The sequence below is a fragment of the Streptomyces sp. NPDC104307 genome, from assembly GCF_055584045.1.
On record NZ_JBVJMU010000005.1, the window covers coordinates 115,344 to 171,792 of the forward strand.

The 56,449-nt window shown below is 70.1% G+C and carries 55 protein-coding genes and 1 pseudogene (1 of these 56 running past the window's edge); 44 read left to right on the plus strand and 12 right to left on the minus strand.

The features are described from left to right. Positions 1-351, minus strand: the 5' portion of a protein-coding gene (locus ACZ601_RS15670; protein ID WP_469537794.1) for an enoyl-CoA hydratase family protein. 405 nt of this gene lie to the left of the window's left edge; only the first 351 of its 756 coding nucleotides appear in the window; its start codon is at positions 349-351; its stop codon lies off the left edge, out of view. 137 nt (positions 352-488) lie between these two features. On the opposite strand from ACZ601_RS15670, the gene ACZ601_RS15675 reads away from it, so the two are divergent. Beyond that, complete coding sequence (locus tag ACZ601_RS15675; protein WP_469537796.1) at positions 489-1,409, plus strand: SDR family oxidoreductase; 921 nt, start codon at positions 489-491, stop codon at positions 1,407-1,409. Between the two features lie 46 nt (positions 1,410-1,455). Here ACZ601_RS15675 and ACZ601_RS15680 read toward each other — a convergent pair whose 3' ends face one another. Both ACZ601_RS15680 and ACZ601_RS15685 read right to left on the minus strand, forming a co-directional pair. Further along, positions 1,456-1,668 (minus strand): hypothetical protein, encoded by a 213-nt coding sequence (locus tag ACZ601_RS15680; protein WP_469537800.1) that lies wholly within the window; start codon positions 1,666-1,668, stop codon positions 1,456-1,458. A gap of 350 nt (positions 1,669-2,018) precedes the next feature. Beyond that, the gene (locus tag ACZ601_RS15685) at positions 2,019-4,367 is read right to left on the minus strand and encodes a ricin-type beta-trefoil lectin domain protein (protein WP_469537803.1); all 2,349 of its coding nucleotides are present in this window, start codon (positions 4,365-4,367) and stop codon (positions 2,019-2,021) included. A 555-nt stretch (positions 4,368-4,922) separates the two neighbouring features. Between ACZ601_RS15685 and ACZ601_RS15690 the strand changes: the two genes are divergently transcribed. The 3 genes from ACZ601_RS15690 (at position 4,923) to ACZ601_RS15700 (ending at position 10,361) form a co-directional block, all read left to right on the plus strand. Further along, positions 4,923-7,535 carry a lectin gene (locus tag ACZ601_RS15690; RefSeq protein ID WP_469537806.1) on the plus strand — a complete coding sequence of 871 codons (2,613 nt, stop codon included), beginning with the start codon at positions 4,923-4,925 and terminating at the stop codon, positions 7,533-7,535. A gap of 240 nt (positions 7,536-7,775) precedes the next feature. After that, positions 7,776-9,182, plus strand: coding sequence for a glycoside hydrolase family 76 protein (locus ACZ601_RS15695; RefSeq protein ID WP_469538506.1), 1,407 nt, complete (start codon positions 7,776-7,778; stop codon positions 9,180-9,182). 45 nt (positions 9,183-9,227) lie between these two features. Next, positions 9,228-10,361: a ricin-type beta-trefoil lectin domain protein gene (locus ACZ601_RS15700; RefSeq protein WP_469537810.1), complete on the plus strand. Its 1,134-nt coding sequence runs from the start codon at positions 9,228-9,230 to the stop codon at positions 10,359-10,361. 126 nt (positions 10,362-10,487) lie between these two features. On the opposite strand, the gene ACZ601_RS15705 is transcribed toward ACZ601_RS15700, so the two are convergent. After that, a complete protein-coding gene (locus ACZ601_RS15705) occupies positions 10,488-11,321 on the minus strand; it encodes a FadR/GntR family transcriptional regulator (RefSeq protein WP_469537813.1) in 834 nt (277 codons plus the stop codon). Positions 11,322-11,562: 241 nt separating this feature from the next. On the opposite strand from ACZ601_RS15705, the gene ACZ601_RS15710 reads away from it, so the two are divergent. The 20 genes from ACZ601_RS15710 to ACZ601_RS15805 all read left to right on the plus strand — a co-directional run bounded on the left by ACZ601_RS15710 (position 11,563) and on the right by ACZ601_RS15805 (position 31,853). Beyond that, positions 11,563-12,405, plus strand: a complete 843-nt coding sequence (locus ACZ601_RS15710) for a fumarylacetoacetate hydrolase family protein (RefSeq protein WP_469537815.1) — start codon at positions 11,563-11,565, stop codon at positions 12,403-12,405. A gap of 33 nt (positions 12,406-12,438) precedes the next feature. Continuing rightward, positions 12,439-13,365, plus strand: coding sequence for a VOC family protein (locus ACZ601_RS15715; RefSeq protein WP_469537818.1), 927 nt, complete (start codon positions 12,439-12,441; stop codon positions 13,363-13,365). A gap of 4 nt (positions 13,366-13,369) precedes the next feature. Further along, a complete protein-coding gene (gene mhpA / locus ACZ601_RS15720) occupies positions 13,370-15,001 on the plus strand; it encodes a bifunctional 3-(3-hydroxy-phenyl)propionate/3-hydroxycinnamic acid hydroxylase MhpA (protein ID WP_469537820.1) in 1,632 nt (543 codons plus the stop codon). 80 nt (positions 15,002-15,081) lie between these two features. Next, positions 15,082-15,864: a CoA transferase subunit A gene (locus tag ACZ601_RS15725; RefSeq protein ID WP_469537823.1), complete on the plus strand. Its 783-nt coding sequence runs from the start codon at positions 15,082-15,084 to the stop codon at positions 15,862-15,864. After that, positions 15,864-16,523 (plus strand): CoA transferase subunit B, encoded by a 660-nt coding sequence (locus tag ACZ601_RS15730; protein ID WP_469537826.1) that lies wholly within the window; start codon positions 15,864-15,866, stop codon positions 16,521-16,523. Before ACZ601_RS15725 ends, ACZ601_RS15730 begins: the two co-directional genes overlap by 1 nt. Positions 16,524-16,640: 117 nt before the next feature. Continuing rightward, positions 16,641-18,968, plus strand: coding sequence for a LuxR C-terminal-related transcriptional regulator (locus ACZ601_RS15735; protein WP_469537828.1), 2,328 nt, complete (start codon positions 16,641-16,643; stop codon positions 18,966-18,968). Between the two features lie 413 nt (positions 18,969-19,381). Next, a complete protein-coding gene (locus ACZ601_RS15740) occupies positions 19,382-20,401 on the plus strand; it encodes an ABC transporter substrate-binding protein (protein ID WP_469537831.1) in 1,020 nt (339 codons plus the stop codon). A 12-nt stretch (positions 20,402-20,413) separates the two neighbouring features. After that, positions 20,414-21,271 (plus strand): ABC transporter permease, encoded by an 858-nt coding sequence (locus ACZ601_RS15745; protein WP_469537834.1) that lies wholly within the window; start codon positions 20,414-20,416, stop codon positions 21,269-21,271. Next, positions 21,268-22,062, plus strand: coding sequence for an ABC transporter permease (locus tag ACZ601_RS15750; protein WP_469537837.1), 795 nt, complete (start codon positions 21,268-21,270; stop codon positions 22,060-22,062). Before ACZ601_RS15745 ends, ACZ601_RS15750 begins: the two co-directional genes overlap by 4 nt. Further along, positions 22,059-22,901, plus strand: coding sequence for an ABC transporter ATP-binding protein (locus ACZ601_RS15755; protein ID WP_469537840.1), 843 nt, complete (start codon positions 22,059-22,061; stop codon positions 22,899-22,901). Before ACZ601_RS15750 ends, ACZ601_RS15755 begins: the two co-directional genes overlap by 4 nt. Positions 22,902-23,057: 156 nt before the next feature. Beyond that, positions 23,058-23,669: a flavin reductase family protein gene (locus tag ACZ601_RS15760; protein WP_469537843.1), complete on the plus strand. Its 612-nt coding sequence runs from the start codon at positions 23,058-23,060 to the stop codon at positions 23,667-23,669. A 13-nt stretch (positions 23,670-23,682) separates the two neighbouring features. Beyond that, on the plus strand, positions 23,683-24,897 hold the full coding sequence (locus ACZ601_RS15765) for an acyl-CoA dehydrogenase family protein (RefSeq protein ID WP_469537846.1): 1,215 nt from the start codon (positions 23,683-23,685) through the stop codon (positions 24,895-24,897). Between the two features lie 187 nt (positions 24,898-25,084). Continuing rightward, entirely contained in the window at positions 25,085-25,546 is a 462-nt protein-coding gene (locus ACZ601_RS15770) for an SRPBCC family protein (RefSeq protein ID WP_469537849.1), read from the plus strand. 249 nt (positions 25,547-25,795) lie between these two features. Beyond that, on the plus strand, positions 25,796-26,647 hold the full coding sequence (locus ACZ601_RS15775; protein ID WP_440576441.1) for a HipA family kinase: 852 nt from the start codon (positions 25,796-25,798) through the stop codon (positions 26,645-26,647). Further along, positions 26,644-27,027, plus strand: a complete 384-nt coding sequence (locus ACZ601_RS15780; protein ID WP_073736285.1) for a DUF3037 domain-containing protein — start codon at positions 26,644-26,646, stop codon at positions 27,025-27,027. The genes ACZ601_RS15775 and ACZ601_RS15780 overlap by 4 nt, the downstream gene beginning before the upstream one ends. A 173-nt stretch (positions 27,028-27,200) precedes the next feature. Beyond that, the gene (fabG, locus tag ACZ601_RS15785; protein ID WP_073736284.1) at positions 27,201-27,962 is read left to right on the plus strand and encodes a 3-oxoacyl-ACP reductase FabG; all 762 of its coding nucleotides are present in this window, start codon (positions 27,201-27,203) and stop codon (positions 27,960-27,962) included. Positions 27,963-27,982: 20 nt separating this feature from the next. Continuing rightward, a complete protein-coding gene (locus tag ACZ601_RS15790; RefSeq protein ID WP_311306948.1) occupies positions 27,983-28,738 on the plus strand; it encodes an SDR family oxidoreductase in 756 nt (251 codons plus the stop codon). Positions 28,739-28,856: 118 nt separating this feature from the next. Next, positions 28,857-30,437 (plus strand): ABC transporter substrate-binding protein, encoded by a 1,581-nt coding sequence (locus ACZ601_RS15795; protein WP_469537855.1) that lies wholly within the window; start codon positions 28,857-28,859, stop codon positions 30,435-30,437. A gap of 106 nt (positions 30,438-30,543) precedes the next feature. Further along, a complete protein-coding gene (ung, locus tag ACZ601_RS15800; protein ID WP_469537858.1) occupies positions 30,544-31,227 on the plus strand; it encodes a uracil-DNA glycosylase in 684 nt (227 codons plus the stop codon). A 140-nt stretch (positions 31,228-31,367) separates the two neighbouring features. Next, positions 31,368-31,853: a hypothetical protein gene (locus ACZ601_RS15805; protein WP_469537861.1), complete on the plus strand. Its 486-nt coding sequence runs from the start codon at positions 31,368-31,370 to the stop codon at positions 31,851-31,853. A 40-nt stretch (positions 31,854-31,893) separates the two neighbouring features. Here the strand turns inward: ACZ601_RS15805 and ACZ601_RS15810 are convergent, their stop codons facing one another. Then, positions 31,894-32,355 carry a hypothetical protein gene (locus ACZ601_RS15810; protein ID WP_469537863.1) on the minus strand — a complete coding sequence of 154 codons (462 nt, stop codon included), beginning with the start codon at positions 32,353-32,355 and terminating at the stop codon, positions 31,894-31,896. A gap of 130 nt (positions 32,356-32,485) precedes the next feature. Next, positions 32,486-33,133: a TetR/AcrR family transcriptional regulator gene (locus ACZ601_RS15815; protein WP_469537866.1), complete on the minus strand. Its 648-nt coding sequence runs from the start codon at positions 33,131-33,133 to the stop codon at positions 32,486-32,488. A gap of 91 nt (positions 33,134-33,224) precedes the next feature. On the opposite strand from ACZ601_RS15815, the gene ACZ601_RS15820 reads away from it, so the two are divergent. The 3 genes from ACZ601_RS15820 (at position 33,225) to ACZ601_RS15830 (ending at position 35,841) form a co-directional block, all read left to right on the plus strand. Then, complete coding sequence (locus tag ACZ601_RS15820; protein ID WP_469537869.1) at positions 33,225-34,475, plus strand: FAD-dependent monooxygenase; 1,251 nt, start codon at positions 33,225-33,227, stop codon at positions 34,473-34,475. Positions 34,476-34,494: 19 nt separating this feature from the next. Further along, positions 34,495-35,394, plus strand: a complete 900-nt coding sequence (locus ACZ601_RS15825; RefSeq protein ID WP_440579228.1) for a Gfo/Idh/MocA family protein — start codon at positions 34,495-34,497, stop codon at positions 35,392-35,394. Between the two features lie 87 nt (positions 35,395-35,481). Then, positions 35,482-35,841 (plus strand): hypothetical protein, encoded by a 360-nt coding sequence (locus tag ACZ601_RS15830; protein WP_469537872.1) that lies wholly within the window; start codon positions 35,482-35,484, stop codon positions 35,839-35,841. Positions 35,842-35,873: 32 nt separating this feature from the next. Here the strand turns inward: ACZ601_RS15830 and lnt are convergent, their stop codons facing one another. Both lnt and ACZ601_RS15840 read right to left on the minus strand, forming a co-directional pair. Beyond that, positions 35,874-37,454, minus strand: a complete 1,581-nt coding sequence (lnt, locus tag ACZ601_RS15835; protein WP_469537874.1) for an apolipoprotein N-acyltransferase — start codon at positions 37,452-37,454, stop codon at positions 35,874-35,876. A gap of 113 nt (positions 37,455-37,567) precedes the next feature. Further along, positions 37,568-38,071, minus strand: a complete 504-nt coding sequence (locus ACZ601_RS15840; protein ID WP_469537875.1) for a nuclear transport factor 2 family protein — start codon at positions 38,069-38,071, stop codon at positions 37,568-37,570. 214 nt (positions 38,072-38,285) lie between these two features. Between ACZ601_RS15840 and ACZ601_RS15845 the strand changes: the two genes are divergently transcribed. Further along, positions 38,286-38,663, plus strand: coding sequence for a hypothetical protein (locus tag ACZ601_RS15845; protein WP_024494038.1), 378 nt, complete (start codon positions 38,286-38,288; stop codon positions 38,661-38,663). Between the two features lie 75 nt (positions 38,664-38,738). On the opposite strand, the gene ACZ601_RS15850 is transcribed toward ACZ601_RS15845, so the two are convergent. Further along, a complete protein-coding gene (locus ACZ601_RS15850) occupies positions 38,739-39,719 on the minus strand; it encodes a helix-turn-helix transcriptional regulator (protein WP_469537878.1) in 981 nt (326 codons plus the stop codon). 56 nt (positions 39,720-39,775) lie between these two features. Here ACZ601_RS15850 and ACZ601_RS15855 point away from each other — a divergent pair, with 56 nt between their 5' ends. The 7 genes from ACZ601_RS15855 (at position 39,776) to ACZ601_RS15885 (ending at position 44,526) form a co-directional block, all read left to right on the plus strand. Beyond that, on the plus strand, positions 39,776-40,276 hold the full coding sequence (locus ACZ601_RS15855; RefSeq protein ID WP_469537881.1) for a hypothetical protein: 501 nt from the start codon (positions 39,776-39,778) through the stop codon (positions 40,274-40,276). A 163-nt stretch (positions 40,277-40,439) separates the two neighbouring features. Next, positions 40,440-41,108 carry a hypothetical protein gene (locus ACZ601_RS15860; RefSeq protein ID WP_469537884.1) on the plus strand — a complete coding sequence of 223 codons (669 nt, stop codon included), beginning with the start codon at positions 40,440-40,442 and terminating at the stop codon, positions 41,106-41,108. A gap of 46 nt (positions 41,109-41,154) precedes the next feature. Continuing rightward, positions 41,155-41,766 carry a class F sortase gene (locus ACZ601_RS15865; RefSeq protein WP_469537887.1) on the plus strand — a complete coding sequence of 204 codons (612 nt, stop codon included), beginning with the start codon at positions 41,155-41,157 and terminating at the stop codon, positions 41,764-41,766. 357 nt (positions 41,767-42,123) lie between these two features. Continuing rightward, positions 42,124-42,324 carry a hypothetical protein gene (locus tag ACZ601_RS15870; RefSeq protein WP_469537889.1) on the plus strand — a complete coding sequence of 67 codons (201 nt, stop codon included), beginning with the start codon at positions 42,124-42,126 and terminating at the stop codon, positions 42,322-42,324. A 208-nt stretch (positions 42,325-42,532) separates the two neighbouring features. After that, positions 42,533-42,691, plus strand: coding sequence for a hypothetical protein (locus ACZ601_RS15875; protein WP_440573076.1), 159 nt, complete (start codon positions 42,533-42,535; stop codon positions 42,689-42,691). A gap of 155 nt (positions 42,692-42,846) precedes the next feature. Further along, positions 42,847-43,485 carry a TetR/AcrR family transcriptional regulator gene (locus ACZ601_RS15880; protein WP_469537892.1) on the plus strand — a complete coding sequence of 213 codons (639 nt, stop codon included), beginning with the start codon at positions 42,847-42,849 and terminating at the stop codon, positions 43,483-43,485. Between the two features lie 108 nt (positions 43,486-43,593). Further along, positions 43,594-44,526, plus strand: a complete 933-nt coding sequence (locus tag ACZ601_RS15885) for an alpha/beta fold hydrolase (RefSeq protein WP_469537895.1) — start codon at positions 43,594-43,596, stop codon at positions 44,524-44,526. Positions 44,527-44,572: 46 nt separating this feature from the next. On the opposite strand, the gene ACZ601_RS15890 is transcribed toward ACZ601_RS15885, so the two are convergent. Continuing rightward, positions 44,573-45,139: an excalibur calcium-binding domain-containing protein gene (locus tag ACZ601_RS15890; RefSeq protein WP_469537897.1), complete on the minus strand. Its 567-nt coding sequence runs from the start codon at positions 45,137-45,139 to the stop codon at positions 44,573-44,575. Positions 45,140-45,388: 249 nt separating this feature from the next. On the opposite strand from ACZ601_RS15890, the gene ACZ601_RS15895 reads away from it, so the two are divergent. Together ACZ601_RS15895 and ACZ601_RS15900 are read left to right on the plus strand one after the other, a co-directional pair. Beyond that, the gene (locus ACZ601_RS15895) at positions 45,389-46,228 is read left to right on the plus strand and encodes a hypothetical protein (RefSeq protein ID WP_469537900.1); all 840 of its coding nucleotides are present in this window, start codon (positions 45,389-45,391) and stop codon (positions 46,226-46,228) included. Between the two features lie 36 nt (positions 46,229-46,264). Beyond that, on the plus strand, positions 46,265-46,825 hold the full coding sequence (locus tag ACZ601_RS15900; protein ID WP_469537903.1) for a GNAT family N-acetyltransferase: 561 nt from the start codon (positions 46,265-46,267) through the stop codon (positions 46,823-46,825). A 24-nt stretch (positions 46,826-46,849) separates the two neighbouring features. Here ACZ601_RS15900 and ACZ601_RS15905 read toward each other — a convergent pair whose 3' ends face one another. Together ACZ601_RS15905 and ACZ601_RS15910 are read right to left on the minus strand one after the other, a co-directional pair. Next, positions 46,850-47,722: an undecaprenyl-diphosphate phosphatase gene (locus ACZ601_RS15905; RefSeq protein ID WP_469537906.1), complete on the minus strand. Its 873-nt coding sequence runs from the start codon at positions 47,720-47,722 to the stop codon at positions 46,850-46,852. Positions 47,723-47,914: 192 nt separating this feature from the next. Continuing rightward, positions 47,915-48,628 (minus strand): TVP38/TMEM64 family protein, encoded by a 714-nt coding sequence (locus ACZ601_RS15910; RefSeq protein ID WP_469537909.1) that lies wholly within the window; start codon positions 48,626-48,628, stop codon positions 47,915-47,917. Positions 48,629-49,081: 453 nt separating this feature from the next. On the opposite strand from ACZ601_RS15910, the pseudogene ACZ601_RS15915 reads away from it, so the two are divergent. The 7 genes and pseudogenes from ACZ601_RS15915 to ACZ601_RS15945 form a co-directional block, all read left to right on the plus strand. Then, positions 49,082-49,348: pseudogene (locus ACZ601_RS15915) on the plus strand (GTP-binding protein); the annotation flags it as partial. A gap of 40 nt (positions 49,349-49,388) precedes the next feature. Then, positions 49,389-50,879, plus strand: a complete 1,491-nt coding sequence (locus ACZ601_RS15920; protein ID WP_469537912.1) for a recombinase family protein — start codon at positions 49,389-49,391, stop codon at positions 50,877-50,879. A gap of 406 nt (positions 50,880-51,285) precedes the next feature. Next, positions 51,286-51,813, plus strand: a complete 528-nt coding sequence (locus ACZ601_RS15925; protein WP_469537915.1) for a hypothetical protein — start codon at positions 51,286-51,288, stop codon at positions 51,811-51,813. A 1,105-nt stretch (positions 51,814-52,918) separates the two neighbouring features. Then, positions 52,919-53,179, plus strand: a complete 261-nt coding sequence (locus tag ACZ601_RS15930; protein ID WP_469537917.1) for a hypothetical protein — start codon at positions 52,919-52,921, stop codon at positions 53,177-53,179. 67 nt (positions 53,180-53,246) lie between these two features. Next, positions 53,247-54,038 (plus strand): hypothetical protein, encoded by a 792-nt coding sequence (locus tag ACZ601_RS15935; protein WP_469537919.1) that lies wholly within the window; start codon positions 53,247-53,249, stop codon positions 54,036-54,038. Positions 54,039-54,054: 16 nt separating this feature from the next. After that, positions 54,055-55,083: a major capsid protein gene (locus ACZ601_RS15940; protein WP_469537922.1), complete on the plus strand. Its 1,029-nt coding sequence runs from the start codon at positions 54,055-54,057 to the stop codon at positions 55,081-55,083. 131 nt (positions 55,084-55,214) lie between these two features. After that, positions 55,215-55,463 carry an HNH endonuclease gene (locus ACZ601_RS15945; RefSeq protein WP_469538509.1) on the plus strand — a complete coding sequence of 83 codons (249 nt, stop codon included), beginning with the start codon at positions 55,215-55,217 and terminating at the stop codon, positions 55,461-55,463. Positions 55,464-56,449: the final 986 nt, after the last annotated feature.

A 56,449-nucleotide genomic window follows, 5' to 3' on the forward strand; every position in this document is an offset into this window, starting at 1 on the left:
GTCCGCGTTGCCCACCAGGCCGATGCCGCCGCCGAGGCAGAAGCCGTGTACGGCGGCGACCACGGGGACCTCGCACTCGTAGACCGCCGCGAACGCCTCGAAGCAGCCCCGGTTGGCGCCGATCAACGCCTCCGGGCCGTCCGTGCGCTGCATCTCCTTGATGTCCACGCCCGCGTTGAACCCGCGGCCTTCGGCGCCGAGCACCACACAGTGGACGTCCGGGTCCGCCCCGGCCGCGCGCACGGCCGCGGCGAGGTCGAACCAGCCGTGTACGGGGAGGGCGTTGACCGGAGGGAAGTCCACGGTGACGACGGCGACGCCCTCTTGAGGGGCGGAGGTGGAGACACCCATGAGCAGATCAGCTACCTTTCCACCAAACGTTTGTTAGATTCAACGTAGCAGTGATACGGACGCCACGGGAGAGCGTCGGTCCACTCGGTGGCCCCAGCGCCCCGTTCCGCTCGTCGCCCCTCGAAAGGACACTCGTCATGACCTCATCGACAGCCCTGTGCGCCGGTCGCGTCGCCGTCGTCACCGGCGCCGGCCGCGGACTCGGCCGGGCCCACGCCCTGGCCTTCGCCGCCGAGGGCGGGCACGTCGTCGTCAACGACCTCGGCGTGGGCCCCGACGGCTCCGGTACGGCCGCCGGCCCCGCCCAGCAGGTCGTCGAGGAGATCCGCGCGGCCGGCGGCGAGGCCGTCGCGCACCACGGGGACATAGCCACCGCGGACGGCGCGGCCTCGCTCGTCGCGACCGCCCTCGACTCCTTCGGCCACCTCGACACCCTGGTCAACAACGCCGGGTTCCTCCGCGACCGGATGCTGGTGAACCTGGAAGAGGACGACTGGGACGCGGTGATCCGCGTCCACCTCAGGGGCCACTTCCTGCCGCTCAAACACGCGGCGGCGCACTGGCGCGCCGAGGCGAAGGCAGGGCGGGTGCCCGCGGCGAGGGTCGTCAACACCTCGTCCGGGGCCGGGCTGCTGGGCAGCGTGGGCCAGGGCGGCTACTCCGCTGCCAAGGCCGGGATCATCGCCCTGACCCTGGTGGCCGCCGCCGAGATGGGCCGCTACGGGGTGCAGGTCAACGCGATCGCCCCGGCCGCCCGGACCAGGATGACCGAGGAGACCTTCGCCGAGACCATGGCGGCACCCGCGGCAGGAGGGTTCGACGCGATGGCCCCGGAGAACGTCTCGCCGCTCGTCGTCTGGCTGGGGTCCGAGGCGTGCGCCGGGGTCAGCGGCCGGGTCTTCGAGGCCGAGGCCGGGCGGATCACCGTGATGGAGGGGTGGCGGCCCGGTCCCACCGCCGACACGGGCGCCCGCTGGAGCCCGGCCGAGGCGGGGGCGGCCGCGTCCGGACTGCTCGCGGCCGCCGAGACACCGCAACCGGTGTACGGGGCGCACTGAGGCCGCTGCGGGACACCGTCCCCGTCGCCACCCCCTCCCCGGCGGGTCAGTCCTCCTCTGTGGTGTCGCGGAGCCGCTCGATGGCGTGCCGGAGTTCGTCGAAGGCCCGCTGCTCCTCCCTGGGCGTGACCCGGGAGGCCGGCAGGATGCTGTCGCGCGTCCCGTGGACACGGGCGTAGGCATCGAAGCAGGCGAGCACCTGCTGGATCACCGACTCCTGGGGTATGGCGGGAGGCGAAGAGGGGCGCTGCGGGGACATCTCTGAACTCTCATCCAGTCGAAGCTGCCGGGCAGACCGGAGCGGGGCACCCACAGGGCACCGAGGGCTCGGCTTGCGCGGCACACGGGGTGTGGCTCTGTCGACGACGAGTCGCACGCCGGACCGGCGGATACGAGAAGCGATGGGCACGGCAAGCCTTTCCGGGCGCGCGACAGTTACGTCGCCGACCAGGCTTCCCGGCACACCACTCGCTCCTCGGCAATGAGAATGAGACGAGACGCGGACATGCTATCCGCCCCGGCGGGCTCGGTGACCGTGGCCCCGAGGATCCTCGCCGGGAGCCGGGCGGGTGCGCTGTTCGCACCCGCCCCGCCCGGCTGACCGGTGGATCAGGAAGGGAGGTTCCACTTCTGGTTCGGTCCGTTGTCGCAGTCCCAGATGTCGAGCTGGGTGCCGTTGGCCGTGTCGAGGGCGGGGATGTCGAGGCAACGGCCCGACTGGGGGTTGACGAGGGCCCCGTCGCTCACGTTCCACTGCTGGTTCGCGGCGCCGTTACAGGTCCACAGGTTCACCAGGGAGCCGTTGGCGGTGCCGTTGGCGACCACGTCGAGGCAGAGTCCGCCGGCCTTGACGGAGCCGTTGCCCACGGTCCACTGCTGTGCGGGGGACCCGTTGCAGTCCCAGATGTCCACGACGGCGCCTGCGGTGGTCGACCCGGTGTAGTCGTCCAGGCACTTGTCGCCGTTGAGGACCGAGCTGACCTGTCCCGTGCCGCCCGTGGGGGGACCGCCCGTGCCGGGGGTGATGGACAGGTTGTCGAACTGGTCGGTGCGGTAGCCCTGGATACCCAGGCCCGCCTGGCCGGTCTGGAAGGAGGCGTCGCTGACCGAGCCGAACCGGTTGCCGTCGAGCTCGGCGGTGATCTGCGAGCCCTGGAAGGTGAGCGACAGCTTGTGCCACTTGCCTGTCCCCAGCGCGGTGGTGGTGCCGGTGGCCAGGGTGTGGTTCGAACCGTCCGTCAGCATCTTCTCGATCCACCACTGGCCGGTGTCACGGATGCGGAGGTAGTACGCGTTCATGTGCGACTGCGGACGCAGCTGGGTGTTCGCGCGGCCCAGGAGCTCGGTCGTGCCGGCGCCGCGCAGGAACACATCGGAGCTGACGGTGTAGTTGGACCAGCTCGGATCGCCGGTCAGGGTGTACGAGTCGGAGTCGTCCTGCCACTCGATCGGCTTGACCGGAGCCATCTGCTGCACGCACTTGCCCGCCCGGCCCGCCGCACAGGGCTGGACCTCGAACGAGCCCTGCATGTCGGACATGTACCGGGCCTGGGTGTTGTCGTCGTAGCCGTCGAAGTCGTCGCTGTACGGCAGCGCGAGCGGGTGCGCGGCCGGGGCCGTCGCGGTGCCCTTGCCCTGGCCGCCGAGGGTGCTGACCGTGTAGACGTAGCCCGGCTGCATCGTCAGCGAGTAGGAGCCGTTGACCGGAGTGATGTCCTGGGTGTGGATGAACGACCTCGCGTCGCTGGGGCTGTTGACGTCGGTCGCCCACACGTGCACGGTGCCGGTCGACAGGCCGCCCCGTACGGTGAAGTCCGCTGTCTGGGGCTCGGTGGACGTCGTGGTCTCCAGGATCGTGGAGTAGTCGGAACCGGTGTCCGACTTGACGGTGACGTACGTGCCGTTGTTCTCGTCGCCGCCCAGGTAGCCGGAGGCGGAGTCGATGAACTTCCATCCGGGCTTGGTGAACTGGGTGACCTGGGCGGTGGCCCAGGTGCTCGCGCCGATCCGGTAGTTGCCCGACCAGGGTGAGTTCGCGGTGGCGAGGCCGACGGTGTTGTAGGGCAGGTTCGGGTAGATCGCGGCCATCAGGGGCCAGTTGAAGTAGCTGGTCATCTTCGCGTCGGTGTAGCCGCGGGTGATCGCTCTGATCAGTGCGGGGGCGCCCGTGTCCATGTCCTGGGAGCCGTTCTCGCTGTCCCACAGCGGCTTTCCGTTGTTCTTCGCCGCCGTGCTGCTGGAGCAGGTCTTGGCGTCGCCCCCGTCGCCCCCGTTGCAGGAGTAGTGCGCGCCGATGATCGAGACGGCGTCGTTGAACGCCTGGTTGTTCGCCATGTCGTCGGCGACGCCCCAGCCACTGTCGTCCGCGACGAGCTGGACGCCGGAATACCCGGCCTTGTTCAGCGCCGAGCGCAGCTTGATGAACCAGTCGACGTCATGGCCGCGCTCGTTCCAGCCGCCCAGGTACTTGATGTCCAGGTTGTGCTGCTTGGCGCAGTCCAGCCAGGAGATCAGGTAGTTGATGGTGTCGGTGGACCAGAAACCGCCGTCGATCCAGCCGGGTGCGGCCCAGGCCAGCCCGTACAGACCGATGTCGGGGTTACGGGCCTTGGCCTGCTCGGCCAGCCAGAACTCGTACCCGGCGTTGCAGTTGATGGTCCCGCGGGCGTGTTCGATCGATGGCTCGGATCCGTCGGTGGAGTTCGCGTCCCCGCCGATCTCCAGTTTGAGCAGCTGCAGGTTCGCCCCGTAGCCGGGCTTGAACATGTAGTCCAGGATCTGGGACCGCTGGGCGGCCGGATAGTCCGTCAGCAGACGGGAGTTGCCGCCACCGCCGCTGATCGCGCCGATACCGTCGAAGGTCCGGCCGCTCCGGGCTCCGTCCACAGTGACGGACGTGGTCGCAGCCTGTGCGGGGGCGGCACTCACCGCCAGCACGGCAGCGAGAAGGGTCAGCACCCATAAGGGGGCAAGTCTCCGTAGCCGTTTCATCATCGACATCCTTCTTCTGGGAGAACTTCGGCCAACGCGGTGCGGTGTTCGTCTCCGGGCCCCCGTCCCCGGCCGGCAGGCGGCCGCGAACAGGACGGTGACCAAGGCGTCTGCCGGCGCGGGCGGTCCGGAGCTGTGCTGCGCATGGTGCCTGACAACGTTGTCTTTCTGTGGCCAATCCGTCCTCGTCGAGGCTGCATGGGGACTCCCGAGGCGCCCGCGAGAGCTCTGGCCGGGATGCGAGGGGGGTGCAGGGGTGGCCAAGGAGAGCGCTCTCTGAAGCTAGCCATTAGGCATGACCGCGTCAACGGTCTGGGCGTGTGGTCGGGTCAATCGAAAGGCGTCCGCGATCCATGGCTCTCCATGCCGGGAACTCAACGGCCTTTGCTCCGACCTCTGTTGGTCTCTGTTCGCGATTTCGGTCGATTGCGTTGACAAGTGTCGCGGCCCTGCCTTTTGCTTTCGGGGATTCCCCCCACCGGTCCGGTGACAGCCGTGCTGTCCGTACCTGGAGCCGCAACGATGAAAAGATGGCGCACCTTCCTCGCGACCTGTCTGCTCTCCTTGGGACTCGCCGCGCCGACCACTGTCGCGCACGCCGCCGCGCCGGCCGCGGTGACCGACCCCGCCTCCCTGGTCAATCCGCTGCTGGGCACCTCCAACGGGGGCAATACCTTCCCCGGAGCCGACATGCCGTTCGGCATGGTCTCGTGGAGCCCCGACACGGACTCCCGTCCGCCCGGCGGTAACTACGCATATTCTGACAACGTTGTCACCGGTTTCAGCCTCAACCACATCTCCGGTCCCGGCTGCGGTGCGATGGGCGACATCCCGGTCCTGCCCACCACCGGTGGCATCGACGGAAACGCGACCGTCGGCTTCTCGCACGGCAACGAGACGGCGAGCGCCGGCGCGTACTCGGTCGACCTCGACAACGGGGTCAGCGCCGAGCTGACCACGACCGCGCGCTCCGGCATGGCGCGCTTCACGTTCCCGGCGACCACACAGGCCAATCTCCTGTTCAAGCTGAACGCCGACAAGGCCACCAATCTGCACTTCGACAAGGTGAGCAGCACCGAGGTCAGGGGCTCCGTGGACGCCGGCCTCTTCTGCGCCTCGGCCCCGTCCTACACCGCGTACTTCGACATGGTCTTCGACCGGCCGATCACCGGAAGCGGCACCTTTGACGGGGGCAATTCGCTCACCTTCGACACGACCGGCAACCGCACGGTGCAGGCCAAGGTCGGCCTGTCGTATGTCTCGATCGCGGGGGCCACGGCCAACCGCGAGTCGGAGAACCCGGACTGGGACTTCACCGGAACCCGGACCGCCGCACACGACGCGTGGAACGACGTGCTCGGCAGGATCGCTGTCACCGGTGGCTCGTCCGACCAGCAAAAAGTCTTCTACACCTCGCTCTACCACTCGCTGCTGCACCCGAATCTGCTCAGTGACAGCGACGGGAAGTACTGGGGCTTCGACAAGAAGGTCCACACGGTGTCCGGAGGCCAGAAGGCCCAGTACGGCACCTACTCCGGGTGGGACATCTACCGCACCCAGGCACAGCTGGAAGCCCTGGTCGCACCGGAACAGGCCGGCGACAGCGCCCAGTCCCTGGTGAACGACTACGAGCAGGCCGGATTCTTCCCGAAGTGGTCGCTCAACTCGGCCGAGACCCAGGTGATGAACGGCGACCCCGGCCCGGCGATCATCGCCGACTACTACGCCTTCGGCGCACGCGACTTCGACACCGCGGCGGCCAAGGCGGACATGATCAAGGAGGGCACCACCACCAACCCGATCCGGATGGGCCTGGACCTGCAGACCAAGTACGGCTATCTGCCGTCCGACGGCTCCTACCCACGGGACTTCTACGGTTCCGTCGCCACACTCCTGGAGTACAGCGCACAGGACTTCGCCACCTCCGCCTTCGCGGGCGCGCTGGGGGACACCACCACCCAGTCGCAGTTCGCCAACCGCGCGCAGGACTGGAAGAACGCCTTCAACGCCTCCAGCGGCTTCATGCAGCCCAAGCGGCTGGACGGCTCCTGGAAGCCGGAGTTCGACCCCAGCAGCAGTGACCAGTTCGTCGAGGGGACGTCCTGGCAGTACACCGGGGCGGTGCCGCACAACATCCGCGGGCTGGCCGACGCCATGGGCGGCAACAGCGAGTACGTGGACTACCTGGACAGTGTGCTGTCCGAGTTCAACGGATCCGGCGGATCGCACGCGGACCTGGGCAACGAACCGTCCATTGAGCTGCCGTGGGAGTACGACTACGTGGGGCAGCCCTGGAAGACACAGGAGATCGTCCGCAAGGTCCAGGACCAGCTGTGGCCGAACGACCCGGCGAAGTGGGGTGTCGGAAACGACGACCTGGGCACGATGAGCGCCTGGTACGTCTGGTCCGCGATGGGCTTCTACCCCGAGACCCCCGGCACCTCCGATCTCGCCCTGGGCAGCCCGCTGTTCACCCAGGTGGACGTGGCCCTGGGCAACGGCCGGCACATGGTCGTCGACGCTCCGCAGGCCGCCGGCAACGCCCCCTACGTACAGAGCGCCACCCTCAACGGCGCCGACTGGAACAACGCCTACCTGCCGGCCGACTTCGCGACCGGCGGCGGGACGCTCGACCTCGAACTGGGCACGGCTGCCAACACCGACTGGGCCACCGCCGCGTCCTCCGCGCCGCCGTCGTACGGAGGCGATGGCGGTGCCAAGCCCCCGGGGCCGCCCGTAGCGCCTTCCGGTGCGGTGAAGTCGGCGATCGGTGACAAGTGCCTGGACGACGACTCCGGCTCGACGGTGAACGGCAACAAGATCCAGCTCTGGACCTGCAACGACTCCGCCGCTCAGCGCGTCACGGTGGCCGTGGACGGATCCCTCCAGGTGCTGGGCAAGTGTGTGGAGGTCACGGGTAGCGGCGGAGCCGCCAACGGCACGCCGGTCGAGCTGTGGGACTGCAATGGCGGCAACAACCAGAAATGGAGTCACACCGCCTCGACCGGCGCACTGGTCAACCCCCAGTCCGGCCGCTGTCTCGACGTACCCGACGCGAGCACCGCCGACGGCACCCAGCTGGAGATCTGGGACTGCCACGGCGGGGACAACCAGAAATGGAGTCTGCCCTCCTGAGACCGGGGCGCTCCTCCGCCCCGCGCGATGGCACGCCCGTGCGGACGGGTGTGCCATCCGGGGCGCCGAAGACATGACCACGCGCATCGCCCGTGTGCCGCACGTCGGCGCGGGCCGTCCGACGTACAGGCCAGAGAGCGCTCTCCTCCATCGGTGGAGCGTTTCCGGCCGTGACCGAGAGGCAAGGGAGTCCGTTTCATGAAGTCACAGAGGTCCACCTCGTTGGCGTTGTTCGTGCTGATGGCAACGCTGTCCTCCTTTTCCGCCGGTGTGCCGACGGCTGCCGCGGCGTCGCCCTCTGCGGCCGTGTGCAACACGTACTGCGATGCGCGGGACCCCGCGCAGAGCACCCAGGATCGTGTCCCGGTCACCGCCTCGGTGGCCGGGAGGTCGATCGAGCTGCACTTCGACGATGCCGCCGCGATGGGCTGGGCGTCCATCGACGGCGGCGGGTCCGGCGACCAGGTCTGGCTGGACCGTTCGATGGACGGTGGCCGGACGTGGGGCTCGGGCAGCCGTCTCGGCGACACCGCCGTGCCCGACGGCGGGCAGGGCTGGCGTACCCAGATGTACAACGTGGATGACTGGAACACCGAGGGGGTGGGGGCTCTCCGGGCCTGCGGGCAGCCGGCCGGGGGAGGGATCGCGTGTACCGCCTGGGCGCGGACGGACTGGAACGCGGGCAGCCGGAGTACCGCGGCGGCCACGGCGTTGATGATGTCGTTCGACCGGAGCAGCAAGCTGTTCGGCGGGAACGGCTGGTGGACGGCGGCGAACGCGCTGACGGCGGTGATCGACAACAGCCGGATCAGTGGCATGGGCAGTTACACCTACGCCATCGCCGAGACGTACGACAAGAACATCAACGCGCAGGGAGGGCAGTTCCGCAACGGGTATCTCGATGACACCGGGTGGTGGGGGCTGGCCTGGATCGACGCGTACGACGTGACCGGTGACAGCCGCTACCTGGAGACGGCGCGGGCCGACGCGGACCACATGAACGCGAACTGGAACGACACGTGTGGCGGCGGGGTCCGCTGGAGCACGGACGGCAACTACAAGAACGCCATCACCAACGAGCTGTACCTCCAGCTGAACTCGGCCCTGCACAACCGTATCCCCGGCGACAGCACGTATCTGGACCGGGCGAGGAGCGAGTGGGACTGGTTCCGGGGCAGCGGCATGATCAACGGTGACCGCATGATCAACGACGGTCTCACCGATGCCTGCGCCAACAACGGCCAGCCCACCTGGACCTACAACCAGGGCGTCATCCTGGGCGCGTTGACCGAGTTCCACAAGGCCACCGGCGACGACGGTCTCCTGACGACGGCCCGCGAACTGGCCGACTCCTCCACCACCCGGCTCGAAACGGACGGTGTCCTGCGCGAACCGGGCGAGGGCGACAGCTGCACGGGCGACGGCCCGAGCTTCAAGGGCGCCTACGTACGCGGCCTGGGCACGCTCAACCGGCAGCTGGCGGACCACCCCTACACCGCGACGCTCACGCGTTGGGCGGACAGTGCCTACGACCACGACCGCAACGCGCTCGACCAGTACGGCCCGCACTGGAGCGGCGGCAACGGCGCCGGTGACTACGGCTGCCAGCAGAGCGCTCTCGACCTCCTCAACGCCGCCACGGGCTGAGGGAACCCCCTGAGACATTCACACTCCACTCGATGAGGACTGGTGATGAAGAAGAGATCCCTCGCAACTCTCGGCCTGACGCTGGCTGCCGCCACCGGGCTGTTCCTGGGCGGCACGCTGCCCGCAAGCGCGGCCGAGCGGGCCGCGGCACCGGGCGAGCAGTCCGTCGCGGCGGCCTCCGCCTTACGCGTCATGCCCCTGGGTGACTCGATCACCGACGGCCTCGGGAGCAGCACCGGAAACGGCTATCGGGGCCCGCTCTGGGACGATTTGAGCGCCAAGGGCTACTCGTTGGACTTCGTCGGCACGTCCCGGGCAGGCTCCATGACGGACCCCGACAACGAAGGCCACTCCGGCTGGCGCATCGACCAGATCGCCTCCATCGCGGACGCCTCGTTGTCCCGCTACCGGCCCAACGTCGTGACCCTGATGATCGGCACCAACGACCTGGGGCAGGACTACCAGGTACCCACCGCACCGGACCGGCTCAATTCCCTGATCGACCAGGTGGTGGCCGACGCCCCTGACGCGACCGTGCTGGTCGCGTCGCTGACCGTCTCCACGAACCCCACGATCGAGGCGAACAGGGGCGGGTACAACCAGCGCATCCCGGCGATGGTCCAGGCGAAGCAGGCGGCAGGCCAGCATGTCCGCTACGTCGACATGGGTGCTCTGACCACCGGCGACCTGGCCGACGGGCTGCACCCCAATGACGTCGGCTACCGCAAGATGGCCGAGGCCTTCGACAGCGGCATCCAGGCCGCCGACGACGCCGGCTGGATCGGCGAACCCGTGCGCACCGGCGGCCAGGTGAGGTCCGCGAGCGCCGGCAAGTGCATGGACGTCAACGGCGGCAGCTCCACGAACGGCACCGCGGTCCAGCTGTGGTCCTGCAACAACACCGACGCGCAGTGGTGGACCGCAGGATCCAACGGAACGCTGCGGGTGCTGGGCAAGTGCCTGGACGCCACTGGCCTCGGCACCGCCAACGGCACCCGGGTGCAGCTCTGGGACTGCAACGGCGGAACGAACCAGGCCTGGCAGGCCTACGACGGCGGCTACCGGAACCCGGCATCCGGACGGTGCCTCGATGTCCCCGCAGGCTCCACCACCGACGGCACCCAACTGGTTCTGTGGGACTGCAACGGTGGCTCCAACCAGAAGTGGACGACCGTCTGACCCCTTCCGGAAGTGGACGACCGTCTGACCCATTCCGGAAGTGGACGACGGTCTGACCCATTGGCCCATCGCACCGTCCCCGGCGACGGTGCGATGGGCCGCCCGGCGCCGAAGAGGAACCCGCACTCAGTCGGCCTCCTCGGGCTGGAGACTGGTGTTGTGCTCACGGATCAGCTGGAGCGCTGCCTCGCGGTCGCGCCGTTCCAGGGCGTCGACGAGATCGCGGTGGAGTTCGTGGCGGTGGGCGATGTAGTGCTCCAGTGGCTCCTCGCTGGCCGGCAGTACCGTCAGCGTGTGGGCCTCGATGAGGTCCAGCAGGTTGGAGTACAGGGAGCTGAGCAGGGCGTTCGGGCTGATCGACGCGATAGCGGCGTGCAACCGCCAGTTCGCGTGCACGAACGCCACCGGGTCAGCGGTGTCCACGGCCGCCTCCATGGCCGTGATGTGTTCCTTGAGGCCGGAGATGTCGGCGGGCGAGGCGTGCCACAGGGCGTCCTCGATCAGCAGCGGGTCGAGGGCGTCCCGGATCCGTACGGCGTTGGCGACATCGCTCTGCTGCGCGTCGAGAGCGAGGACCGAGTTCCCGAGCCGGACCATGGGGGACTGCTCGGCGCTGAACAGTCCGCCGCCGGGTCCCGGCTTGACGGTGACCAGCCCGCGGGACTGCAACAGGCGCAGCGCCTCGTTGAAGGTCCCTACCGACACGCCGCACTGGCTGCGCAACTCTTCCTTGGTCCCCAGCCGCGACCCCGGCTCGGCCGCGCCGACCAGTGCCGCGACGTGCTCGGCCGCCCCTTCGGCGCGACCGGCCGACGGAGCCCGGGACGTGCTGCTGGACTTCCGGGGTGCCTGTGAGGGCCCGGTCCCGGCGCTTGGGCCGGGGGAGGAGCGCAGTTCGGAGCCATTGCTGGCGGGGGTGCGCCGTCGCGCTTCCCGTGCGCTGTCCGGTGTGGCCGTCAAGACTTCTCCCAGTGGTTCATCATATTCATCATGAAGGTTATCGCTGAAACCCTTGACGTCGCGGGTGACGCCGACGCAACATCAAGGTAATCATCATGCTGAATACCCGGCGGATGAGACAAGGGCTCCGTCTTCACCGGCGGGCCCACTCATCCGGACCGGCTGCTCCGTGGTCCCTCCGCTGGACGTCACAGCCCATCACCGCTCAGGGACCTTCTCTTCCCGTGTCAGGAGTGCTGCCATGCGTATCGCCAACCTCTCCGGCCGCTTGGCCCTGATCGCCGAGGACCGTGCGATCGATGTCGAGCGGGCCAGCGGAGGCGTCTTCGCCGCCGACCCCCAGTCCGTCTACGAGCGCTGGGACGAGTTCCGGGCGTGGGCCGACGGCGCCGGCCTGCCGGCCGGTGTCCCCTTCGAAGCCTCAGACCTGGGGTCTCCCGTGCCGGCGCCTCGCCAGACGCTGGCGATCGGGCTGAACTACCGCGATCATGCGGCGGAGTCCGGTTTCGTCGCTCCTGACGGCCTGCCGCCGGTGTTCACCAAGTACGTCACCAGCATCAGCGGCCCGGTCACGAAGGTGGCCCTGCCGCCGGGCGGCCACACGGACTGGGAGGTCGAACTCGTCGCCGTCATCGGCGCCCGCGCCGAGAACGTCACGGAGGCGGACGCGTGGAGCCACATCGCGGGTCTCGCGGTCGGGCAGGACATCTCCGAACGTGTCGTGCAGCTCGCCGGGCCGGCTCCGCAGTTCAGTCTCGGCAAGTCCTACCCCGGTTTCGCTCCCATCGGACCGTGGCTGGTCACCCCGGACGAGTTCGAGAACCCCGACGATCTCGAACTGCGGTGCGCGATCAACGGCGAGGAGGTCCAGAAGGGCCGCACCCGTGACCTGATCTTCTCCCTGCCGGCGCTGATCGCCGGTCTGTCCGCGGTCCTGCCGCTGCTGCCCGGAGACGTGATCTTCACCGGCACCCCCGCGGGCGTGGGCCTGGGCCGGGACCCGCAGCGCTTCCTCGCCCCCGGGGACGAACTCGTCTCCACGATCGAGGGCATCGGCGAACTCCGTCAGACCTTCGTCGGCTGACCGGCCTGACCGACGGACAAGGGAGTCCTTCTCATGGCACTGCACCGTCTGACCTCCCTCACCATGGGGGTCCCCAACGTGGCGCAGACCGCCGCGTACTACACCGACTTCGGACTCACCCCGGACGGCGACGGCTGGTTCACCACCCGGGACGCCGGACGCCAGTTGCGGATCGTTCACGCGCCGGCCCGCCGCCTGATCGAGGTACGCATCGGCGTGGACACGCCCGACGACCTGGCGGCAGCCGCCTCCCGACTGAACCGCCTCGGAACGGCGAGCGACCTCGCGGGCACCACGCTGACCGCCTACGACAAGCCCACCGGTGTACGCGCCGTCCTCGAAGTCACCCCCCGGCTCGTCCAGGACCCGGTCACGGCCACCGTCTACAACGGACCCGGCCGCACCGAGCGCGCCGGCACCCGGGCGCCCGGCATCCTGCGCACCGGCCGGGTACAGCCGCGCAAGCTCGGCCACGCCGTCGTCGGGACGACCGACTTCGAGGCCACGACCGCGTTCTTCCGCGACGGCCTCGGCTTCAGGGCCTCGGACTACATCAAGGGCCACGGGGCGTTCCTGCGCTGCTCCACCGACCACCACAACATCCTGGTCCTGGCCGCGCCGGTCGCCTTCCTGCACCACTCGTCCTGGCAGGTCGACGACATCGACGAGGTCGGCCGCGGTGCCACCGCCATGCTGGAGGACCACCCCGAGCGTCACATCTGGGGACTGGGCCGCCACCACGCCGGTTCCAACTTCTTCTGGTACCTCAAGGATCCGGCCGGCAACTTCAGCGAGTACTACTCCGACATGGACTGCATCGTCGACGACCAGCTCTGGACGCCCGAGGTCCTGGAAGGGGCCAAGGGACTGTTCAGCTGGGGACCCCCGCCGCCTCCGTCCTTCCTGGCCCCCGAGGACCTCGCCGCGCTGATGACCGGCACCCACAGTGAGTCGAGGTAGCCCCATGAACCAGGAATTCACGGCGCCCGTGCACGACGTCGCGATCGTGGGCTTCGGCCCCGTCGGACAGATGCTGGCCCTGTTGCTGGGGTGCGCCGGACACGATGTCATCGCACTCGAACGATGGCCCAGGCCCTACGAACTTCCCCGCGCCGTGCACTTCGACGACGAGATCGGCCGGATCTTCCAGGCCGCCGGTGTCGGGGAGGCGGTGCGCGCCGTCACCGACCCGGTCCCTGACCACTACGAGTGGCGCAACCACGAGGGCGAGGCCCTGGTGCGCATCGACTGGTCCGGCACCGGATCCTCCGGCTGGCCCACCGCCAGCTTCTTCTCGCAGCCCGACCTCGAAGCCGTGCTGGCGAATGCGGCGGAAGAGCTTCCCTCTGTCACGGTTGTCCGTGGCTGCGAGGTCACGGATCTGCACGAGGCGGACGACCTGGTCCACCTGACCACGTCCGGGCCGTGCGGCCCGGGGGAGATACGTGCCCGGTACGTGATCGGCGCCGACGGTGCGAACAGCTTCGTCCGTTCCCGTATGGCCACCACCGTCACCGATCTGGGCTTCTTCCACGACTGGCTCATCATCGACACCCGGCCCCACGAGCAGGCGACGTGGTCGCCGATGAACTGGCAGCTGTGCGACCCCGCACGGCCCACGACCATCGTCTCCGGCGGGCCCGGAAGGCGCCGTTGGGAATTCCTGCGCCTTCCGCACGAGAGTGTGGAGGAACTCAACACCCTCGAAACGGCCTGGAAGCTGCTCGAACCGTGGGGGCGTACCGAGCGGAACACGACGATCGAGCGCCACACGGTCTACACCTTCCAGGCACGGTGGGTCGACCGGTGGCGCGAAGGGCGACTGCTGCTGGCCGGCGACGCCGCCCACCAGATGCCTCCGTTCGCGGGCCAGGGCATGTGCTCGGGCATGCGGGACGCGATGAACCTCGGGTGGAAACTCGACCTGGTCCTTTCCGGCCGGGCCCGGCCCGACCTGCTCGACACCTACACCAGCGAACGCAGCGACCACGTCCAGCACGCCATCGGCATGTCCATGGCCCTGGGCCAGGTCATCTGTGTCCTCGACCCGGACGAGGCGGCCGAACGCGACGCCCGCATGATCGCCACCGGCGCCGACCCCAGGTACGCACTGCCCGCACCCCCGCCGCCGGTCCTGGGCGACGGCGTCCTGCGGCAGACGCCGGACGGTCAACGAGCGGAGAACGTAGGCCACCTCACCCCTCAGTACGAGGTCACGTACCGGGGACGGACCGCCTTGCTGGACAGCCTCACCGGGGGCGGTTTCACCATCCTGACCGACGGCCACCGGCCGGCCGAGGCACTCAACGACGCCGAACGGGACTTCCTCACCGGCATCAGGGCCACCGTCGTGCCCCTGTACAGCGAGAACGCACCCCACGACGGGTACCTCGACACAGCCGCCGGCTTCCTGCCCCACCTGCGCGAGCACGGCCACGTCGCCGCGGTCGTCCGGCCCGACTTCTACCTCTTCGGGGCCGCGTCCACCGGCAAGGAGCTCCGCGAACTGATCGGCCAGCTGAGCGAGCAACTGCACCACCCGATATCCCCCGGCGCGGTCAGTCCCGCTCCCGAACCGCTCATGGCCGTGGAGTAGACGCGTCCCGCCACCGCTGCCGCGTGGCCCGGACATCGCACGGAGTTCGGGCCACCCAAGAGAAGGACCACAAGGACCCCATGGACAAGACAGCAGCCTCCGCGGCGCGCGCCGTGGCCGACATCAGGGACGGCGCCTCGCTCGCCGTGGGCGGATTCGGTCTCTGCGGCATCCCCGCCGCCCTGATCTCCGCCCTCTACGACCAGGGCGCCGCGGACCTGCGTGCGGTGTCCAACAACTGCGGCACCGACGAGCACGGTCTGGGCATCCTGCTGGGCGCGGGCCGCATCGCGCGGGTGACCGGCTCGTACGTGGGAGAGAACAAGGAGTTCGCCCGCCAGTACCTGAACGGCGAACTGGAGGTCGAGCTCGTACCACAGGGCACCCTGGCCGAACGCCTGCGAGCAGGCGGGCACGGCATACCCGCCTTCTACACCCCCGCAGGTGTCGGTACCCCCCTCGCCGACGGCGGGATCCCCTGGCGTCACCACGCCGACGGCGGCGTCGCCGTTGCCTCGCCGGCCAAGGAGACCCGCACCTTCGACGAGCGCGACTTCGTCCTCGAAGAGGCCATCACCTGCGACTACGCCCTGGTACGGGCGGCCCGGGGGGACCGGCACGGCAACCTCGTCTTCGACAAGTCCGCCCGCAACTTCAACCCCCTGGCCGCCATGGCGGGCCGCGTGACGATCGCCGAGGTCGAGGAGCTGGTCGAGCCGGGAACCCTGAACCCGGACGAGATCCACCTGCCCGGCGTCTTCGTGCAGCGCGTCATCGCCCTCACCCCGCGACAGGCCGACGACAAACAGATCGAACGGCGCACGGTCTCCGCGCCTCCGGCACGAGAGACGGTGGCCCGCTGATGACCTGGACCAGGAACGACATGGCTGCCCGAGCCGCGGCCGAACTGCACGACGGCGACTACGTCAACCTCGGCATCGGACTGCCGACCCTCGTGCCCGGCTTCGTACCCGAAGGCGTGCACGTGGTGCTCCAGTCCGAGAACGGCATCCTGGGCACCGGCCCCTACCCGGCCGACGACCGGGTCGACCCGGACCTGATCAACGCCGGCAAGGAAACGGTCACCGTCCTGCCCGGCGCGGCCTTCTTCGACTCCGCGCTGTCGTTCGGCATGATCCGGGGCGGCCACATCGACACCGCCGTCCTCGGCGCCATGCAGGTCTCCGCCAAAGGCGATCTCGCGAACTGGATGATCCCCGGCAAGATGGTGAAGGGGATGGGCGGGGCGATGGACCTCGTTCACGGTGCCCGGCGCGTCATCGTGCTGATGGAGCACACCGCCAAGGACGGCACCCCGAAGATCGTCGCGGAATGCGCGCTCCCGCTGACCGGCCGGCGCTGTGTCCACCGCATCATCACCGACCTCGGCGTCCTCGACGTCACCGACCGCGGGCTGGTCCTGATCGAAACGGCCCCTGGCGTCACACCCGCGCAGGTCGCCTCGGCCACCGCGGCACCGCTGCACGTCCCGGAGCGGGCGGGAGATGACGAAGGTCACTGAGTCTTGACAGGCGAGAGTGCCTGCTCGGAGCCTTGGGGCCTCGATGACGGGGAGCCTGTGAGCGGACCTGGTGAGATGAACGGTGCTGGTGGTCGTGGTGAAGACGTCGCTCCGGTGGTGCGGCTTCTGGAAGATCCCGAGGTGCGGCTGCTGACGCTCGTCGGGATCGGCGGGGTCGGCAAGAGCCGGCTCGCGCGGCAGGTGTGCGAGGAGTTGGGGCGGGGCGGCACGGACATCCGTGTCGTGGAGCTCGCCGGGGCCTCCGGACCCGAGGCGGCGCTCGCCCTCCTCACCGACGCACTCCCCGCCGACCCGGCCAAAGGCGCCGCCCCCCACTTGCTGCTCGCCGAGAACCTGGAGGCCGTGCTGCCGCTCGCGCCTGCCCTCGGCACCCTCCTGGCCGAGCATCCCCGTCTCACGGTGCTGGCGACGAGCCGCGCGGCCGGCAGGCTCACCGACGAGCATCTGTTTCGCGTCCGCCCGCTCGACGTCACGGACGGGGCCGCCGCCCGCGAGCTCTTCCTGTGGCATGCGCGCCGGGTCGCCTACCAGGGCGGGCTCGACGCGCACGAGCAGACGGTCACGGCGATCTGCCGCCTGCTCGAAGGGCACCCGCTCGCGCTGATCATCGCGGCCCGGCAGCTCGCCGCCCTGCCCGCACAGGCGCTCCTCGCGCGGCTGCGCGAGGGCTGGACCCTCGGCATGAAAGGCGCCGTCGATCTGCCCGACCGGCACCGCAGCCTGGGCCGGGTCATGGACGACAGCGTCACCGCGCTCTCCCGGGCGGCCCAGCAACTCCTCGCCCGCCTGAGCGTGTTCGAGGACCGTTTCGCGTACGCCGCGGTCGCCGACGTCCTCGCTGACGTCCCCGCCGACGTCCCAGCGGAAGAGGAGACGGAAGAGACGAGGTGGGAAGGCATCAGCGAGCTCGTCGCCCACGGCATGCTGCACCCCGCTCCCTCCGCCGACGGCAGCTCCGGCATCGCCTTCCGCATGCCCGGCGTCGTACGCGAGTACGCGCGTCGGCTGCTGCGCGAGGACGCCGGAGCGCGGACCGCCCAGGCCCTGCGCGGCGCGCACGCCCGCCATTTCGGCGGACGGGTCCTCGACGGGCACGAGGAGCACGGCGCCGCAGCCGAGAACTGGGCCCGCCGGGTCGAGGAGGAGCTGCCGGACGTGCGGGCGGCACTCCGGTTCCTCATCGACTCCGCCGGCGGCCTTGCCCTCGACCTGGCGGCCGCCCTGCGCGGCCCCTGGCTCGCCCGGGGCCGGCTACGGGAGGGCATCGGCCTGCTCGACGAGGTGCTCGCGCTGCCGGCCGAGGGAGACGGCGCCGCCCGGCTGCGGGCTCGCGAGGCTCACGCCGTGCTCACCGGAGCGTCCAGCTCCTACGCCCACGCGCTGCCCGCGCTCCAGGAGTGCGCCGACGGGTGGCAGGAGGCCGGGGAGACGACCGCGCGGGCCCGGACCCTGGTCGATCTGGCCGCGGCCGAGTTCGAGGCGCACGGCTTCGACCGCGCCGAGCCCCTGTACCGGGAGGCCATCGGCGTCCTCGACGCGGCCGGGGACCGTTGGTGGGCGGCGCGCGCGCGGAGCCTGCTCGGGGCGTCCGCCGCCGCCACCGAGACGCACCGCGCACTCGCCAGAACCGCGCTGGACGAGGCCGTGCGGGGCTTCCGGGAACTCGGCGAGAGCACCTGGACCCACGTCCCGTACCAGCAGCTGGGGAGGATGCTGCACGAAGAGGGACACGACGTGCAGGCCGTCGCGCTGCTCAGCGAAGGGCTCGCCCTCGCGCAGCGCAACGGCGACGACTGGAACGCCTCGGTCTTCCTCAACCTGCTGGCCGACGTCCGGCTCACCCGGGGGGAGGCGGCGCCGGCCGCCGGTCACCACCTCGACAGCCTGCGGCTCGTCGAGGGTATCGGGGCCAGACCGCGCTACGTCTGGTGTCTCGAAGGGCTCGCGGCCTGCCTCGACGACCTCGGCGAAACCTCCTACGCCGCGAGACTTGTGGGTCTGTCCCGGGCGGTGCGCTCCCAGCTCACCCTGGACAGCTGGGTCGAGTTCCCGGCCCGCGCCATCGACCTGAGCAGCGTCGAGTGGAACCTGCCCCGGCCCGTCTTCGAGCGACTGTGCGCCGAAGGGGCCGAGCTGACCGTGGGCGACGTCCTCACCGAAGTGCCGCCGCTGCTGTCCGCGAAGGGCTCGCCCGGCCCGCGCAGGGAACGACGCAGACGCCACCCCGACGGACTGACCGGACGCGAGGTCCAGGTACTGCGGCTCATCGCCTCCGGCGCGACGAGCCGGGCCATCGCCTCCGAACTGTTCATCAGCATCGAGACGGTGGGCCGCCACATCAGCAACCTCTACCGCAAGATCGGCGTCTCCGGCCGGGCCGAGGCCACCGCGCACGCCATCCGCTCGGGTCTCCTGGAGGAGTGACCCGGGCGGGAGGCGCGGTTTCCCGTCCCCCGTGTTCCGCTGCCTCCCGTGCCCCCGCTCTCCGTTCCCCGCTTCCGGAACATGACCAGTTCCTGTGACGGACAAGGGGTGGACACAGCCGCGCCCCGACCCCGTCGCGGGCACGCCGCACCGCCGTACGCGCGCCTCTTGCCAGGTCATCGGCGGCATCGCCGGGGACACACGGGCGAGACGATCCGTTCACGCCGGATACACGCGGCCGTCCGCGTGCGGTCATCCGGAATCCCGAGTTCTCGTCATTGCCACTCCCGAGGCCCGCGCAGCACGCTCTGTCTGTCGGAACTCACCTCCCGACTTCCTCGTACCGCCTCCTCTCCCGCCTCCGGTCCTGCCGGGGTCCGGAAGGCGGCCGGCGTCGATCGAAGGACCACCACATGGACTTCCCGCCACCCCTCATACCTCCCACCCCGCACCGGCGGCCCACCCGGAGCGGACGCGGGCGGCGCCACCGCGTCCTCGCCGCCGCCTCGACCGTCCTCGCCCTCAGCGCTCTCGTGAGCTGCGGGCCCGCACAGGAACTCAGCCGGCACGACGGGCTCGCCGTCGTGCACGTCGGGCACCTCCCGGTCGTCGACGCGGCCGCCTTCACCCTCGCCGTCGACAAAGGCTGGTTCCGGGACGAGGGCATCGACGCACGGGCCGACTCGACGAGCGCCGGAGCCCTGCTCACCAACCTCATCAACGGCACCGATCAGTTCGCCCTCTGCGAGACCGCCGGAGTGGTCTCCGCCTACGCGAAAGGGCTGCCCGTCCACGTGATCGGCGGCGTCAGCAAGGCCGCGCCCAGGCCGAAGGACGACAGCGGCGCACTCCTGGTCATGAAGAACGGGCCGGTCAAGGAGCCGGCCGACCTCAACGGGCGCACCGTCGCCGTCGGCCAGCTCAAGGGCGGCGGAGAGGTCGCGCTGCGCGCCGCGCTCGACCTGGCCGGGGCCGACAGCGACAGGGTCAAAATCCTGGAGATGCCGCTGTCCGACATGACGGCCGCGCTCGTCAAGGGACGCATCGACGCCATGAGCACGATCTCGCCCTTCGACACCCCCGCCCTCGCCCAGGGCGCCGTCCGCATGATGTCCCCCGGAGTCGAGGCAGCCCCGCACGGCATGCAGATGGCTGTGGCCACCTCCTCCGTCTTCGCGAGGAAGAACCCGGAGATCGTGCGCGGATTCAGGCGCGCACTCGACAAGGGCATCGCCTATGCCGCCACCCACCCCGCGGAAGTTCGGAAGGTACTGCCCTCGATCAGCCCGCTGCCGAAGAACCTCATCGCCACGATGAAACTCCCTGTGTTCGACGCCGCCGCTCCCCGCTCCTCGCTCAAGGTGTGGATCGACCTCATGGAGCGCTACCGGTTCCTCTCCGAACCCGTCGACGTCGACAAGCTGCTGAGCTGAAGGAGGCACCGCATGACCACCACTCCGCCTCAGGCCCTCGCCCCGCCCGGCGCCCCCGCCGCCCGGACCACTTCGCACCGGCCCGCCCGAGGCCCGCGCCCGTACGGCAGGCCCCTCAGCCAGCTCGGCTTCGCCGTCGCCGCCCTGCTCACCTGGGAGCTGGCCGTACGCCAGGGACTGCTGCCGCAGAGCTCCGTACCCACCGCGAGCGCCACCGCCTCCGCGCTCCGCACGATCGCCGGGAGCGGCGGCTTCTGGCACGCCCTGGGGCAGACCGCGCTCGGCTGGGGCGCCGGACTGCTGCTCTGCACGGCCATCGGCGTGCCCGCCGGACTGCTCATCGGAACCTCACGGTTCCTGACCCGCAGCACCCGGCTGCTCACCGACTTCCTGCGCACCATCCCCGCCGTCGCCCTGTGCCCGGTGCTGCTCCTCACGCTCGGCTCGACGATGACGATGAAACTCGTCCTCGTCGTCTCCGGAGCGCTCTGGCCCCTGCTGACAGCGACCATCGACGGGGTGCGGCACGTGGACCCGGTGGCCGCCGACACCTTCCGCACCTTCCGGCTGCCCGCCCACCAGCGGGTGCGCCGCCTCGTGCTGCCCTCCGCTCTCCCCTTCCTGGTGACCGGGGTGCGCAACTGCGCCGTCCTCGCCCTCATGCTCAACACGGCCGGCGAGTACCTCGGCGCGGCGCCCGGCATCGGCAACGAACTCTCCCGCGCTCAGCAGGCCGGGGCCATCGACCGCATGTTCGCGCTGCTGGTCGTCGCCGGGCTGCTCGGCGTCGCCCTCAACAGCCTCCTGCTGACCGCCGAACGTCTCGCCCTGCCCTGGGCGCCCGCCCAGCGAAAGGGGACCCGAGGATGAACCGCGTCCCACGGCTGCTGAGGGCCGCCGCCCACGAACTGTGGCTGCCCGCCCTGCTGGTCGCCGTCCTCTGGGCGGTCAGCGTGCGACACCACTCCTTCTTCCTCCCCTCGCTGCCCAGAATCCTGCGGGCCTTCAAGGAACTGTGGCTCTTCGACCGGCTCGGCTCCGACGCCCTGCCCAGCGTCCTCAACCTCCTCGCCGGTCTCCTGCTCGCCGGACTCGCCGGCATCGCCCTCGGACTGCTCCTCGGCCGCGCCGGGCGGCTGTACGACGCCACTCGGCCGGTCCTGGAGTTCCTGCGCGCGGTCCCCGGCATCGCCCTCGTCCCCGTCGCCCTCGTCCTGCTCGGCACCGGCGACGGGATGAAGGCCGCGCTCATCGCGTACGGCACCGTATGGCCCATCCTGCTCGGCACCGTGGACGGCGTACGGTCCCTCGATCCGACCGTCGAGGCCATGGCCGACAGCTACCGGCTCCCGCGCGGGCACCGCCTCCTGCGTGTCGTCCTGCCCGGCGCCGCCCCCCAGATCCTGGCCGGCGCCCGGGTCAGCGTCGCCCTCGGCGTGGTCCTCATCGTCGCCAGCGAGTACACCGCCTCCACCCACGGCATCGGCTACCTGCAGCTCCAGTCCCAACGCACCTTCGACATACCCGAGATGTGGGCCTCGCTCCTGCTGCTCGGCATCCTCGGCTACGCGAGCAACCTCGCCTTCCGCGCCCTCGAATCACGTCTGCTGCGCTGGTACACCGGGCAGCGCGCCGCCGGACAAGGAGACACCCCGTCATGACCGCACCCGCAGCCCACCCCGCCACCGGCCACCCCCAGGGTGCTCCCGGCCCCGAGCGGGCAGTCCCGCTCCTCGAAGTACACGGCATAGCGAAGTCCTACGGCAGCGGCGACACGGTCCGGCAGGTACTCGGCGGCATCCACTTCGATGTCCACGACCGCGAGTTCGTCACCGTCGTCGGCCCTTCCGGCGCGGGCAAGACCACGCTGCTGCGCTGTCTGGCCGGACTGCTCGCCCCGGACTCCGGGGAGGTCAGGCTCGCCGGCGCCCCCGTGCACGCCCCGCCCGAGGGGCTCGCCCTCGTCTTCCAGGACTACTCCCGCTCGCTGCTGCCCTGGATGAGCGTCCTGGACAACATCCAGCTTCCCCTGCGTCGCCGGGGTACCGGCGCGGCGGAACGCCTGGCCGCGGCCGGGGAGGCGCTGTCCGCCGTCGGGCTCGCCGACGCCGGGCGGCTCTATCCCTGGCAGATGTCCGGTGGCATGCAGCAGCGCGCCGCCATCGCCCGTGCCCTGGCCTGTACCCCCCGGGTGCTGGTCATGGACGAGCCCTTCGCCTCCGTCGACGCGCAGACCCGCGCCGACCTGGAGGACCTCACCCTTCGCCTGCAACGGCAACGCGGCATGACCGTCGTCCTGGTGACCCACGACATGGACGAGGCCGTCTACCTCGCCGACCGCGTCGTCGTCCTGTCCGGTGCCCCCACCACCGTCAGCGAGATCGTGCCCGTGGACCTGGGCACCGAACGCGAGCAGCTGGCCACCAAACTGATGCCCGCCTTCGCCGAACTGCGCGCCCATGTCCTCGGACTCGTCCGCAGGCCCGCACCCGCGCGGTGACCGCAACTGGCCAACAACCGGTAGCGCCCCCCGCATCACCGTCCGCGCGGAATACCGAGTTCCGGGGATGAACCGGCCGGGCCCCCCGCCCCACGATGAACAGGCCGCCGGCCCAATGCCCGGGGAACCGGCCCGACGAAGAACGGGAGGACCGCCATGTCCGCCACAGCCCAACCGCACCGGTGCGAAGCAGGGCACGCGCTTGCCGCGGACTTCAAGGACGCGATGGCCGCACTCTGCTCACCCGTCACCGTGGTCACCGCCCGACGCGAGGACGGCAGCCCCTGCGGGGTGACGGTGAGCGCCTTCGCGTCCCTGTCCCTCGACCCGCCCATGGTGACCGTCGCCCTCGACCGGCGCTCCAGTCTCCTGCCGGCGGTCAACGCCACCGGCAGGCTCGGCGTGTGCCTGCTGGGCGCGGAGGACCACCAGCTCGCCCTCACCTTCGCGACATCCGGAGCCGACCGCTTCGCCACGGTGCCCTGGCACCAGGAGAACGGACTGCCCCGCCTCAGCGAGGCCCCGGTCTGGCTGGAGTGCGAGGCCACCACCCTTGTCGAGGGCGGCGACCACGTCCTCGTGCTCGCCACCGTGCTCGCCGCCGGCAGCCGGGAGGCCCCGACCCTCGCCTACCAGAACCGGCGCTTCGGCACCCACCGCGCGCTGCCCGCACCGGACGAACGCATCGAGCCCGCCGCCACCACGAGCACCCCACGCCGCGGCGCCCTCCGCGCCGCGCACACCCGCCGCGACACCGCCCACACCTGAGAACGGGACCGCCATGACCACGTACGCCACCACGCCCGCCACCACGGCCGCCTGGCCCACGGAGCCGGCCGCGCGCCGCGCCCACGCCCTCGCCGCCGTCGAGGAGATACGCGAGGAACTCACCCTCGGCGCCGCCGAATCGGAGGAACAGCGCCGGCTCAGCGACCGGTCCGCCGCCGCACTCAGGTCCTCCGGACTGCTCGGCATCATGACCCCCGACGACCTCGGCGGAAACGTGGTCGGCGCCGTGACCGCCTTCGAGATCATCGAGAAGATCGGCCACATCGACCCCGCCACCGCCTGGACCGCCACCATCCTCCTGGAGGGCGCCGGGGAACTCGCCACCGTCGTCGCCCCCGACACCGCCCGGAAGCTCTTCGCCGGCAACCTCGCCCTCAAGGCCGCCTCACTCAAGCCCGGCAGCGCCGAACGCGCCGAGGGCGGTTACCGCGTCACCGGACGCTGGGACTTCGTCAGCGGGCTCCACCACGCCGACTACGTCGGCGCCACCTTCCTCGTCGACGACGCCGAGGGCCGCCCGGTGCGCCGCGCCGCCGTACTGCCCAAGGCCGACATCCAGGTACTCGACGACTGGCGGGTCCTCGGCATGCGCGGGACCGGCAGCAGCAGCTTCGCCGTCGAAGGCGTCCACGTACCCGACGAGATGATCTACGACCCGATGGGCTACGGGCAGCGCGAGGACACCCCCCTGGCGCGGCTCGGTATGGTCCCCTACGTCCTCCAGATGCACCCCGGCATGGTCCTGGGCGCCGCCCGCCGGGCCCTCGACGAGATCATCGACGCCGCGCCCCGTATCCGCCGGGGCAGCCGCATCAACCTCAGCCGGCCGCCCGCCCTGTCCGAACTCACCTGGTTCCAGCGGGAGCTGGGTGAACTCGACGCCCGGGTGCGTTCCGTTCGCAGCCTCTCCATGGAGACCCTGGCCGAGGTCGACCGGGTCATCGGCCGGGGCGAGAGGGCGGAACTCCCGCTCCTGGACCGGATGCAGACCACGGCCTCGCTCGCCGCGAAGACCGCGGTCGAGGTCGTCACCCGCGCCTTCCGGCACGCCGGGGCCGCGGCGATCCTGGAGACCTCGGTCCTCGGCAAACTCGTCCGCGACCTCAACACCATCTCCGCCCACGGGGTGATGTCCGAGGCCGGCTTCGAGAGCCACGCCGAATTCGTCCTCGGCCTCCAGACCCCGGAGACCCGCCGCATGGTCTGACGCGAACGTCGCCACGTACGGCCAGGTCGGGTCCGTTGCTGACCGCTCCTCGGCTCTGCCGTCAGGCGGCGCGGGTAAGCAATCCGGGTACAGAAGGGGGGTGAGCGGCCCGCCCCGCCGTCATCGTCGTCTTCCGGCTCCGGCCGCCACCCCGGCCACCCTGCCGGGCTGTGCGAGGCTGACCGGCATGACGACAGACCGATTCGAAGTGCGGCGCCATGTCGCCGCGGCTCCCGACAAGATCTTCGCCCTGCTGAGCGCCCCCTCGGGACACGTGGCGATCGACAGTTCGGGGATGCTGCAGTCCGCCGACGGCGAACCGGTGCGCGCGGCCGGCGACGAGTTCGTCGTCCACATGGACCGTGAGTCGCTCAACGACTACCCGCTCGGCAAGTACGACGTCACCGTGATCATCACGCGGTTCGAACAGAACACCCTCATCGAGTGGACGATCTCCGGCCAGGTGCAGCCCCCGATGCGACACCTCTACGGCTACCGGCTGGAGCCCGCAGCGGGGGGAACGCTGGTGACGTCGTACTACGACTGGAGCGAGATCGACGAGCGCTACCGGGAGGCGGGCATCTTCCCGGTCATCCCCGAGGCCGGACTGCGCGCGACCCTCGGCATCCTGGCGCGGACGGTGGAGTAGGAGCTACTCGCCCGTCCGCGATCCGGCACTCCGCGCCGTCGATCACTCTCGGCTACTATGTTCACTTCACGCCGGAGGCCGGCGGCAAGGGGCGCGGCACCGTCGGCGGTCCGCTCGGGGGGCGGGAGAACGGCTCACCGGCCGAGCCTTCCCAGGTTCTCCCCAGTGCCGCCAACCGGCGGTTCCTTCCTTGCGCCCCACCGGAGTCCTCCACGGATTGCAAGGCTGAAGAGACAGGTGGCCTGGGAAATGCTCAAAGAGGTGATTGCGACCCGGTACGTCACGCCGCTGCGTGAGGGCGGCTCGCTTCCGGGGATCGTCGAGGCCGACGACTTCGGCACGTACGTCATGAAGTTCACCGGGGCCGGGCAGGGGCGCAAGACGCTGGTCGCCGAAGTGATCTGCGGGCAGCTCGGCCGCCGGCTCGGTCTGCGCGTCCCCGATCTGGTGCAGATGCAGCTGGACCCGGTCATCGGTCTCGCCGAGCCCGACCAGGAGGTCCAGGAGCTCCTGAAGGCGAGCGGTGGCCTCAACCTCGGGATGGACTTCCTCCCCGGTTCCCTCGGGTTCGACGCGCTCGCGTACCAGGTGGATCCGCGCGAGGCGGGGCGCGTCGTCTGGTTCGACGCGCTGATCAACAACGTCGACCGGTCCTGGCGCAATCCGAACATGCTGATCTGGCACGGTGACCTCTGGCTCATCGACCACGGCGCCACCATGATCTGGCACCACAACTGGCCGGGTGCCCAGGCCTCCGCCGCCAAGGCCTACAACGCCTCGGACCACGCACTGGCCCCCTTCGCCCCCGACATCGCCGCGGCCGCCGCCGAGCTCGCCCCGCTGGTCACGGAGGAACTGCTCACCGAGGTCGCCGCCGACGTGCCCGACGAGTGGCTGGTGGACGAGCCCGGGTTCGACTCGACCGATCAGCTCCGGCGCGCCTACGTGGAGGCGCTGCTCGCGCGGGCGGCGACCATCCACGAGCGGATCACCCTGGACGCGCCCACCGCGGACAAGCCGTCCCAGGCCCCGGGCTGGCTCACCGAACGCCTCGCCCCGAGGCGTGACACCAAGAACAGCGACGAGAGCGGCCGGCCGTGACTGAGCGTGTTGTCTTCGAGTACGCCCTGCTGCGCGTGGTGCCGAGGGTCCAGCGCGGCGAGTTCTTCAACGCCGGCGTGGTCGTCTACTGCCGGGCGAAGGGATTCGTCGCCGCCCGCACCGAACTCGACGAGGTGAAGCTCAAGGCGCTGGACCCCGACGCCGACGTCACCGGCGTGCGCGCCGCGCTGCACGGCGTCGAGGGCATCTGCCGGGGCGGTACGGAGGCGGGCCAGGCCGCGGGTGACGACGCCGGGCGGCGCTTCCGCTGGCTGATCGCCCCGCGCTCGACCGTCATCCAGCCGAGCCCCGTGCACAGCGGTCTCACCACCGACCCCGCGGCCGAGGTGGAACGGCTGCTCGACCTTCTGGTGCGCTGATCGCGGTGTGACATGCGCCGCTGCGTCCGTGGGCCGTTGACACCGGGTGCCAGGCCTTCTAGCGTCTCGACCGGAGAAGGTACTAAGCGGTTGCTCAGTTATCGGGAACCATTTCGCAGGGAAATGTGCCTGACGTCCGCTGAGCCGCGATCCAAGGGCGAGGAGAACCAAGCATGTCCACCACCGAGCAGCGCGTAGCCATCGTGACGGGAGCGGCACGGGGTATCGGTGCCGCCACCGCGGTACGCCTGGCGGCCGAGGGCCGCGCCGTCGCCGTACTCGACCTGGACGAGGCGGCCTGCAAGGACACCGTCGAGAAGATCACCGCGGCCGGGGGCCGGGCCCTCGCCGTCGGCTGCGACGTGTCGGACAGCGCCCAGGTGGAAGCCGCCGTCGCGCGGGTCGCCGCCGAGCTCGGTGCCCCGACGATCCTCGTCAACAACGCGGGCGTGCTCCGTGACAACCTGCTCTTCAAGATGAGCGAGTCCGACTGGGACACCGTGATGAACGTGCACCTCAAGGGCGCGTTCCTGATGGCCAAGGCCGTTCAGAAGCACATGGTGGACCAGAAGTTCGGCCGGATCGTGTCGCTGTCCTCCTCCTCGGCGCTGGGCAACCGGGGCCAGGCCAACTACGCCGCGGTCAAGGCGGGCCTGCAGGGCTTCACCAAGACGCTGGCCAAGGAGCTCGGCAAGTTCGGCATCACCGCCAACGCCGTCGCCCCCGGTTTCATCGTCACCGAGATGACCGCGCAGACGGCGGCCCGGGTCGGCATGGGCTTCGAGGAGTTCCAGGCCGCGGCCGCCACCCAGATCCCGGTGCAGCGCGTCGGCTTCCCCGAGGACATCGCCAACGCCATCGCCTTCTTCTCGGGCGATGACGCGGGCTTCGTCTCCGGCCAGGTCATGTACGTCGCCGGCGGACCGCTCAACTGACCCGAAGGGCTGCGGACATCATGACTGTGCAGGACAGTGGCAAGGTCGCGCTGATCACCGGCGCGAGCCGGGGCATCGGCTACGGCATCGCCCAGGCGCTCGTGGCCCGGGGTGACCGCGTGTGCATCACCGGACGCGGCGAGGACGCGCTCAACGAGGCCGTCGAGGCGCTCGGCTCCGACCGTGTCATCGCCGTGGCGGGCAAGGCGCACGACGAGGCGCACCAGGCGGTGGCCGTCGAGCGCACCATGGAGGCGTTCGGCCGGGTGGACTTCCTGGTCAACAACGCCGGTACGAACCCGGTCTTCGGGCCGATGGCCGAGCTCGACCTCAACGTCGCCCGCAAGGTCTTCGAGACGAACGTGGTCTCGGCGCTCGGCTTCGCGCAGCAGACCTGGAAGGCGTGGCAGAAGGAGAACGGCGGGGCGATCGTCAACATCGCCTCCGTGGCGGGCGTCTCCGCCTCGCCCTTCATCGGCGCCTACGGCATGAGCAAGGCCGCGATGATCAACCTGACCCTTCAGCTGGCGCACGAGTTCGCGCCGGTCGTGCGGGTCAACTCGATCGCCCCCGCGGTGGTGAAGACCAGGTTCGCCCAGGCGCTGTACGAGGGCCGCGAGGCGGAGGCGGCCGCGCCCTACCCGCTGGGACGGCTCGGTGTTCCCGAGGACATCGGTGGCGCCGCCGCCTTCCTCACGTCGGAACAGTCCGACTGGATCACCGGACAGACCCTGGTGGTCGACGGCGGGATTTTCCTGAACGCGGGCGTTGGCTGAGAACGGCCTGAGCGGGTTTGGCCCTGATTGACTCAAGTGCCCCGCCGGGCCTGCGGATTGACCCGGTGGGGCGCTGCGGTATGGTCTGCCGACCCATGGCTGATCGAGGAGCGTGCACGTGTTCTACCGGGCCAGTCTGCAGGCCGCTGCAGCCCTTGCTTCCCTGTCTCTGCTGGCCGGCTGCGGTCTGTTGTCCGACAGCGGTTCGGATGTGGAGCAGAAGCTAGCTGTCGGGACGACCAGCCAACCCTCCACCCTCGACCCGGCGGCGGCGTGGGACGGTTCCTGGGAACTGATGCGCAACGTGTTCCAGACCCTGGTCAGCTTCCCCACCGGAAGTACGAGCCCGGAGCCGGACGCCGCGGACCACTGCAAGTTCACCGACACCACCAGCACCGCGTACCGCTGCACGCTCCGCGAGGGTCTGAAGTTCTCCAACGGTGAGAAGCTCGACGCGGAGGCGGTGAAGTACTCCATAGACCGGATCAGGACGATCGCGGTCAAGGGCGGACCGGTCGGCATGCTCGGCTCGCTGGACCGGGTGGAGACCAAGGGCGACCTCGAAGTGGTCTTCCACCTGACCAAGCCGGACGCCACCTTCCCGTTCATCCTGGCGACGCCCGCCATGTCGCTGGTCGCGCCGGGCGAGTACTCGGCACACAAGATCCGCGACGACGGCAAGGTCACCGGGTCCGGGCCGTACCTGCTGGACGCGTACAAGCAGGGTGACCGCTCAGAGCTGGTGAAGAACCCCGACTACAAGGGCTTCGCGGACCGCAAGAACGACGCCGTGACCATCCGGTACTTCAAGGAGTCCGGCCCCATGGTGAAGGCGCTCAAGAAGAACGAGATCGACGCCACCTACCGAGGGCTGTCCGCGGAGGAGGTGGTCAGCCTGGAGGACAACCAGGACGAGAAGAGCGACCTCCAGCTCGTCGAGACGGTAGGCGCCGACATCCGGTTCCTGGTCTTCAACCCCAAGGACCCGGCCGCCGGGAAGCCTGCGGTGCGGCGGGCGATCGCCCAGCTGGTGGACCGGGACGCGCTGGTTGCCAAGGTCTACCGGGGTACCGCGGAACCGCTCTACTCCATGGTTCCCAAGGGCATCGCCGGCCACACGACCAGTTTCTTCGACACCTTCGGCGACCCGGACCGGAAGAAGGCCAAGAAGATCCTCACGGACGCCGGTATCACCGAGCCGGTGGCGATGACCTTCTGGTTCACCACCGACCGGTACGGGTCCTCGACGGCCCCCGAGTTCGATGAGCTCAAGCGTCAGCTGGAGGCCTCCGGCCTCTTCAAGATCACACTCAAGAGCCGGCCCTGGAACACCTTCCAGGAGGGTTTCACCAAGGGTGAGTACCCCGTCTTCGGCCGTGGCTGGTTCCCGGACTTCCCGGACCCGGACAACTTCATCGCCCCCTTCGTGGGCAAGGACAGCATCACGGGCATGCCGTACGCGAAGGACGAGATCACCAAGCAGGTGCTGCCCCAGACCCGCAAGGAGAGCGACCGGGGCGCGGTCAGCCAGCAGTTCGAGGTGGCCCAGAAGGCACTCGTCGACGACGTCCGGCTGCTGCCCCTGTGGCAGGGCAAGCTGTACGTGGCGGCCGGCGAGGACATCGGCGGCGGCGAACGGGCCCTGGACCCGCAGACGGTCATGCAGATGTGGGAGCTGTACCGCAAGGCCAGCTGGTAGCCCGGCCCCTCCGGGGGAGCGCGGCCGGGAGGCTCCCGGCCGCGTTGTCAGTGGCCGCCGGTAAGTTCTTGGATCAAGAACTGATTGCTTACCGGAGGTTGTTGACGTGACCGACACCGACCAGCTGCCCGAGTCCTGGCGCGGCGTCCTCGGCGAAGAGCTGCAGAAGCCGTACTTCAAGGAGCTCACCGAGTTCGTCGAGGAGGAGCGGGCCGCAGGACCGGTCTACCCGCCCCGGGGGCAGGTGTTCGCCGCGCTCGAAGCGACCCCCTACGACAAGGTGAAGGTCCTGGTCCTCGGGCAGGACCCGTACCACGGCGAGGGCCAGGGGCACGGGCTGTGCTTCTCCGTGCGCCCCGGTGTGAGGACCCCGCCGTCCCTGCGGAACATCTACAAGGAGATGAAGGAGGAGCTGGGCCTGCCGGTCCCGGACAACGGGTATCTGATGCCGTGGGCCGAACAGGGCGTGCTGCTCCTCAACGCCGTGCTGACCGTGCGCGCGGGCGAGGCCAACTCCCACAAGGGCAAGGGCTGGGAGAAGGTGACGGACGCGGTGATCCGCGCCGTCGCGTCCCGGCCCGACCCGGTGGTCTTCGTGCTCTGGGGCAACTACGCGCAGAAGAAGCTCCCGCTGATCGACGAGGAGCGCCATGTGGTGGTGAAGGGCGCACACCCCTCGCCGCTCTCGGCCAGGAAGTTCTTCGGGTCCCGCCCGTTCACCCAGATCAACGAGGCCGTCGCCGCACAGGGGCACCAGCCCATCGACTGGCGCATCCCCGACCTGGGCTGATGGCGCGCCGGAGCCTGGGTGCGATTGTGCGCCGCTGCGGTTAGCGTCGAACCGGCCTGAATCATCTGAAACGGTCTGAAACCATACGGAACCTTATGGATCCGGTCGGTCGCAGGCGGACGGGTACGAGGGAGACCGCGGTGACGGAGCAGCAGCAGGCGTCGAGGGACGTCGTCATGACCAGAATCGGCCAGGCGGTCATGCTGCTGCACGGCGGTGACCGCGAGGAGGCGCGCAACCGCTTCGGCCTCCTCTGGGCGGAGATCGGTGCGGACGGTGACGCCCTGCACCGGTGCACTCTCGCGCACTACATGGCGGACACCCAGGACGACCCGGCTGATGAGCTGGCCTGGGACCTGCGGGCGCTGGCCGCCGCGCAGGTGCTGACCGACGAGCGCGTCGCGGAACACGGCGACGCGCTCGCGGTGCGGGCCTTCTATCCCTCGCTGTACCTCAACCTGGCGGCGGACTACGTGAAGCTCCGGCGCCCGGCGGCGGCCCGGATCCATCTCGACCGGGCCCGGGAAGCCTCAGGGGTGCTCGCAGAAGACGGGGCCGACGACGGCTACGGGGGAGGGGTCCGGGCAGCCATCGGGCGGCTGGAGCTGCGTCTGCGGGTGCTCTGAGGGGGGAGCGGCGGGCGGCGTTCAGGGCCGGTCCGCCCGGTCAGTGCCCGTAGGTGCGGTCGCAGATCCGTGACTGCGGACTGCCGGCCGGCCAGTGCCCGTATCCCCGTCCGAGTGCGCAGACATCCGTCCCGGTGACCGGAGCCGGCAGGGTCGGTGCGGGAGGCGCGGGCACGGCCCTGCGCGGTGGCCGGGGGTGCGCCGGGCCGGGGTCGTGCCGGGGCTGTGGGGCGCGGGGGAGGGTGCGGGGGCCGGTGTGGCGCACGGCTGGAGGTGCGGCGGGCGCCCGGCCGGCGGTGGCGGTGGACGGTTTCGGGTCCGGGGCGGCTTCCAGGACGTCGTGGACCGGGGGCCGGCCGATCTGCGGGGCCAGGTCCTGGGCGGCCGGGTGGGGCGAAGAGGTCGGCGGGGCGCTCGGCCGCGGCTGCACGGACACGCACCCGGACAGGGCCGTGACCGCCACGGCGACCAGGAGCTTCACGGTGGTACTGGTTCGATGCACCTGATCAACTCTGCGGTGCGGACCGGCCGTCGAGTGAGCCGGAACCCCCGGATTGATCCGCACGAGTGACCCCGGTCAGCGCGGCGCCCCGCGTGTCGCGGCCTGCGGCCCGGTGGGCGGGGCCCACGCCTCAGCGCCCGAGCATCCCGCGCAGCAGCTCGCCGAAGCCGGTACGCAGTTCGGCCTCGGACGGCACGGAACGGCTGTAGGAGCCGGCCGCGCACGAGAACATCAGCCCCTCGCACCAGGCGACCAGGGACAGGGCGTGCCGTTCGGGCTCGGGTGATCCGGCCGCCGTCATCAGCGCGACCAGCGGTTCGCGGAACTGCCGGCCCGTCGCGTCGAAGAACGCCCGCAGCTCGGGGCGGCGGGTGGCCTCCAGGGCGAGTTCGTACCGGCAGACGAGCAGTTCGGGGTGGCGGGTCAGATAGCGGTGCAGGGCCAGCGCCAGACCGGCGATCAGCGCGTCCTGGCCGTGGGGCGCGGAGGGGTCGGGTGCCCGGCCGTGGGGTGCGGACGGGCCGGCCGCCGGGCCGGGTGCCGGGAGTTCGCCCGGTGCCAGTACGCGGGCCTCCCGTTCCGCGAGGCGGCGCACCGCCGCCTCCAGCAGGGACTGCCGGGTGCGGGCGTAATTGGACGTCGAGCCCTGGGGGAGCCCGGCCCGTTCGTCCACCGCCCGGTGCGTCAGCCCTCGCATGCCGCGTTCGGCCAGCAGATCGAGAGCGGCGTCGGTGATCAGATCGGCACGGGCGGAGCCGGTGGTGGTGCGTGTGGCCATGGGGCCAATCTACCGCTGGAACTACAGGTGTAGTACGTTGAAGTTGTTACTACAGCTGTAGTTCCAGCGGTAGCGGGAACGAGGAGGAGTCATGCGCGCACCCCGTGCGGTCGTCATCGGCAGCGGAATCGGTGGACTCACGACGGCGGTGGCCCTGCACCGTTCGGGATGGCAGGTCACCGTGCTGGAACGGTCCGCGTCGCTGGAACCCGTAGGCGCCGGAATCAGCCTCGCCCCCAACGCCCAGCGCGCCCTGGACGTCATTGGGTTCGGCGACGAGATCAGGTCCCTGGCCGCCTGGCAGGGCGAGGGCGGCATGCGTGCACCGGACGGCCGCTGGCTCGCCAGGACCGACAGCGCCGCCGCGGCCGAGCGGTTCGGCGGTCCGCTCGTCCTGCTGCACCGGGCCACCCTGGTCGGCCGCCTCGCCGCCGCGCTCCCCGCGTCCGCCGTCCGCACCGGCTGCCCGGCCCGACTGGTGGACCCGGGCGCCGCGGGCGGCCGGCCCGCCGTGATCGGCACCCCGGACGGCACTGTCGAGGCCGAACTCGTGATCGGCGCCGACGGCATCCACTCGGCCGTACGGGAAGCTCTCTTCCCGGACCACCCCGGCCCCTCGTACGCCGGCTTCACCACCTGGCGCGTCCTGGTACCCGCGCCCGCGGAGCCCTTCGCCCCGCACGAGACCTGGGGACGAGGCGCGCTCTGGGGCACCCAGCCGCTCAAGGACGGCCGGATCTACGCGTACGCGGCCGCGGTCGCCCCGGCAGGTGCGCGCGCCGCCGACGACGAGCGGGCGGAACTGCTGCGCAGGTTCGGTGACTGGCACCGGCCGATCCCCGGGATCATCGAAGCAGCCGCCCCGGGAGGTGTCCTGCGCAACGACGTCCACCAGATGACCGACCCGCTGCCCGCCTTCCACCGGGGCCGCACGGCGCTCGTCGGGGACGCCGCCCACGCCATGGCACCCACCCTGGGCCAGGGCGGCAACCAGGCCATCGAGGACGCCATCGTGCTCGCCCACCACGTCGCACCGGGCACGGACCTGGGTGCGGGCCTCGCCACGTACACCGCGGAGCGGCTGCCCCGGACCACCGCCATCGTGCGCAAGGCGGCACAGGTCTCGCGGCTGATGCGCCTGTCCGGGCCCTTCTCCGTCGCGCTGCGCGACTTCACGATGTCCACGGTCTCCCGGCTCGGACCGGGTCTCGTGCTGCGGACGTTCGACGGCATCGCCGACTGGCGCCCGCCGCGGCACACGTATGCTGCCGGGACGAACGACGCGCCGGTCGTACAAACGCGGCTGACCACCACGGACGAGAACCGCGACGCACGGCGCTGAACAGCGAGAGGGAAACCCTGTGAAGGTCGGCTGCATCGGGCTCGGAGACATCGCGCAGAAGGCGTACCTGCCGGTACTCAGCACCCTGCCGGGGGTCGAACTGCATCTGCAGACCCGCACCCCCGCCACCCTGGCCGCCGTCGCGGAGGCGCACCGGATCCCCGCCGCGCAGTGCCACACGGACCTCGGCTCGCTGCTCGCCCAGGGTCTGGACGCCGCATTCGTACACGCCCCGACCGCAGCGCACCCGGAGATCGCCGGCCGGCTGATCGAGGCAGGCGTCCCCACCTACGTGGACAAGCCGCTCGCCTACGGGTTCGCGGAGTCCGAGCGGCTGGTGGAACTGGCGGAGGCCCGCGGAGTCGGCCTCACCGTCGGATTCAACCGCCGCCTGGCACCCGGCTACGCCCAGTGCGCCGAGCACCCGCGCGAGCTGATCCTCATGCAGAAGAACCGGGTCGGGCTGGCGGAGGACCCCCGGACCATGGTGTTCGACGACTTCATCCACGTCGTCGACACCCTGCGTTTCCTGGTCCCCGGCCCGGTCGAGCACACCGTCGTACGGGGCAGGATCCGCGACGGCCTGATGCACCACGTCGTGCTCCAGCTGTCCGGCGACGGTTTCACCGCCATCGGGGCGATGAACCGGCTCAGCGGCTCGACAGAGGAACGCCTTGAGGTCTCCGGCCAGGACTCCAAGCGCGAGGTCGTCAACCTCGCCGAGGTGATCGACCACAAGGGCCAGCCGAGCGTACGGCGGCGCGGTGACTGGGTGCCGGTGGCCCGCCAGCGCGGTATCGAGCAGAGCGTGCTGACGTTCCTGGACGCCGTGCGGGAGGGGCGGACGCCGAGCGCCCGGGACGCCCTGGAGACGCACGAGCTGTGCGAGCGCGTCCTGCGCGACCTCGACTGCGCGTAGGGGGTGTCACCCGCCGTTTGGGGATGCGTGCGGACCGGGGGCGATGCAGGCTGAGGAGATGGACCCCCGGCCCGCGGAGGTGACCTCGTGAAACCCCGCCACGAGCCCCAGGGCTGGAGCGCGCTCCAGCCCCCGCCCGGCTACTACTCGGCGGACGGCCGGCCGCCCGACGCCATGCGGCGCGCCCTGATCCTCGACTGGGCGGTCAGCCAGCGGATCGCGAGCGGCTGGCGCGTGGAGTCCCGCTCCGAGACCCAGGTCGTCATGGTCAGGGGCCGTCCCCTGAACCACGTGCTGCACGCCGTCTTGACGGTCTTCAGCTGCTTCCTGTGGGGCGTGGTGTGGCTGGTGCTCGGCGTGACCAACAAGGTGGAACGGATCGCGCTCACCGTCGATGCCATGGGCGACATCATCGCCGTGAATGGTCCGGGCCGGAACACTTTCTGAACGCCACACCGCTCATGAGTCACCGCGGTGACTCATGAGGAGAGCGCACCCACCGGAACGGACCGGCCGGGCCTGCCGCGCACGGACCGCACGCCCTCGAACGCGCAGAACGCGGCCAGGACCACCAGCGCGCCGTACAACGGCCAGTCACCCAGCCGGACGTAGAGCGTGGTGCCGCCGGCCATGGGCACGCCGAACACCTCGGCGCCGCTCGTGCCCGTACCGAGCGGAGCCCCGACCCGCTCGCCCTGCGGGCCGTACACCGCGCTGACGCCCGTCAGCGTGGCATGCACCATCGGGCGGCCGTTCTCCGCGGCCCGCAGCGCGCCGAGCGAGGCGTGCTGGGCGGGTGCCCAGCCGTGCTGGAACGACGACGTGGAGGACTGGGCGACCAGCACCTGCGCACCGTCCCGGGTCAGCTGCCGGCTCATGTCGGGAAACGCGGACTCGAAACAGACCAGCGGGCCGATGCGCGGCCGGTCCGCACCGGGCAGCGCCATCGTCACCTGCCGGGCGCCGCGCAGCCGGTCCTCGCCCGCGGCCCTGCCCATCGAGGTCGCCCAGCCGAGTGCCGAGCGGGCCGGGACGTACTCGCCGAACGGAACGAGCCGCATCTTGTCGTAACGGTCCCCGGTCAGCCCGTCCGGACCCACCAGCACCGCGCTCTTGAAGATGCCGGTCCGGCCGGAGGCGTCGGTCTGTCTGGCGTCCACGTTCACCAGTACGTCCGCGCCCACCAGCCGCGACAGCGCCGCGATCCGGGCAGCGACATCGGGCCGCCGGACCGGATCCACCGCGACACTGCTCTCGCCCCACACGACCAGGTCGACATCCCGCCCGGCCAGCGAGCGCGTCAGCTCCTCGCTGCGGGCCAACCGGCGCTGCACACTGCCGGGCCCCTCGATGACGCCGGGCTGCACGACGGCGATCCGCGCCACCCCCGACTGCTCCGGCCGGGGCGCCCACACCCACACCGTGCCCACCACCACGGCGCCCGCCAGGAGCGAGACGACCGCCGCCGTGCGGGCGGCCGAGGCCACCAGCAGCACGGTGAGCGCGGTGTTCACCGCCACCACCAGCAGACTCACCAGCCACACCCCGCCCACGGAGGCCAGCCGGAGCGCCGGCGCCACCTGCCACTGGCTCGCGCCCAGCAGCCCCCAGGGGCCGCCGAGCGCCTCCCAAGAGCGGGCCAGCTCGATCGTCAGCCAGCCGCACGGCACCACGATCACGGCCGCCACCACCGCCGCACCGGACAGCCGCCCGCCCAGCAGACGGGAGACGAGCAGGCCCCACGGGGCCCACAGCAGACCGAGGAGCGCCGCCAGCACCACGATGAACACATGGAGACTCGGCATCAGCCAGTGGTGCACGGCCAGCATGTATCCGGTGCCGCCGAGCCACCCGTCGACGGCCGCCCGGCGGCCCGTGCCGGCGGACCGGATCAGCAGCAGCAACGGCACCAGGGCCACGTACGCGAACCACCAGAGCGCGGGAGCGGGGAACGCCAGCGCCGGCAGCGCGCCGGCGAGGAGCGCGACGACACCACGCCACACGGTGGATCCGAGTATCCGCTCGCCCCACTCGCGCCGCTGCCCGGCCCCGGTCCACATGGAGCGCCTCCTCGTCCTGCCCGCGCCGCCCGGTCCCTCGGGAACCCGGTCTCCCGGCAACCCGTTCCCGTGTTCTCCCCCAGTGTGGGGCAGCGGAAGCGGACCGGCGCGGATCAGTCGGCGGCGAGGGCGCCCGTCATGCTCCGCCACTTCTCGGATACGGTCACGCTCCTGATCCGCCAGCCGCCCTCCGTGCGGACCAGCTCGAAGGCGTAGCGCCCGCCGGAGACGAAGTTCGGCGCGGTCGGACGGGCTTCGTCCGTACCGCTCCCGGCGCCACCGGTGTCGTTGCCGAGCCGCATCGGGTTCATGTAGTCGGCCCGCACCCGGGCGCCGTCACCCGGGTAGCCACCGAGATCCTGGAGGTCGAGCCGGCGGTTGACGATCAGATGCTGCCGTACGGGAAAGAGCAGCATGGTCTGCGAGAGCCATTGCGCCACCTCGGCGGCGGGCCCCTCGATACCGCCCGCGGTGCGGTAGTCGGCGCGGCCGTCCGGGGTGAACAGGGCCAGGTAGTCCGCCCATTCGCCGTCGTCCACCGCCACCGCGTAGCCGGTGATCACTGCGTCGATGGAGATCCGGTCCATCACGGTCGAGAGATCCACACGCTGCGTCATCGGGTCAGTCTGGGCCCAAGGGCGTCAGGGGCCAAGAGCCGTGCACCGGCCGGGTACCCCGTGCGCCACGGCGCGTGCCGGAAGGAGGCCTTCCGCACGGTGGGGCGGCGGAGGGCCGGGTTGCGCCACCGGGCGACGGGCCCGGCCGCGTGGATCATGAGTGACATGGACGCTTGTCCTCGTCTGCCGTCGCGCCTGCACCTATGCTCGCGGGATGGAGCAGAGCGAAGTCGTGAAGCGTGTGATCGGCATCCTCACCGAGGCGGGCGAGATGCGCAGGCTCTTGGAGGAGAGCCCTGACCGCGGTGACCCCAGCAACGACTCGACCGTGGTGACCGCCCTCCTGAACGAGACGATGCCGCGGATCGCGATCCCGGAGGACGCCACGATCGAGGACGTGGTGGGCCTTGTCGGCCGCGAGGTCGGCGGCGCGGTGGAGCAACTGGTCGGAGCGTTCACCCTGGCGTTCGCGATGCTGGCGCAGGTGCACGACTCCGGCCAGACGGACGTGTCGTCCGCCGATGTGCTGCAGGACCTCGCCCTGCGGGCCGAACAGTTCGGCACCGAGGGGCCGGGGGAGACGGAAGTCTGAGGTCTCCCGGCCGGGCGGCGTGCGCGTCGGCCTCCACCCTCGGCCACGGACGGCGGCACGTTGCGCCGGCTGCTCTCACTGGTGCGGCCGGTCGCTGCCTCGGCCGGGAGAGTCTTCTGTCCGGGGCCCCTCTTCGTAGCGGGCGGCCAGGGCCCGTACCGTCTCGGCGACGCGGTCGCGGAGTTCAGCCGGTGCGATGACCTCGACGTCGGCGCCCAGCCGCAGGAACTCTCCGTGGGCGTGGTCGATCGACTCGATGGGCACCCGGGCCTCCGTCCATCCGCCACCGGCAGGGGCGACGCCGAGGCGGCGGGCGCCCTCCGGGGTGAGCCGTAGCAGGGCCTCCCCGGTGTGCAGCCGCGCTCGGAAGCCGGCCAGATAGCTGTTCCAGTGCCTGGTCAGGTCGAACCCGTCCTGGACGGCGAACTCCTCTTCCAGCGGCCTGAGTTCGAGGATCTGGTCGATCCGGTAGGAGCGGATTCCGGGTGGCCCGTCGGCGACGAGATACCAGCGGCCGGCCTTGAGCACGAGCCCGTACGGTTCCACCCGCCGCTCGATCTCCTCCGGCGCCCGCCAGCGCCGGTATCGCAGTACCACCGCCCGCCGCGCCCACACCGCGGCGGCGGCAGCGGCCAGGTGAGGCGTACGGTCGGCGTCGCCGTACCAGCCGGGGGCGTCGAGCAGGAAGCGCTCCTGGATCCGCTCGGCGTGCTCGCGCAGCTCCGCCGGAAGGGCCGCCCGCAGCTTGAGCCGGGCGGTGGCGAGCGCCTCGCCGAGGCCGAGCTCGGCGGCAGGGCCGGGGAGCGCGGCGAGGAACGCGGCCTGCGCCTCATCCGCGGTCAGTCCGGTGAGCCGGGTCCGGTAGCCGTCGACCAGGCGGTAGCCGCCCGCGTGTCCGGCGTCACCGTAGAGCGGGATACCGGCGGCGCCGAGTGCCTCGACGTCTCGGTAGACGGTCCGTACGGAGACTTCCAGTTCCTCGGCCAGCTGCCGGGCCGTCATCCGGCCCCGGTTCTGGAGCAGCAGAAGCAGGGTGACCAGCCGACTCGCACGCATGCCGCTCAGTATCCACTGACAGGAGATGTCAGTGGACCGGCCCTAACCTGCGGCGCATGGACGACTTCGACTTCCTGCACGGCTCCTGGGACGTGGCCAACCGCCGCCTCACCACACCACTCGGCTCGGGCCCCGGCACCTGGGTGGAGTTCCCCGGCCACGCGGTGATCCGGCCGCTCTTCGGGGGCGCCGGCAACATTGACGAGATCAGCTTTCCCACCCTTGACCTGCAGGGCGTGACCCTGCGGCTGTTCGACCGGGAGACAGAGCGATGGTCCCTCCACTGGTCCGACAGCCGGACGGGCCGACTGTATCCGCCGCTGACCGGCGGCTTCACCGGTGACCGCGGCGATTTCCACGGAGCCGACACCCACGACGGCCGACCCGTCCGGGTGCACTTCGTCTGGTACCGCCTCGGACGGGACACTGCCCGCTGGGAGCAGGAGTTCTCCGCAGACGACGGCCGCTCCTGGGAGCTCAACTGGATCATGGACCTCACCCGCGCCGAGAACGATTTCCCCCTCTTCGGCCCGGCCGAGGCGGCCCGCACGGAGTGATGCGTACCTGACTGAGGCCCTCTGGCCCCGGCTCCTTATCGGCTGCTCAGGGTACGTGTCGGCTTTTTCGGAGTGTTAAGTCATATTTTCTCACCAATCCATGCGATCTCTTAGGCGATCAATCGATCAGTACGACAATCGTCTCGGTTTGAAGGAGTTCAGCATGCGTATTTCCGCTTCCGTCCGTACCCGCAGTGTCCGTGCGGGTGGTGCCGCAGTCGCTGCGGTCGCCATCGCCGGAGCGACGCTGGCTGGAGCATCCGCCGCCTACGCCGTCCCCGGCGACAGCGGCAACATCGACGTCCGCTCGGTCGGCTGGAACTCGCGCGGACAGGACGGCGTTGAGGTCTGCAAGTTCGTCCTCAACGCGAGCAACTTCGAGTCGTTCCCGGCGGTTCCCTGGACGATCACCGCGCAGCCCCCGACCGTCCCCCCGGGCGACACCCTGCAGAGCACCCTCCCCCTCGTGAACGGATCGGCCCGCAGCCAGGAGTACCTGCTTCCTGAGGGCACGTACCAGCTGGTGTGGATCGTCCCGGCGGGCCCGAAGCAGAAGAGCTTCCGGGTCGACTGCTCCAAGCCCGCCAACAACGGCGGCCGTGCGGACAGCAACGACCACGGCTCGTCCGCCTCCGGTGCCGAATCGAACTACGAGAGGCCGTCCGGTGGCGTGCCCGCCGGTGGCGGCGGGGTCCCGGACATGACGAACCTCAGCTCCGACAGCGACTGGAGCATCGGTACGTCCGCCGCGCTGGCCGCCGGGACGGTCGGAGCAGCAGGTCTGATCATGGCCCGCCGAGCCGCACGCCGCCGTGCCCGCAACGAGGCATAGGGCCCGCAGACGACGGCGGGGGCCGACCCGCGCATGCCGTCTCACGATGACACTGTGCGTGTTCTCCTCGCTGATCGCCGGCATCGTCTGGGCGAGTTCGTCCGACGACCCGTCGGTCTCCACCTCCTACGGCGGCGACGCCGCAGGCGGTGGAGACCTGCCGGCACAGCGGGTCAAGCACCTGCCTCTGTCACCTTCACGGCCGGTGAAGATCGCGGTTCCCGGCATCTTCATCGAGGCCCCGGTCGTCGGTCTCGGTCTCGACGCCAAGGGGCATCTCGGTGCCCCGCCGCTGAGCAAACCGAGGGTGGTGGGCTGGTACCGGAACGGCCCGTCACCCGGTGACGCGGGGACCTCCTTGATCGTCGGTCACCGCGACACCGAAACAGGGCCGGCCATCTTCCTCAACCTCAACGCCCTGCACCGGGGCGACAAGGTGAGGGTCTCCAGGGCCGACCGGCGTACCGCGGTCTTCGCCGTCGATGACGTCAAGACCTACACGAAGGACGATTTCCCGGACGACAAGGTGTACGGCACCACCAGCCGTCCGGAGCTCAGACTCATGACGTGCGGCGGGCGCTTCAACAAGAAGAACGGCTACTCGGCCAACGTGGTCGTCTTCGCCCACCTGACGTCCATGAAGAAGCAGGCGGCCTGAAGACTGTCAGCAGCACGGGAGCGGTCGGCACCTCGGGGGCGAGGTGCCGACCGTCCGCGTTTGCCCGCGTCCCACCGGGATCACCGTGCGGGCCTGGCGTCATGTGCCGCCCCACTTCACCATGGAGACCGCCTTCGACACCGGCGTCTCCATGACGCCGGCCGCCGGCGGGGGAGGGCTGGTCGTCATTCCCTCCACGCTCTCGGCCGCCGCGTTCCTCCGGCGGCCCGGCGGCCCGGCGGACCGCCCGGCATGGCGCTCGCGCTCCGGGCCGGCTGCGGGATTCTCCTCATCGGGCTGCTGCCGGGTGCGGCCATGATCGCGCGCGGGGTGTATCTCCGCCGCACCCGGCACTAGTTGGCCGGATACGCCTCCGCGGCCTCGCTCAAGCCCCTGCACGGCGTCAGCCTGCACGCCGTCCCGGTGCTCCCGGTACTGGCACGCCACCTGGCCATGACATCGTGTAGCCCACACACCCGCGTGTCCGTCGTGCGGGCCGCCGGCTGCTGCGCGGCGGCCGTCGCGGCGGCGCTGGCGTGGGCGGTCGTCGCTCACTGATGCGGCCGTGAAGGCGAACACGGGGCGCACCGGCGACGGTGCCGACGGCCGGACCAGCGGCAACGGATAGTCTCTGCAAGCCTCGTCGGATATACCGGTGCCCTGGTGGGTGTGGGACCGGGACGATGCCACACCCCCGTCGTCGCCGTTGTCCACGGACCGGCCGGCCACGGGGCTCTCACAGCAACTGCGATGTACAGGAGACCCGATGGCTGATACCCCGCCCCGCCAGGCCCAGCGACGCTCGGACGAGAGCGCCGCAGGCTCGGCGGCCGAGGCCCCGGGCCGTGTCGAGGCTGTACCGACACCGCGCTACCAGGGGCTGTTCGTCGAACCCGACCTTCCGCCTTTCGTCGAGACCGAGTGACGAGACGCGTACCCGGGCACCCGTAGGCCCGCACTGCCCCTGTTCCCGTTCCGGCGGGCACGGGGGCAGTCGCGGTACCGGCCCCGTCCCGTGGCCTTGGCGGTCCGGCACCGGGCGCGGCTGTGCGTGCGCGCCAGATCATGGAAGCTGTCGGCATGAACATCTCTGCCTCTGCCGGCGAAGGCTCACCGGACCGAGCGGGCTACCGGCGATCGGCGGGATCGCCACGCGGTGAGGCCCGGCGCCGGGAACTGCTGGACCGGGTCACGGAGGACCTCGCGGCCAACGGGATCGTGGACTTCTCGCTGCGGCGAGCCGCACGCGCGGCCGGCACCACGCACAAGGTGCTCCTCTACCACTTCGACGGCGCCGACGACCTTCTCGTACAGGCCACCGTCCAGCTGCGCCGACGCCGCATCGGAAAGGCACTGGCCGCCGCCACCGAGGGAGGGGCCCGCCGGTCACTGGGGGACTGGGTGCGCGCGATCTGGCCCATTCTGCTGAGCGACGAAGAGGCGGCGGTGCTCGATCAGGCCATCGGCCTGGCGATGTATGACTCCGGACGCTACGCCGCACTCGGCCGTGAGGCGTCCCAGCAGTATCTGCCCACGCTGCTTGCGGTCTGCCCGGAACACTGGTCCGGGCAGCGGAAGCTGGAGGTCGCAGAGATGGTCCTCGCCACGCTCCGCGGCTTCCTGGTGGACGCCCGTACCAGCGGCGACACGTCGGGGGTCGCCGCTGGCTTCGAGGCGTTGGTGCGCGCGCTGGAGCGCGAGGAGTCGGCCGGGGAGTGAGCCTTCGCGCCCGGGGCCGCAGGGCGGGGGCAGCCGGGCAATAGACATGATGTGAACCGCATGGTTCACTTTTTGGGAGGGACGAATCCAGCCCACCCGGAGGTCGTCATGAGCACGTCCGCGGAATCCCAGAAGGCCCCATCCGCCAGGAGTACCCCCGGAGGCTCCACCGGGACGACGGGCACGAAGGAGATCGAACTGTCGGCCGGGACGGTCGCCTACGAGGACACCGGCGGCGACGGCCCGACGGTGGTCCTGCTGCACGGACTGATGATGGACGCTTCCCTGTGGGACGGGACGGTGGCCGGGCTGTCCGCCGGATACCGGTGCCTGACGCCGACGCTGCCCCTCGGCGCGCATCCGCATCCGATGCGCGCGGACGCCGACCTGTCGCTTCGCGGGACGGCCCGGCTGGTCGCGGAGTTCCTCGACCGGCTGGACCTGCACGACGTCACGCTCGTGGGCAGCGACACCGGAGGGGCCCTGGTCCAACTGCTCATCGCTGAGGGGGACGGCGGCCGCGCCGCGCGGGTGGGGCGGATCGTGCTCGTCTCCTGCGAGGCGTTCGACAACTACCCGGCCCGGGTGACGGGCAGGACCCTCGCGCTCGCCGGCCGGCTGTCGCCCCGTCTCTTCGGCCTGTTCATGCAGCAGATGCGGCTGCGCCCGGTCCGCCGCCTCCCGGTCGCCTTCGGATGGCTGACCCGGCGGGGCGACGCGGCCACCCGGCGGTGGACGCGACCCGTCATGACCCGGCCGGGCATCCGCCGCGACGCGGTCCGGACGCTGCGGGCGGCGGCCGCGGACGCCGGAGGGCTGGCCGGTGCCGCCGACGCCCTGGGGTCCTTCGACCGCCCCGCACTCGTCGTCTGGGCGGCCGGGGACCGCGTGATGCCGCCCGCACACGGCCGGCGCCTCGCGGAGCTCCTCCCGCAGGGGCGGCTGGCCGAGATCCCCGACAGCCGCACGCTCGTACCGCTGGACCAGCCGGAGCGGCTGGCCCTGGCGATCCGGGAGTTCGTGCCCGCACGCCATCGGTGACGCGGGGGGCCGAACCGTCGGCCCCCCGCCACCGGCGGCCGTGCGCCTATTCGCAGCCGACCCCGTCACCGTCGCGGTCCAGGTGCCGCCCGTAGCCGGGTTCCCCGGCGTGAATGGGGGCGGCGCCTGCTGCCCGGACAGCGGTGCAGTTGGCGTAGTACGCCGACTCGGAGCCACCGCCGGACCCGGAATCGCCGGACCCGGAATCGCCGGAGGTGCCGGAGCCGCCGGACGTACCGGAATCGGGGGCGACGGTGACCCGGACGGTCTTCGTCTTCGTCACGGCCGGAACCGGCTTCGGGGTGGCGGTCACGGTCTCCGTCACGGCGGGCAGGGGATCGGCCGACGCGGTCGCCGTGGCCGTTGCCGTTGTGGTGACGGTCGCCGCGGGCGCTGCTTTCGCGTCGGCGGTCTTCTCTGTCCCGCCGCCGTCGTCGGAGGCACCGATGGCGACGCCGACGAAGAGCAGGACGACCGCCGCGGGAATGATGATCCGCTTCCTCGTCCAGCCCGGCCGGCCCCCGGAAGGCGGCGCCGGCACATACGGGTTGGGCCCGGCGGGCTCGGGCGGCTGCCCCCAGGGCGGCGGTTGCGGCGGCGGAGTGTGTGACATGGGTCCCCCAGATGATGCGGTGGGGGATGACCGTAGCGAGGCCGTGCAGGCCAGTGTGAGCCGTACATTCCATTAGTGATGAAGTTGTGACCAACTGGTGGATGAGAAGTGGGTACTTCGCTGACCGCGCCTGAATCCCGCACGGGAAGGCCGCGCGAATCCGGCACCGAACGGGCGTCCGAGGCCTACGCTCGACGGGGTGGGAGCAGCCCGCCACCACCGGCGACACCGACCGAACAGGAGAGGTGATTGATCACCCCAGCACCGCCCCGGCGCCCGTGCCGCCGTTACGGCGCCGACGGCACCGCGTGCTCCAACACCACCAACCGCGCCGACGGATGGTGTGGCCGGTGCGACGGCTACACGACCCTGACGCCCGTCGTGACCCGTGACGCCCCCGGCCCGCGCCGCTCCGAGTGGCGATGGGGCCCCGGCGCCTGGACACCCGGCGCCCTCGGCATGGACTCCGACGAGGCGTACGAAGTCGACGTCACGCCCCGCGCCGTCGCCACATACGGCAGGGTGCACGCCGTCCTGCCGCAGATAGCCGAGACACAGATCCGCTCCCTGCTCGAAGACCTCATCTCCGAGCAGGCCACCACCGAACGAAGCGTTACCGGCACGTGGCGGATCTACTTCCGCAGACACGGATACGGCCTGGTCATCAGCGAGGACCGCAGTCACGTCCTGCGCTACTGCACCCGTCACGCGGAACGCACCTGGGCCCAGTACCGCACAGGCGTCTCCTCGCGCATCAGCGGCTCCGGGGGCATGGCGGCCTGGAAGCGGGAAGCCGTGGCCGGACACGTCCCCCTGCCCATCGGCGGCAAGGCCCTCAACCTGTACGCCAGGCACACCCTCGGCCTGAAGATCACCCGTGACACCATCGACGAGATCGCGCGGCGGCTCGCCGCTCACCTCGCCGACAACGTTCTGCCGCACTGGCCCCGTACCGAGGAGGCGGTCATCGAGGACGGTCACGGGAACACCTGGGTCCTGCTGCGCAACGAGCGATTTCCCGACGGCATCATCGCCACGGTGTACGCCACCGGCAGTGAGCCGGTGAAGCCGCCGGGCCGGCCCGAATAGCTGCGGCGGGCCCGTTCACCAACAATCATGGCTGCCATGGAACGACCGAGGCCCCTCATCGAGTGCGGAGATGTCGCCCTGCGCGGCTGGCGGGGACAGCGCGACTTCTCCTCGGCGCACCGGCTGATCGAGGAGTCCGTGGACCACCTGCGCCCCTGGGAACCGTGGGTCGCCCTGCACAGCGAGGCGAACACCCGGGGCTTCCTCACGAAGTCCGGTTCCGGCTGGGCCGGTGACCGGGTGTACAACTACGCCATCATCGAGCACGGCACGCTCGTCGGCATGTGCCAGGCCTACCGAGGGGCCGAACCGACGGGCTGGTTCCTGGGGTACTGGCTGCACCCCTCCGCCACCGGCCGGGGCATCGCGACGCGGGCGACGTCGGCACTGATCAGCGAGATGTTCACGCTGCCCGCCGTGCGGTACCTGGAGATCGCGCACGACTCGGCCAACACCGCGAGCGCGGCCATACCGCGCCGGCTGGGCTTCACCGAGGTCCGGCGTGAACTCGCCGCACCGCCCACGGCCCCCTCGGGGACCGGGGTCGAAGTGATCTGGCGGCTGTACCGCCCCGCACCGCCCGCCGACGCCCCTTGAGGAGAGTCGGCACGCACCGTCGGATCAGCCCGCGGACTCACCCGCGTGCGGGCTCAGGGACCCCGCGCCGACCAGGATGAACAGCGCGACACCCAGCACGATCCGGTAGATCACGAACGGCATGAAGCTCTTCGTCGTGATGAACTTCATGAACCAGGCGATGACGACGTACCCCACACCGAACGCGATGAACGTGGCGAAGATCGTCGGCCCCCAGGACACATGCCCCTCGCCCGCGTCCTTCAGCTCGAAGACGCCGGAGGCGAGGACCGCCGGGACCGCGAGCAGGAACGAGTAACGTGCCGCGGCCTCACGGGTGTAGCCCATCAGCAGACCGCCGCTGATCGTGGCGCCGGACCGGGAGACGCCCGGGACCAGGGCCATCGCCTGGCAGAAGCCGAAGATCAGACCGTCCTTGACGCCCAGTTCCTTGAGGGACTTGCGCTCCTTGACCGCCCGGTGCTTGCCGCCGGTCTCGTCACGGGCGGCCAGCCGGTCGGCGACGCCGAGGACGATGCCCATCACGATGAGCGTGGTGGCGATCAGCCGCAGGTCGCGGAAGGGGCCCTCGATCTGGTCCTTGAACGTCACGCCCAGCACACCGATCGGAATGGAGCCCACGATGACCAGCCAGCCCATCTGGGCATCGTGGTCGCTCCGCATCGAGCGGTCCGTCAGCGACCTGAACCAGGCGCCGACGATCCGGACGATGTCCTTGCGGAAGTAGATGAGGACTGCGGCTTCCGTGCCGATCTGGGTGATGGCGGTGAACGCCGCTCCCGGGTCGTGCCAGCCGGCGAACGCCGCGGTGAGCCGCAGATGCGCGCTGGAGGAGATCGGCAGGAACTCGGTCAGTCCCTGAACGAGGCCGAGGACGAAGGATTCGAACCAGCTCATGGGGCTTGGGCCATCCTGAAGTGATCATGCATCGTCCGCCGGGCATCGGAGCCGGTCGGCAGCGTGCGGATTGCGGGCTTGTGAGGGCAGTTTGACGACAGGCCCTAGGGCCCGGAGATCGTCTGTCGGTCGCGGGAAGCGTATCGCCCCCGGGTGAACAGGATTACGACAACCCCCGGCCGTACCGCCGCGTCATTCGGCGCCCAGCCGGTGACGCCTGCGCCAGGCGACGACCGCCGCGCCGAGCCCCGTCAGCACGATGAACCCCATCGCCGCGAGGAACGCGGGTGAGGTCGGTGACGAGGCCTCGCTCCCCGCCACCACGTACGCGGCCGTGTTCGGGATAGAGCCGAGACCGGTCGCCACCAGGAACGGGGGATACCCCATGCGGGACACGGCGGCGCAGTAGTTGGCGGCGGCGAAGGGCACTCCGGGGAAGAGCCGTAGCGCCAGCATCGAGCGGAATCCGTGTCTGCTCAGCTGCCCGTCCGCCGCCCGCATCCAGCGTCCGCGCAGCAGAGTGCGGAGCGCGTCCTGCCCCAGCACCCTGCCCAGCGCGAACGAGACGCCCGCGCCGAGCACCGTGCCCGCCAGCGCCGCCGCGAGACCGGCCTGGGTGCCGAACAGTGCCCCGGCGGCGAGATTGAGCAGCGGACGCGGTACGAACGCCACCGTGCACACGCCGTACGCGAGGCCGAAGAGGACGACCGCGGCGGCGCCGCCGCTCAGCTGGGCGGGCCAGCCGGAGGCGAGCAGGCGTTGGGGCTTGAGGAGCAGCATCGTCGTCGCGGCGGCCAGCAGCACGGCCACGAGCAGCGAGAACCTGGACCAGGGCGAGAACAGCACCCGTGTGCAGCGCGCGGAGAGACCGACGGCGGACCGGGTGGCGGGGACGTGGTCGAGCATTCGGGGAGAGTATCCGAACACCAGGTGTGATCGTCGTAATGTGACCGTTATGGGGACGGAGTCGGAACAGTCCGCCCCAGGGCACGAGCGGGCGTCACGTCTCTGCCGGTCCAGGAACACCGACTCCGACCGGCAGGCCCCGACCGCCTCCGCCGACGCCGCCAACTCACCTGCCGCCGCCCGAAAACCGCTCGACGGGCCCGCCCCGGTCGGACATGATCGAGGCATGTTCCGGTACGCCTTCCTCGCAGCGCGGTCCGCAGTCGCGGACGCGCCGAAGGCTGCCGTGAGCCCTGCCACCGCAGCAGTCACGGCAGCCCTCACCGCTGCCGCAGCGCCCATCGGCGGCGCCCGAAGCTGACCCTCCCCCGACAGTCCGGCGGACCCCGTGAGGGGAGGGTCGGCGGGGCCCTGGGGTCTTCTCTCTCAGCTTCGAGAACCAAGGAATGAGCCATGTCCAAGACGGCATACGTGCGCACCAAGCCGCACCTCAACATCGGCACCATGGGCCACGTCGACCACGGCAAGACCACCCTCACCGCCGCCATCACCAAGGTCCTCAGTGACCGGGGCACCGGCACCTTCGTCCCGTTCGACCGCATCGACCGGGCGCCGGAGGAGGCGCAGCGCGGCATCACGATCAACATCGCGCACGTCGAGTACGAGACCGGCACCCGGCACTACGCGCACGTCGACATGCCCGGACACGCCGACTACATGGTTCGTCTACCCTGTCATGACTGTAGCGAGGGGTGGACACGTGGAAGAGATCGACCTGTACCTACGCAAGAGCATCATCGTGCGGGAAGGCACCGAGGCTCTTACTTTCCTCACTCAAGAGGACCGGGGGCGAGAGTGGGCCCGTCGCCACAACTACACCGTACGCAAGGTCTGGAAAGACAACCTCAGCGCCTGGACGGACACGAAGCGGCCGGACTTTGAGCGTGCGCTAGCTGCACTGCGACGAAAAGAAGTCCCCGCACTGTGGGCGTACGCAGTAGACCGATTCAGTCGAAAGGGGGCTACCGAGATTGGCGGCCTTCTGGACGCTGGTGCACGGCTCATCTTCGACTATGAGCGCCTGGACTCCGCCAGGCCGCGAGATCGTGAGCGGATCATCACAGATGCCGAACGGGCAAAGTCCGTATCTGACCTTCTCTCCTACCGAGTGCGCGACACCAAACAGGGACAGCGTCGACGCGGGGAGTGGGTGGGCGCCGCTCCCTACGGACTTCGCAAGGACAAGCGTGGAAAGCTCCACCATGACAAGGGGTGGGAAATCGTCCTCCGCATTCTGACTGAGGTTGCGGAGGGGCACGCCCCGCGCACCGTCGCCCGCCGGCTGACGGCCGACAAGCAGCCGTCACCGAAGGGCGGACAGTGGGGCGCATCCACTGTGCGGCGCATCGTCTACAACCCCGTGTATGAAGGGTGGTTGGTCGTCGCGCTCTCCCGCAAGTACACATGGCCCGTGGCCTATCGGAACGAGAAGGGCGAGCGGGTCAAGGTGCTCTCTGACGAGGTGGAACCGGCGCCCGCGGACCTTGTGGCGAAGGCCCGTCGTGTCCACGCTGGCCACCAACGGGGGGCACTCGGTCCCCGTAGCGGCAAGGCCACGCATTTACTGACGGATCTTCTGCGCTGCGCAGGGTGCGGCTCCAGGATGCCCACGAGTGGACGCTCCTACGTCTGTTGCGGTCACGCCATGGGGAAGGCGTGCCCGGCTCCCGCGTCGGCCATGAAGGAGCGCATTGAAGAGTACGTATACGGCCGTTGGCTGAGCATGGTGAGTTGTGCAGACGTCAGCGAAGGCGACCCTCTGATGATCGCTGTTGCAGAGCGATGGGCAGCTCTCACGCTCCCGGAGGCGACGGAAGAGGCGGACGAAGCGCGGGCCGTTGTGAAGGCTGCGGAAGCTGCGATTGAGCGCCTGGCCAACGACCGCGCGAACAACATCTACGACGGCGCCATGGGGAAGCACTTCGGCCGCCTCGTCGCGGAGGCGGAGGAGACGCTCACGGCAGCGCAGGAGCGATACTCAGCGCTCAGCGGGGGTGTGGTGGATCTGACGATGTTCGACGACTCCGTACTCCTGGAGGAGGCTTGGGAGGCCGCAGACCTGCCGATGCGACGTGACCTCATCAGAGTTGCCGTGGACAAGATCACGGTCACGCAGGCTGCACGGCGCGGAGCCCCGTTCGACGGAGACACCCGATGCGCTATCGAGTGGGCAACCCCAGAAGAGGAGTAGTTCCACACAGCACGAACGGCCCTCGTCCTTGTCGACGGGGGCCGTTCGCATGCTTGCGCCTACTCGGCCGGCGGTGTGGACCACGGGCCCGCAGGAGGGCGCTCGGGCAGGTCTACGCCGGGCCTGTGACAGTAGTAGGCGACGAAGCGGCGTAGGACGTCGGATCGGTCGGTGTCATCAGGGACGGCGTCCCCGAACGCGCTCCACAGCTCAGTGTCGATGCGAAAGCGGCTGGCGGGGGTCTTGGGCTGATTCGGCATGGGCCGACCCTAGCAGAGGTGTGGACACACCTCCCGGGTTGTGCGTAAGGTGTGGACACACCCCGGGAACCTCCCCGGGCACGACACAACCCCGCGTCGACTTGGCGGAAGAGCGGGGCTGTGTTCCTACATGAGGAGCGTCCAGCATGGCACACAACTTCACCGCACAGACCGCCCCCGCCTCCACCGCTCTCGTCGTCGGCCCCACGTCGACGGCCGCCCAGCGCAACCGGCTCTACACCTTCGCGATCGACGTCGCCGTCCAGGTGGGAGCGCAGACGACATACGCGCTCCACACGGACTACACCGTCACGGACTTCGAGGCGGTCTACGTGCTCGGCACGGCGACGAAGCTGCGTGACGCTGACTGCCTCGTCCTCGTCGCGGAGGCTCTGGCAGCCGGCATGGAGGTCGTCGACGCCCCCGACCCGAAGGACTGCGGCACCTGCGACTGTGGCCGTGTCGTGACGGTGCACCCCCGACGGACCCCGTGGGGAGAGCTGGCCTGCGTTGAGTGCGCCGGCTGGGCGCCGGTCTGCGCCCACTGCTCGGAGGATCACGCCGACTTCGTACCGCTGGAGGTCGTCGAGATCGACGACACGTTCCACCTCGTGCACCCTGACTGCCTCACGGAGGCACATCGGATGTACGGGAACGCCTTCGTGACCGCCTGACGATCACCCTACGTAACGACGACGACTGCCCCTGAAGCCCTTCCCGGGCCCGGGGGCATCGTCATGTCCAGGCGCCTCGTCGACGTCCTCCGCCCCCTCTGGTGGAGGCGCCTGGACAAACTGGGCCGCCCCAGAGACGCCGATGCCACGGCGTTACCTCCGCCCGAAAGAGGGGCGAAGTTTGACCTTGACTCCAGAGAGTGGCAATAGATGCCGCATCGTTACTCTCTGTTGACAATGGGGCGGGCATTCTGGCCAGAATGACAAACTGAACCCTATTTCTTAACTCCCTATGGAGCCTCTTAGAGGGTCTTGAAAATAGAGGTTAGTTTGTCAGTTTGGGCTCAACTCTGTCCGGCAGGGCGGAAGAGGCCTCATTCGACGTCGTCAGACCCCACGCGCGGACGAGGGGGGCGAAGGAGCGGCAAGGGGTCGTGCGCGCCCCTGCGTGCCGTTCTGCGAGCCTCGTACCCCACCCTGGCAGATTCTCCCACTGGGGCGCCCGCGGGCCCACACGAGGGCGTACAGGGCTTCCGGCTTGATCGTCCGCCGTTCGACGTCACGTAGCGGGTGAGCCGTGGAGCTGGCGGAGGTCGCCGGGAGCCGTCATCACGGCAACAGCGTCTCGCTATTCGAGATTTTCAAGAAGTTGTGTAACAAAAGGCGATTCGCCCGAGGGTGCGGCTGGTTCGTTTTCCTAGGGGCGACTGGGATGTGGGCGTTTTCACTCACTTCCTGACGCGTCACACCCGCCCGAAAACGTAGGTAGGAGAAGGGCCCCGCGCGCGCTCGCGCGACCCTCCAGGCAGGTTACGGAAAGTAGCCGCCCCCATGAACCGCGGGAGTCCTGGCCTCAGCCTTTGGGGCGAGCCGGACTCCCGTGTGCAACTGCGCTCAGCCGGTCGCCTTTCCCGGCTTTGAGCGCATGGCTCCGGCGTTGAGCAGTCCTCGTAGAGCGTGAACTCTCCTCCATGCGCTCCTTCGACGTGCTCCGCCGGAGCCTCAGACCTCTTTCGAAGCGCTGCCCACGGGCGGCGCTTCTTTATTTCCCACCCTTGGCAGACCGCCGGGACCACAGAACGACAGGACATCTTCAGGAGAAGCCATGTACCGAACCAGCGACGTTCCGGACCACCCCACACGGCAGTGCCCCGGATGCTTCCGCACCCTCGTCGTCGGCAGCCCGAACTTCCACCAAGACAGCCTGTGTGCTGACGGCTTCACGCGGAAGTGCGCCGACTGCCGGAACGAGGCGGAGCGGATCCGCTACAGCCTGGAGGCCCCGCAGCGCGCCAGGGCGAAGCGTGAGCGCCGCGCGGAACGGCGGGCGCACTTCGAGAGCACCGGCCACTACGAAGCCGCGTAGCGACCGCACAGAACCACACCAAGCCCTGTCATTCGATGGGGCTTTCTGCATGTCAAGAGAGGCGTTCATGACCCGACGAAAGGCGGCGCCCGCGAATCCGTGGCACGTCGTACCAGCAATCAAAACCGCGGAGGAGGCGCTAGCGGCGACGGATGAGCGCCTGGCGTCGCTCCCCTCCGCGCTGCCTCCGGAGCACGCCCGCAGGGCGGTCCTGGAGGGCGCCATAGCGGCCCTGCGGAGCAGTGGGAAGCCGATCCCTGCCGACATCGGCCGGCAGGCCGTAGACGCTTACACAGCGGCTCTCGTGCCGATGTCGGAGCGTGAGGCACTGACGACGGCCGTCGCCTCGCTGAAGCGCCACCTGGCGTACCTGCGCACCGTCCACACGGAACCGGTGCTCTCCAGCCTGGCGGAGCGCCTGGACGCGCTCATGAACGAAGTCCGTGACATCACCGCGACTCACGGGCGCCTCGTCGACGGCGAAGCGGCCATCGACGCCGGCCCCGATGCCGTGGAGGCATTCACCAGGCTCCGCGCCATCGTGCGGGAGCTGGACACCCTGCGCGCCACTCAGCGCGAAGTCATGCGCGACGTCGTCGACCCGGGCGTCCTGAACGCCATCTACGCGTCAGGGCAGGACCAGTTCGCCTACGTTCCGCTGAAGCCGCTTCCCGCGGATGTCATGCGCGTCATCGCCGGAACGAGGCGGCGCAGCGTCGCCTTCCTGCTCTTTGCCGCGGAGTCCGGCCGGCACTGGCTCCCGACGTCCGTTGACGAGTTGACCGCCGAAGCGAGCGGCGCAGTCGACATCGGGCGTGCCGACGACGGCTCAGCCCGCAGCAGCTTCACCAACCACTGACCGAGAGGCCCACCCCATGCAGCTCATCACTGAGTACGCGACCCCCTCCGAGCTGTCCGGCTACGCCCGCGCGGCGATCCGGGACCGGGAGGAGAACGCATTCACCCTGTCGCGCTGGCTGCCCAGCGACACCATCGAAGACCTGGAGTACCGCTTTGAGGCCGGAGGGGGTGGGCTGACGGAAGCCGCCAACTACCGTGCCTACGACGCGAGTTCAGACATCGGCGTCCGCGAGGGCGGCGCGCGTGCCAGCGGCGAACTGCCCCCTATCTCGCGCAAGATGCCCGTCAGCGAGTACGAGCAGTTGCGTATGCGGAACGCCGCCACGATGAGTGATGACATCCGAGACAAGATCTTCAATGACTCGGAGATCCTCGTCCGGGCAATCGCGGCCCGGGTGGAGGTGGCGCGCGGCCAGGCGCTGTTCACGGGCGCTGTCTCGCTGAACGAGAACAACGTCTACGGCACGGTGGACTTCGGCCGGCTGGCGTCGCACACCACGGCAACCGAGATCGACTGGACCGACACCGAGACGTCGACGCCGTTCGACGACCTCCAGGCATGGGTAGACGTCGTGGTCGACGACACGGGCGCCGCTCCGAAGTGGGCTCTGATGCCGTTGCGTATCGCGCGTGCCCTGCGGTCGAACGCGAAGCTCTGCCGCATGGCGACGACCGACTACAACGCGCCGTCGGTCCTGTCGCTGGAGGAGCTGAACGCGCTCCTGGCCAAGCACGAGCTGCCGCAGGTAACCACCTATGACGCCCGCGTGGTGTTCCAGGGCACCGCTCAGCGGATCACGCCGGCCGACTCCATCGCCCTGCTCCCGGACCCGGGTGACGAACTGGGCAAAACCCTGTGGGGCGTTCCGGTGGAGGCGAACGACCTGCGGTATGGACTCACCTCCGGCGAGCAGGGCGGCGCGTACGTCGGCAACTACAAGAGCGAGGACCCGCAGACCGTGTGGACCCGCGCGACCGCCATCGTGCTCCCCGTCATGGCGAACCCGAACCTCAGCCTCACGGCGAAGGTGACCGGCATCTGACGTCCAAGGGCCTCCGTATTGCGACTCACGGAGGCCCATCCTCACGACCGGAAGGAGCGCGTGTGAGCGCATGGGGTGGGAGTACTAGACGCTCACGGTTGCCCCGCAACTGGGCAGCCCTGCGACGTCGGGTGATCCGCCGTGACGGTGGACAGTGCACAGCCCGCTACTCCGACGGACGCAGGTGCGATCTACCAGGCAACGACGTGGATCACATCGTGCCTGACTCGCTCGGAGGATCGTCGGACATGGACAACCTCGCACTGCTCTGCGCTTGGCATCATGCCCAGAAGAGCAGCAGTGAGGGAGGCACAGCAGCAGCCCTCACGCGCAAGAGCGTGCACCGGCCGGCGCCGACGCACCCCGCGTTGGACGACTGAGCACAGGCCGCAAGCCTCTGACCTGCGGATACCCCAGGGGATGATCCCCAGTCGATCATCACGCTGGTCGTAAGTGGGCTAATCCTCGCAGTGCGTACGGGTCTGGGGATCCAGCGGTCACGTTTCCCTGAGGCCCATTTAGGGCCCTCTGGGCGCCCATCTGACGCCCCTTGAGCAGCCCCGTGCGATGGATCGAGCGCGGCAGGCGATCAAGAGCCACGCGCAGACTGTTCGCAGTAAGTGTGACAGCAAATCGTAAAACGGCAGGTGGGCGCGCTGTTGCCGTAACGCATTCGCGATTCGAGAACCTGCGAATATGACACGCGCTTTGCCTTTTCTTTACCTTTCACCAGCTCTGGAGGAGCAACCATGATCCCCAACCCGCGATGCCGGTGGAGAGAATGCCCGTTCGACGCTGCGCCGTCGTACAAGACTTGTGGCGGTCACTGTCACGTCTGGCTCAAGCGAACTCAGGCCGTGAAGGGTGCAAGCGGCCCGGAGGCGGACGAGGAGCGCGCTGAACTAGCCCGCCTTGCCGTCGCCCTGAACGCCCGTGCGTCGTTCGCGGTCAACGTGCCCGGAGTCTTTCGCACGGAGATCCCCACGGAGCGCCGTCGCACGCCCGGGGCGCACTGATGGCCTTCCGTTCGCGCTACCGAGGCGACTTCGAAGGCATCGGCCGGCTGATGAAACTTCCTGGCATCCAACTTGCTTGCCGAGTCGCTGCCCTGGAGGTCAAGCAAGCTGCGGAGGCTCATGCGCCCGTCGGTGACCCGGCGAAAGATCGGCATTCCGGTCTTTACTCCCGCTCCTTCGACGTCATCCCGATTGAGAAGAACGTGCCCTGGCGCGGGACGCCTCGTCGACGAGCCGGAGCACGAGTCCTCAACACCGCTCCCCACGCACTTGCCGTCGAATACGGGAACGGCGCCACCCCGCGGTACGCGGTGTTCATGAAGGCCGTAGAGGACGTCTCCGCACGCTTC

Excerpts from the sequence above, each read along its gene's own strand:
- ACZ601_RS15890 (WP_469537897.1), bottom strand. The coding sequence starts at position 45,139 with ATGTCACACACTCCGCCGCCGCAACCGCCGCCCTGGGGGCAGCCGCCC.
- lnt (WP_469537874.1), bottom strand. The coding sequence starts at position 37,454 with ATGTGGACCGGGGCCGGGCAGCGGCGCGAGTGGGGCGAGCGGATACTC.
- ACZ601_RS15880 (WP_469537892.1), top strand. The coding sequence starts at position 42,847 with ATGAACATCTCTGCCTCTGCCGGCGAAGGCTCACCGGACCGAGCGGGC.
- ACZ601_RS15875 (WP_440573076.1), top strand. The coding sequence starts at position 42,533 with ATGGCTGATACCCCGCCCCGCCAGGCCCAGCGACGCTCGGACGAGAGC.
- ACZ601_RS15900 (WP_469537903.1), top strand. The coding sequence starts at position 46,265 with ATGGAACGACCGAGGCCCCTCATCGAGTGCGGAGATGTCGCCCTGCGC.
- fabG (WP_073736284.1), top strand. The coding sequence starts at position 27,201 with ATGTCCACCACCGAGCAGCGCGTAGCCATCGTGACGGGAGCGGCACGG.
- ACZ601_RS15745 (WP_469537834.1), top strand. The coding sequence starts at position 20,414 with ATGACCACCACTCCGCCTCAGGCCCTCGCCCCGCCCGGCGCCCCCGCC.
- ACZ601_RS15860 (WP_469537884.1), top strand. The coding sequence starts at position 40,440 with ATGCGTATTTCCGCTTCCGTCCGTACCCGCAGTGTCCGTGCGGGTGGT.
- ACZ601_RS15925 (WP_469537915.1), top strand. The coding sequence starts at position 51,286 with ATGGCACACAACTTCACCGCACAGACCGCCCCCGCCTCCACCGCTCTC.
- ACZ601_RS15755 (WP_469537840.1), top strand. The coding sequence starts at position 22,059 with ATGACCGCACCCGCAGCCCACCCCGCCACCGGCCACCCCCAGGGTGCT.
- ACZ601_RS15885 (WP_469537895.1), top strand. The coding sequence starts at position 43,594 with ATGAGCACGTCCGCGGAATCCCAGAAGGCCCCATCCGCCAGGAGTACC.
- ACZ601_RS15750 (WP_469537837.1), top strand. The coding sequence starts at position 21,268 with ATGAACCGCGTCCCACGGCTGCTGAGGGCCGCCGCCCACGAACTGTGG.
- ACZ601_RS15935 (WP_469537919.1), top strand. The coding sequence starts at position 53,247 with ATGACCCGACGAAAGGCGGCGCCCGCGAATCCGTGGCACGTCGTACCA.
- ACZ601_RS15690 (WP_469537806.1), top strand. The coding sequence starts at position 4,923 with ATGAAAAGATGGCGCACCTTCCTCGCGACCTGTCTGCTCTCCTTGGGA.
- ACZ601_RS15680 (WP_469537800.1), bottom strand. The coding sequence starts at position 1,668 with ATGTCCCCGCAGCGCCCCTCTTCGCCTCCCGCCATACCCCAGGAGTCG.
- ACZ601_RS15700 (WP_469537810.1), top strand. The coding sequence starts at position 9,228 with ATGAAGAAGAGATCCCTCGCAACTCTCGGCCTGACGCTGGCTGCCGCC.
- ACZ601_RS15770 (WP_469537849.1), top strand. The coding sequence starts at position 25,085 with ATGACGACAGACCGATTCGAAGTGCGGCGCCATGTCGCCGCGGCTCCC.
- ACZ601_RS15740 (WP_469537831.1), top strand. The coding sequence starts at position 19,382 with ATGGACTTCCCGCCACCCCTCATACCTCCCACCCCGCACCGGCGGCCC.
- ACZ601_RS15930 (WP_469537917.1), top strand. The coding sequence starts at position 52,919 with ATGTACCGAACCAGCGACGTTCCGGACCACCCCACACGGCAGTGCCCC.
- ACZ601_RS15730 (WP_469537826.1), top strand. The coding sequence starts at position 15,864 with ATGACCTGGACCAGGAACGACATGGCTGCCCGAGCCGCGGCCGAACTG.
- ACZ601_RS15820 (WP_469537869.1), top strand. The coding sequence starts at position 33,225 with ATGCGCGCACCCCGTGCGGTCGTCATCGGCAGCGGAATCGGTGGACTC.
- ACZ601_RS15855 (WP_469537881.1), top strand. The coding sequence starts at position 39,776 with ATGGACGACTTCGACTTCCTGCACGGCTCCTGGGACGTGGCCAACCGC.
- ACZ601_RS15760 (WP_469537843.1), top strand. The coding sequence starts at position 23,058 with ATGTCCGCCACAGCCCAACCGCACCGGTGCGAAGCAGGGCACGCGCTT.
- ACZ601_RS15715 (WP_469537818.1), top strand. The coding sequence starts at position 12,439 with ATGGCACTGCACCGTCTGACCTCCCTCACCATGGGGGTCCCCAACGTG.
- ACZ601_RS15940 (WP_469537922.1), top strand. The coding sequence starts at position 54,055 with ATGCAGCTCATCACTGAGTACGCGACCCCCTCCGAGCTGTCCGGCTAC.
- ACZ601_RS15815 (WP_469537866.1), bottom strand. The coding sequence starts at position 33,133 with ATGGCCACACGCACCACCACCGGCTCCGCCCGTGCCGATCTGATCACC.
- ACZ601_RS15910 (WP_469537909.1), bottom strand. The coding sequence starts at position 48,628 with ATGCTCGACCACGTCCCCGCCACCCGGTCCGCCGTCGGTCTCTCCGCG.
- ACZ601_RS15765 (WP_469537846.1), top strand. The coding sequence starts at position 23,683 with ATGACCACGTACGCCACCACGCCCGCCACCACGGCCGCCTGGCCCACG.
- ACZ601_RS15675 (WP_469537796.1), top strand. The coding sequence starts at position 489 with ATGACCTCATCGACAGCCCTGTGCGCCGGTCGCGTCGCCGTCGTCACC.
- ACZ601_RS15775 (WP_440576441.1), top strand. The coding sequence starts at position 25,796 with ATGCTCAAAGAGGTGATTGCGACCCGGTACGTCACGCCGCTGCGTGAG.
- mhpA (WP_469537820.1), top strand. The coding sequence starts at position 13,370 with ATGAACCAGGAATTCACGGCGCCCGTGCACGACGTCGCGATCGTGGGC.
- ACZ601_RS15845 (WP_024494038.1), top strand. The coding sequence starts at position 38,286 with ATGGAGCAGAGCGAAGTCGTGAAGCGTGTGATCGGCATCCTCACCGAG.
- ACZ601_RS15865 (WP_469537887.1), top strand. The coding sequence starts at position 41,155 with ATGACACTGTGCGTGTTCTCCTCGCTGATCGCCGGCATCGTCTGGGCG.
- ACZ601_RS15905 (WP_469537906.1), bottom strand. The coding sequence starts at position 47,722 with ATGAGCTGGTTCGAATCCTTCGTCCTCGGCCTCGTTCAGGGACTGACC.
- ACZ601_RS15725 (WP_469537823.1), top strand. The coding sequence starts at position 15,082 with ATGGACAAGACAGCAGCCTCCGCGGCGCGCGCCGTGGCCGACATCAGG.
- ACZ601_RS15850 (WP_469537878.1), bottom strand. The coding sequence starts at position 39,719 with ATGCGTGCGAGTCGGCTGGTCACCCTGCTTCTGCTGCTCCAGAACCGG.
- ACZ601_RS15840 (WP_469537875.1), bottom strand. The coding sequence starts at position 38,071 with ATGACGCAGCGTGTGGATCTCTCGACCGTGATGGACCGGATCTCCATC.
- ACZ601_RS15790 (WP_311306948.1), top strand. The coding sequence starts at position 27,983 with ATGACTGTGCAGGACAGTGGCAAGGTCGCGCTGATCACCGGCGCGAGC.
- ACZ601_RS15710 (WP_469537815.1), top strand. The coding sequence starts at position 11,563 with ATGCGTATCGCCAACCTCTCCGGCCGCTTGGCCCTGATCGCCGAGGAC.
- ACZ601_RS15695 (WP_469538506.1), top strand. The coding sequence starts at position 7,776 with ATGGCAACGCTGTCCTCCTTTTCCGCCGGTGTGCCGACGGCTGCCGCG.